The sequence below is a fragment of the Janthinobacterium sp. DSP2-3-3 genome, assembly GCF_049897325.1.
Lineage (GTDB): Bacteria > Pseudomonadota > Gammaproteobacteria > Burkholderiales > Burkholderiaceae_D > Janthinobacterium.
The window spans coordinates 1-57,447 of sequence record NZ_JAFCWA010000022.1 but is presented as its reverse complement, the minus strand read 5'-3'; the positions used below and the strand labels follow the sequence as shown (position 1 = coordinate 57,447).

The following is a 57,447-nucleotide window of genomic DNA, read 5'->3' as shown; positions in this document are numbered from 1 at the left end:
AGCACGGCCAAAGCCGATCTGATCGAGCGTTACCGCGACTACGACAGCACGGCCACGTCCGTGAGCGACAAGAAAAGCATGGAATGGCTGGACGAGGCGCCCGGCGCGCAGCGGCGCAACGCGCAATGGGCCATCGCCGATATCGTCGGCCGCACGCATTTGACCGTGGAATTGATCTGATGCAGGTACGCACGCAGCAGCACGACACGGTAGACGCCCTGGTGTGGCGCTACCTGGGCGACGGCGCGGGATACGTCGAGCACACCCTGGAAATGAATCCCGCGCTGGCGCGCCATGGCGCCGTGCTGCCGGCCGGCCTGGTCGTCACCTTGCCCGAGCCGACGACCAGCACGGGCCAGGCCGCGTACATCGTGCAGCTATGGGATTGATCCTGGCATTCACCCTTTTATCCATCATGAAAAATCTATCCAACTTCACCCGGGAGTATCAAGCAATGTCCGCAGAATCGTTTGGTGGTTTCGCCACCCTGGTCAAACTGTACGGCTTCAAGGCGGCGCTGGGCATGGTCGGCGCGGCCATGCTGTACATCGTGCTGCCGCCCTTGAACAGCGACGGCACCTTCAACAAGGGCGAATTCGTCGCCCGCCTGGCCTGCGCGGGCGTGTTCTCGTGCCTGCTGGGCGGCACCGCGTATCAACTGCTGTGCGCCCAGCTCCCCGCCATCGGCGCCATGGTCAACGCTTCCGCCATCGACCTGATCGTCGGCGCCCCCGGCTGGTGGGTATCGCGCGCCGTGGCCCTGTGGTTCCAGCGCCGCAGCGACAAGGACATCGCAGAGCTGGTCAAAGACGCGAAGGAACACTGATGGCCACCATGGAAAACCCGCTGATCGCGCGCACCATCGACGCCATCCTGCGCGCCGAAGGCGGCTACGTGAACGACCCGCAAGACCAGGGCGGCGAAACCAATTACGGCATCACCGTCGCCGTGGCGCGCGCCAACGGCTATCAAGGCCCGATGCGCGAGCTGCCTGTGGCCGTGGCGCGCGCCATCTACACGGCGCGCTACATCACAGAACCGAAGTTCGACCAGGTGCTGGCCCTGCATGCCGGCATCGGCGCCGAAGTGATCGACACGGGCGTGAACATGGGGCCGCACCGCGCGGCCGAGTTCCTGCAGCGCTGGCTGAACGGTTTTAATGACACGGGCGCCCGCTATCCCGCCCTGTTCGTCGACGGCCGCCTGGGTGCGCAGTCGCTGGGCGCCCTTGCATCCTTCCTGAAATGGCGCGGCCAGGACGGCGCCGCAGTGCTGCTGCGCGCCCTGAACGGCCTGCAGGCGGCGCGCTACCTGGACATCACCGAAGCCAACAAGAGCCAGCGCCGCTTTCTGTTCGGCTGGATCAAGGAACGGGTGGCCATGTGACCACCACCTGGCGCCCGCTGGTCGCCGTTCTCCTGTGCGGCGTCGTGGCGGGCTGGACGGCGCAGGGCTGGCGCAAGGATGCCAACATCGCCGCACTGCAGCGGGCGGCGGCTATCCAAACAGCCACCGCCGCCACCGAACTGGCCCAGGCCACCGCCCGCGTGCTCACTTTGGAACGCGCGGCCGGCGCCGCCCTGGCGCAGCGCGCCGACCACCTCAACCAGGAGCAAACCCATGCGAAAACTGATCGTGACCGTTTTAACGATGATGTGCGCAGCGGCGCTGTGCGCCTGTCAATCCCCGTCGCCAGCGGCCGGTGCGCCACCACTGCAGATTCCGCCGTTGCCGCAAACCATCGGCACCAAACGCGCGCCGAACTTGACCCAGCGACTGCGGCAGCTCTTGACGCCATTGCCGGCGACGGCGACGACGCCACCCGCCAGCTAAACGCCTGCATCGACGCCTACAACACCGTGCGAGACACCTACCATGTACAAACCGAATAGCCTGCGCCAGCACTTGGCCGCCGCCATCCCTGCCCTGCAGCGCGACCCCGACCGCCTGCTGGTCTTCGCCGACGAGGGTAACGTGGTGGCCACCTCCACCGCCTCGCTGTCCTTCGAATACCGCTTCAAGCTCAACCTGATCGTGACCGATTACGCGGGCGACGCGGACGCCATCATGGTGGCCCTGATCGCCTGGCTGAAAGTCCACCAGCTCGACCTGCTGGCCAATGAAGAGCGGCGCAAGCACGGCATCGCCTTCGAGGTGGACTTCAACAACCATGAAACGGTGGATATTTCGATCAAGCTGGACCTGACCGAACGCGTGGCCGTCAAGACCGGCGAAGCGGGCCGCCTGGACATCAAGCACCTGGCCGAGATACAGCACATGCCCGCCTACGCCGACGAGTTCTGGAAGCTATATGACGGCGAGACCCTGCTGGCCGAATGGCGCACGCCCGAGGCCACGCCATGAGCGACGACCTGCACGCGCTGGAAGCCTGGGCCGGCGCCCTGCTGGCCAAGCTGCAGCCGGCCCAGCGCCGCGCCATCAATCACAAGGTGGCCATCGACCTGCGACGCAGCCAAGCGCAGCGCATCAAGGTGCAGCAGGGGCCGGACGGTACGGCCTATCCGGCGCGCAAGCGGCGCAAGGAATTCAAGGGGAAGAACGGACGCATCAAACGGCAGAAGGCGGCGATGTTCGCCAAGATTCGCACCGCCAAGCACTTTAAAGTGAAGGCGACCGGCGACCAGATCGAGGTCGGCTTCTTTGGCTGGGTGGCGCGCGTGGCGCATGTGCATCAATTTGGCCAGCAAGACCGCGTTACCAAAAAAGGGGGGCGTCTACAAGTTTCCGGAGCGGCCGCTGCTGGGCTTGAGTGAACCGGATCGAAAGTTGATACGCGAATCACTACTGCATCACATCGAAAAAAAACTAAGATGCTCCAATGCGAACTTCAACTGACATTAGTTATCAAACTCGTTTGAGCCATATGATTCTGACCTTCCTGATAGAAGCAGACACTTCGAAAAACAGTCTCGATATTGCTGCGCTTCGGACATATCAATTTTGATGAGGTTTGATCTAGCGATCAACATCTTCTCTTACTCTTTGGAACGAATCGATATTAATAATTAAAAAATACTTTTTTTTCTTTGAGATTCTATGTAAGATATAAACTCAACAATAACTTAGGGATTAACATGTTTAAACGCTTAGTTTTAGTTTTCGTATTCTCCTTGACCGGTGCAGCAGCTTGGGCTGGTGGTGGTGACGGCCCTTACGATCCTATTGAATGCTTGATTAGATGCCTCGAGCAGGGCGTCAACGGGAAAAGTTGCGCATATATCTGCGGCGGTTGAACGAAGAGAATATGATCTAAATAAAATGGCTGCGGAAAAATCTGCAGCCATTAAAGAAGATCATAGCTTACTAAGTTAACGTATATTGATATTGAAAAAATACATTTTTACGATAAATCATCAAAATTTATCAGAAGAATATTTAAGTAAGTTAAATATTTTTCTATAAAAATTTAATATTTTCTCTTGTTGTAGCAAATGTATTCACATGTTGCTTTGTCATCCACATCATCCATACAACGCTTATAGCAGACCTTAGCGTCAAATTTTTTGGGGCTCTGCTTGGACTCTTCGATAGGTTTGCTTTCCTCGGCAGTTTTGGTTTCCTCAGCAGCAATACTAGCTACAGAGGCAATAAAGAACATTGAAAAAATAGAAAAACAAATAATAATTATTTTTTTCATTACAGCTCCCAAGACAAGAAAAATTACACTAATTTTTAACTAACATGCTCTGATATTCATCGGCAACAAAACCAACAATAAGATGATTTTTCGATATCAGTACTGGTACGGAGCTTTCTCCCAACTTTGCAAAGGCTTGCGCAGCTTCGGGGGACTTGTCTACGACCATATCGTTAAAGTTAACTCCAGCGGTCCGCAAATATGCGCGGGCAGCCTTGCAGTGTACACAGGTAGATGTTCCGTACAAGGTCACCGAATGTTGCATTCCTTTAACATACATTGAAAAATCACCAGTTCTCCCGTGGGATCGCACGCTCTCATAAAGACCCGGCAAATAGCGGCCAATCGGTATGGCAACTGAGATTGTTAAGGCAATTAATAACGTGTTCAGAAGGCCCTTTTTCCATTTTTTCATTATGAATAATTATTTCTTGCGCAAAGCAGTAGGAATAGGAAAGGTATAATTCAAAGCTTGACTTCCAAATCAAAACGAAACTTGTCACGTGAAGGTTGCCGCCTACGACGTTCAAAATCGACATCGTTTGCAAAAAAAGATTCGATGGTTGTGGCGTCACCCGACAAGGTGTGGTCAAACGTGAATTTGGCGCGCCAGCCGGACGCAAATGTCCATACGGCCTGCGTAGTCAGCTCAGAACGCCGCGACGTGTACAGTTTACGCGTTGCAGTCGAGCGTACCCAACCAGACGGCGTCCAGTTCGCATCTGCGCTTAGCTTCAGCGGCATGCCAGCAACGGTATGGCTGCCACCAAACTTGGCGCTCCAACGCGACTGATCCGCCAACCGGTTGTCAGGGCCAGGCACGGTCGAGACAGAAGACTGCGCCAAGGTCACGCTGCCATGCAGATTCATGTCTGGACCAGCTTTCCATAATTCACGCAATTGCAACTGAACTTCAAGACTGAGGCCATGGCTGCGGGCTGTACCCAAGTTGGCGGGGCGTGCCACGTACCGCGGTAGCGCAGACCATGGTACATTTTCCAATTGAATGTCCGTACCGATCAAACTATCAATCTGGCGTGAGAACGCTTCCAGCGTGATGATGCTGTCGTCGCCGATGTAGTGTTCGTAAGCCAGGTTCAGGCCTACCGCTTTTTCTGGCCGCAACTTCGGCTGGCCCGCCGTGTCGGCATAGGCAATGCTGTTCGGGCCGCAACCGCCCTGTGTGCATGGCGCCAGTGGATTGATCGTTGGCCGCCCTGTCAACTGATCGAGAAACGGCGCCGTGAATGTACGTGCAAGTCCCAGGCGCAGGTGCCGTTCAGTAGTGCCTGGCAATTTCCACGATATATGGCCGCTCGGTGACCACGACGTGAAATTACTGCTGACACCATATATGCCTTCGTCAATGTCGATGGCGCGTCGCTCACCGCTCAGTCCAACGTTGACGCCGAGCACCTTGTTTACACGCCACTCATCTTGCGCGAAGGCGCTAAAGCGGCGGTCGCGCGCATCGCGCCTGTTGCCCAATACCTGCAAGCTAGCATCGGCGATGCCATCAAGCAAATAAACGAACTCGCTGCTGGAACGTGTATGCACGGCGCTGGTGCCAGTCTTGATGTCGTGCTCGCCGATCGTCCGCGTATAGTCGAGTTTGATGGTGTTGCCACTATTGTGGCTGGATCTGAGCGACTGCCGTAGATGGTCCGGCGCATCGCTATAGGATTCAAGGCGGTTGTTGTCGCGCGTCAAGCGATAATGGTTCGACAGCAAGCGCAATATCAATTTTGACTGGCGATCGGGGCGGAACGTCCATTTCAGAGGCAACGACAAAGTAGTCAATGGAGAGCCAGTATCTGACAACACAAGTTGCGGCCCCGATTGGGGCCCCGACCACGCATCATTTTCCACGCCTCGGTTACTGACCTTGAACCATAGCAGACCCGGATCGAACTCCAGCACATGGCGGGGGCCCGCTTCCCAGGATATCGTACCACCCAAGCTCAGACGATCCGTGCGCGTCCAACCCCTTGTACTGCCAACTTGCTGGACGACCGGCGTCGCCTCCTCCATATGGCGCAAAACGCGCACGCTACTATCATCCTTGCGCGTTTGCGACCCGGCCGATACCTGGGCCGCAAACGCCCAAGGAGAACCCGCCTCGGAGCGATTGGTGGACCAGGAAAAGTTGCTTCCGTGCTCGGCCCCGCCAGCCACTGCGCCGAGGCGTAGTTGCGTGACTGTCTTTAGGCGTTTTGCTTTGCGGGAAATGATATTGATGGTGCCAGCGCTACCATACGGCCCGAACTCGGCCAGCGATGATTTGACAATTTCGATGCTTTCCACATGGGTGACGTCCAGTTCCAGCGGTTCCTTGCCGGCCGGGGCGGCGACGCCGTCGATCAACACCTGAGTGTAGCCAGGCAATCCCATCAGGCCGAGGCGGCCATTGGCGGAGATGGTGACCGCAGGCTCCTTGCGCAACAGTTCCTGCACATTATTGGCGCCACTCGCTTCGATGCTGGCCCGGCCAATGACAATCTTACCGGCGATAAACTCGCGCCGCGCTTGCATGTCCGTCTGGCCACCTTTAATATCAACGACAGGAAGCTTAGTCAGCTGAGCGCCCGGAACTTCAACAGATATTTGCTGAGCTTGCACGGCACCAGGAAATGATAGTTCAATAAAAAAAGCAGGCAATAAAAAGAATGGGAACCTCTGAATCTTCACGCAACGTCCTTAATTCTTTACTACATTCAATTTTTCAGTGCTAGATTTCTTAGCGCTGCCACGACACACCAATTAGACGAAAAAAACTACTCACAGGTTCTGGTAGCGATATTCGCCTGCAGACAACGAATCAGCCCCTCAACCTTTCGATATCTACTATAGCCAATCATGCAGCATATGCCAATACGATACGAAGACGATACGATTCATCGTGCTGACACCTACCCCGCACATAAATTAATTAACATATTATCATTTCAACTTTACAAACCGAAGAAATTATAAATAATAATACACTATTTCACAAACCGAAAATCTCTCCAATTATCACATTGATTTTTTCACGTAATTTTAAAATAATTTTTCACTACTGCAACCTAATTTCTAAATACGGGTTTAAGAACTTTACAACCCCTCGGATCTAAGCATCTTTCATGTTTTAGAACAGCCGATGATATGGATGCGACTGGCTTCGCGAATGCCAATTCTGATACCTGCGCAACTGCAAGGTTCCTAAAGAGCGTTCTTTACGCGGATAAATGGGTCTGAGGGCTTATACCGGCGTGACCTAAAGCCACGGTCCTTTAAACACGACCGCATCCAGCTTACTCCCGCCTGCTTACCTTCCATTGTCGCTAAATAACATATCAACCCGCCCCCGCGTGCATCCGCACGCGGACTTCGGCAACATGCACTGCATGAACGCCGACCTGTCCGACCTCCTCCGCTTGCTGCAAAACCTGACCCGCCTGGGCACCATTGCCGAGGTCAAAGGGGCCAAGGCGCGCGTGCGGCTCGGGCCAACACTCACCACGGAATGGCTGAAATGGGCCACACGGCGCGTTGGCAGTACGCGCACATGGTCGGCGCCCACCGTGGGCGAACAAGTGATTGTCTTTTCCCCGGGCGGCGACCTGACGCGCGGCATCATCCTGCCCGCCCTGTACTCACAGGAGTTTGACGCGCCCGAATCGAGCGACAGCATCCACACCACGCACTACCCCGACGGCGCCGTGGTGCAGTACGACCACGCGGCCCATGCCCTGACGGCCGTACTGCCCGGCGGCACCGCCACCATTACCGCCGACAAGGTGACATCGAACGCGCGCAGCACCATCTGCACGGGCGACCTGACCGTGATGGGCAAGCTGCTTGTCGAACAAGCAGCCACCGTCAACGGCGCCACCGCCCTGAATGGCGGCGTGAACGCCAAGGCCGGCGCCGCTGGCGGCGTGGCCATGGCCGTGCAAGGAACGATCAAAGCCAGCGAGGATGTGCTGGCCGGCGCCACCAGCCTGGCCAAGCACGCACACGGCGGCGTCAAGGCCGGCGGCGACCAGTCGGGCGGACCGCAATCATGATGGGTATGCACGCCGCCACCGGGCGCAGCCTGACGGGCCTGGGCCACCTGCGCCAGTCGGTTGCCGACATTCTCACCACGCCGATGGGTTCGCGCATCAGGCGCCGCCGCTATGGCTCCGAGGTGCCCGAGCTGATCGACCAGCCCCTGAACAGCGCGACGCAGTTGCGCATCTACGCGGCCACCGCCTTTGCCCTGCGCCGCTGGGAACCGCGCCTGCAGCTCGCCAGCGTGCAGCTCACGCGCGACACGGACGGCGCCATCACGCTGCTGCTCGATGGCACAGCCAATGGCCAAGGCATCACCCTGTCTGTGCCCGTCAAGCAAGGAGGTGTCGTATGAGCACGCCCATCGACCTGACTCAGTTGCCGGCGCCCAGCGTGGTCGAGGTGCTGGACTTCGAAGCCATCCTCACCAGCCGCAAAGCCCACCTGGTCAGCCTGCTGCCGGAAGCCGAGCGCGCCGCCGTCACGGCCCTGCTGGAGCTGGAGTCGGAACCGGCCACCAAGCTGCTGGAAGAGAACGCGTATCAGGAAACCATCCTGCGCAACCGCGTCAACGAGGCCGGCAAGGCTGTCATGCTGGCGTTTGCCCTCGACGGCGACCTGGACCAGGTGGGCGCCAACGTCAACGTGGCGCGCCTGGTCATCACGCCGGCCAATCCGAACACCCTGCCGCCCGTGGCCGCCGTCATGGAAGACAACGATGCCTACCGCCTGCGCATCCAGGAAGCGCCTGATGGCCTGTCCGTGGCCGGCCCGAAAGCATCCTACGAATTCCACGCGCGCAGCAGCGACGGCCGCGTCAAGGACGCAAGCGCCACCAGCCCCGCGCCTGCGCACGTCATCGTCACGGTGCTGGCCAACAACGACACAGGCATCGCCGACGCCACGCTGCTGGCCACTGTGGCGCGCGCGCTCAACGCCGAGGAAGTGCGTCCCCTGGGCGACCGCTTGAGCGTGCAGGCCGCCCAGGTCATCGACTACCAGATCGAGGCCACCTTGTTTATCGGCGTCGGCCCGGAAGTGCCTATCCTGCTGGACGCCGCGCGCGCCAACGCCGTGCGCGTGTCGCAGCCGCGCCGCCCGCTGGGGCACAGCATCTACCGTTCCGCCTGCAGCGCCGCCGTCCACGTCGAGGGCGTGCGCAAGGTCGTGCTCACCAGCCCGGCGGCGGACATCGAACTGAACGCCACCCAGGCCGGGCGCTGCACCGCCATCAAGTTGAATGTGGTGGTGCTCGATGAATAAGACCGTGCCGACCTTGCCGCCCAACACCACGGCGCTGGAGCGCGCCATTGCCGTGGCCTGCGCCGAGCTGGTCAACGTGCCCGTGCCGCTGCGCGACCTGTGGAACGCCGACCGCTGCCCGGTCAACCTGTTGCCGTTCTTGGCGTGGGCGTGTTCCGTGGACCGCTGGGACGACGCCTGGCCCGAGTCGACCAAGCGCGGCAGCATCAAGGCGTCCTATTTCATCCACAAGCACAAGGGCACGATTGCCGCCGTGCGCCGCGTGGTCGAGTCCCTGGGTTATTTGATCCGCATTACCGAATGGTGGCAGACCACGCCAGCCGGCGTGCCGGGCACCTTCCGTCTCGATGTCGGCGTGCTCGATACCGGCATCACCGACGCCATGTTTCAGGAAATGGAACGCCTGATTGCCGACGCCAAGCCCGTCAGCCGCCATATGACGGGCCTGGCGATTTATCTGGAAAGTCGCGGCAGCATCTATGCGGGCGCTTGTGCGTACCACGGCGACAGCATGACCGTGTATCCCTGGATCGCGGAAACCATCGAAGTGCGCGGCACGCTGTTGCAGGCCGGCGCATCCCATACCATCGACACCCTGACCATCTATCCATGAGCACATACTTTGCCATCCTGACCGAAGTGGGCGAGGCCAAACTGGCCAACGCCATCGCCCTGGGTCAAACCCTGAAACTGAAGAGCCTGGCCGTGGGCGACGGTAACGGCAATCTTCCCATGCCATCGCGCTTGCAAAAGGCGCTGGTGCACGAGGTGCGCCGCGCCGGCCTGAACCAGTTGACCGTCGATCCGGCCAACGCCAGCCAGATCATCGTCGAGCAAGTCTTGCCCGAGGATGTGGGCGGCTGGTGGATACGCGAGATTGGCATCTTCGACGAGGCCGGCGACCTGTGCGCGGTGGCCAACTGCCCGCCCAGCTACAAGCCCCTGATGATGGAAGGCAGCGGCCGCACGCAGGTGGTGCGCATCGTGCTGATCGTCACCAGCACGGCCGCCATCGAACTGAAAATCGACCCATCCGTCATTCTGGCTACCCGTAAATATGTCGATGACCAGGACATCGTTGTCCGTGCCTACAGCGATGCGCAACTGGCCAAGCACCTGGCCGCTGCCGACCCGCACCCGTTGCTGGCCAAGGTCGCCTATGTCGATCAGCAGGACGCCAGCGCACGCACCTATGGCGACCAGCAACTGGCCAAGCACCAGGCCGCTGCCGATCCGCACCCGCTCCTGGCCAAGGTCACTTATGTCGATCAGCAGGACATCAGCGCACGCGCCTATGGCGATCAGCAACTGGCCAAGCACCAGACTGCTGCAGACCCGCACCCGGTGCTGGCCAAGGTCGCTTATGTCGATCAGCAAGACACCAGCGCACGCACCTATGGCGACCAGCAACTGGCCAAGCACCAGGCCGCTGCTGACCCGCACCCGCTCCTGGCCAAGGTCGCCTATGTCGATCAGCAAGACACCAGCGCGCGCGCCTATGGCGATCAGCAACTGGCCCAGCACCAGGCTTCGGCCGATCCGCACCCGCTGCTGGCGAAGGTCGCGTATGTCGATCAGCAGAACACCAGCGCCCGCGCTTACGGCGACCAGCAACTGGCCAAGCAATTGGGCAACAAATCCCGGACCATCGGCATTCCCGCCAGCACCACGCTCACGCCGGAAAGTACTGGCTGTGTGTTCGTGTTCAACGGCAATAACGTGGCGGCTGTGCTGCCTCTGTCGTCCGCCGTCCCCAGCGGTGCCGAAATCTCGTTCATGTCGTCCAATGCCTCGGGCTGCAGCATTGCGCGCCAGGGCACAGATAAGCTGGTCAATGGCAATTCCAATTTTCTGACGTCGATGGCACTGGCCGTGGGCGACACGGCGACCTTTGTGTGCTAAAAAAATGAAGGCTGGTACTTGCGCGACGGCAGCCTGTCGCTGGCCTACTCGGCCCGCTTTGGCGCTGCGCTGGTCACCCAGGGCTACCAGAAGCTGCCCAGCGGCAAGATCGAACAATGGGGGCAGGTGTCCTCCGATGCCTCGGGCACCGCCATCGTCGCGTTTCCGATTGCCTTTCCCTCAGCAGCGCACTTTGTCGTGCCCGTGGAAATCAATTCAGGCGCGGGCTATGCCACGGCCATGCAGATCACGCCTGGCAGTTTCCGCATTAATTTTTGGAACGCCGCCGGCACCCCGACGCCTGCCGGCATGCTGGCCAACTGGTTCGCCTTGGGGAGTTAACAATGAATAAAGCATTTTCTATCACCACGCGCGCGTTCTACGCCGTTGATATGCGTGCGGACTATGAAGCCGCAGGCACCTGGCCGGCCGACGCCATCGACGTCACCAGCAATGAAGAGGACAAGCTGCGCGCGGCCGTCAGCGCCGGCGCGGGCATCAAGCGCCTGGCATCGGGCAGCTGGAAAATCACCGCGCCGCCGGCTCCTTCCTTTGCCACGCTCGCCGCGCCCTACCTAGCATCTGTGCGCCAGGTGCGCGACGCCATTCTCAACCGGCTCGCCGGCATCGGCTTCGCCGCCCTGGCCTTTGAAGACTTGCCGACGGTGCGCGCCATCACCAGCGCACGCACCAGCCTGCTGGACGTTACCACCGGCGAGAGCGTCGCCGCCTGCGGCGACATCGCGGCGCTGCAGGTGGCCGTCAATGCCGAGTTCCGGCGCATCGGCGCTGCCCTGCCGGAAGAAGCACGGCGCGCCTTTGACGACGCCGGCATGTCATTTACAGCACTGCCGCCGGCTGCCGAGCCTGTGGCAGTGTCCCAGTAACGCCCATTCACCACTCACCAGGAGAGCCCTATGGCTACCGACTACCACCATGGCGTGCGCGTCATTGAAATCAACGAGGGTTCGCGCCCCATCCGTACCGTATCGACCGCCGTGCTGGGCCTGATCGCCACGGCCGACGATGCCGACGCGGCCGCCTTCCCGCTCGACACGCCCGTGCTCATTACCAACGTGCTGGCCGCCATGGGCAAGGCCGGCAAGACGGGTACCTTGTATCGCAGCCTGGCGGCCATCGCCGCGCAGACCAAACCGCTGACCATCGTGGTGCGCGTGGCCCAGGGCGAGACGGAAGCGGAAACCACCAGCAATGCCGTGGGCGGCGTGTCGCCCGATGGCAAGTACCTGGGCGCCCAGGCGCTGCTGGCCGCGCAAAGCAAGTTGGGCGTGAAACCGCGCATCCTGGGCGCGCCGGGGCTGGACACCCAGGCCGTGACGAATGCCCTTGCCAGCGTGGCACAGCGACTGCGCGGCTTCGTGTATGCGTCGGCCTATGGCTGCGCCACCGTCACGGCGGCCACCACCTATCGCGGCCAGTTCGGCCAGCGCGAAATCATGATGATCTGGCCCGACTTCGTGAACTGGAATACCGCCACCGACGAAGAGGCCAGCATTTCCGCAGTCGCTTACGCCATGGGCCTGCGCGCCAAGATCGACGAGGAAACGGGCTGGCACAAGACGCTATCCAACGTGGTCGTGAATGGCCCGACCGGCATCACCAAGGATGTGTTTTTCGATCTGCAAGACCCGGCCACCGACGCTGGCGTGCTCAACGCCAAGGAAGTGACCACCCTGATTAACATGGGCGGCTACCGCTTCTGGGGTTCGCGCACCTGCGAGGCACCGGGCGGCTTCTTCTATTTCGAAAGCTACACGCGCACGGCGCAGGTGCTGGCCGACACCATCGCCGAAGCGCATTTCGCCTACGTCGATGTGCCCTTGCATCCCTCCCTGGTGCGCGATCTGCTGGAAAGCATCAATGCCAAGTTCCGCGACTTGAAACTGCAGGGCTACATCATCAACGGCCATGCCTGGTATGACGAGCAGTACAACGACAAGACGGCGCTGAAAGACGGCAAGCTGGCCATCGATTACGACTACACGCCCGTGCCGCCCCTGGAAAACCTGAAATTCCAACAGCGCATCACCGACCGCTACCTGGCCGACTTCGCCTCACGCATCGCCGCTTGACCATCCCCTGCCCGCGCCCGCGCGGGCGCATTGAAAGACTGGAGAAATTATGGGCCTGCCCCGCAAACTGAAAAACTTCAACCTGTTCCAAAACGGTGTGTCCTTCATGGGCATGGTGCCCGAAGTCACGTTGCCCAAGCTCAGCCGCAAGATGGAGGAATACCGCGCCGGGGGCATGAGCGGCCCCGTGTCCGTGGACTTCGGCAACGAGGCGTTGTCGCTGGAATGGAGCGGCGGCGGCCTGATCGCCGAAGCCCTGAAACAGTACGGCGCGCACACGCACGGCGCCGTGCAGCTGCGCTTTGCCGGCGCCTACCAGGAAGACGATGACGGCACAGTCGCCGCCGTCGAGGTCGTCGTGCGCGGCCGCTACAAGGAAATCGACATGGGCGGCGCCAAGATGGGCGACGACACCACGCACAAATACACGATGGCTTGCAGCTATTACAAGCTGCTGATCGACGGCGCCACCGTCATCGAACTGGACTTCATGAGCGGCACCGAGAACTTTGGCGGCGGCGACACCAATGCCGCCATCCGCAAGGCCATCGGCCTGTAACCCTTTTACTTTTCACCACCACCCTACAAGGACCACACCATGCACAACGATACCCAAAACAGCGCCGTCATCGAACTGGACGAGCCGATCAAACGCGGCGACAGCTTCATCACCTCGCTCACCGTGCGCAAGCCCAAGGCGGGCGCCCTGCGCGGCATTTCCCTGATCGAACTGGGCAATCTGAACGTGTCGGCCCTGCAGATCGTGCTGCCGCGCATCACCGAGCCAACCTTGACCGCGCACGATATTGCCAACATGGACCCGGCCGACCTGCTGGCCGTGGGCGCCGAGGTTGCCGGTTTTTTGGCGAGCAAAGCAGATCGCCTTTCGGTATCCCCGGCGAAGTAGAAGACGCCATGGCCGACATCGCCGGCGTCTTCCACTGGACGCCGGCAGCGATGGACGGTTTTACGATTGATGAACTGATGGCCTGGCGCGAACGCGCCCGGCAGCGAAGCGGAGCGGAATAGATGGCTGGTCGGGATTTGAAGTTACAGGTAGTGTTTGCAGCGCTGGACAAAATCACCGGCCCGCTGAAAAAAATCATGGGCGGTTCCAGCGATACGGCCAAGGCGCTAAAGGCGACCAGCGACCGTTTGCGTGAACTGAGCACGCAGCAAAGGAACCTTGGGAAATTCCGCGAACTACATAGCGGTATTCGAACAACGGGGGTTGAGCTGAAAGAAGCTCAAAAAAAAGTAAAAGAGCTGGCCGCAAGCATAAAACAGACCGAGTCTCCAACACGCGCCATGACGCGTGATTTGAAGGCGGCGACGAAGGTCACGCAGGCCTTGACGCTGAAAGGCCGAGAACAGAGCCAGCAATTCCGCGCCCTGCGCACCAGCCTGAAAGACGCCGGTATCGATACGCGCCAACTGGGCAAGGCGCAGGAATGGTTAAAAAACAGCATCCAGCTGACGAACGTTGAACTGGCTTCGCAACAAAAGCGCCTGGCCGCCTCCGCCGCCAAGCAGCAGCGCGTCACCAACGCCACTCAGCACGCCGACAAGCTGCGCAACAAGGCGGGCAACCTGGCCATGGCCGGCGCTGGCGCCACCGCCACGGGCGCCGTCATCGGCGCGCCCGTCGTCAAGGGTCTGAACGAGGCCAAGCACTATCAAACGGAAGTGGGCAGGGTCAACGCGCTGGGCCTGGGTGACAAGGTGTCAGCCGAGGCCGTCGCCTTCGCGCGCAACATGAAGACCTACGGCACCAGCCAGCTCGACAACCTGCAATTGATGCGCGACGGCATGAGCGCATTTGCCGACGTCCACCACGCGGAAATGGTCGCCCCTACCCTGGCCAAGATGAAGTTTGCCAATCACGCCTTCTTTGGCGAGGCCGAAGGCGCCGACAACGAACGCAAGTTCATGGACATGCTCAAGGTGATCGAGCTGCGCGGCGGTCTGGAAAGCAAGGAAAAGTTCGAAGCCCAGGCCAATATCGTCCAGCAGGTCATCACCGCCACCGGCGGGCGCGTGGGGCCGAATGAATGGCTGAACATGATCAAGACGGGCGGCATCGCCGCCAAGGGTTTGAAAGATGACGCCTTTTACTACCAGATGGAACCGCTGGTGCAGGAAATGAGCGGCAACCGCGTCGGCACGTCCCTCATGAGTGCCTATCAGAACTTGTACCAGGGCCGCACGACGAAGCGCTCAGCCAGGAAGCTGGACGAGTTTGGTCTGATTGGCGACAAAAGCAAGGTCACGCCAGATAAAGCAGGGCAAATTGCATTCCTCGATCCCGGTGCGCTGCTGGGTTCCGAGCTGTTCCGCGAAAATCAGTTTGAGTGGATGGAAAAGGTGCTGTTGCCGCAACTGGCCAAGAAGGGCATCACGGAAAAGAAACAGGTGCTCGATGCCATCGGCAGCATCTTTTCCAACCGCACCGCGTCGAACCTGTATTCGCAGATGTACTTGCAGCGCGTGCAAATCCACAAAAACGAAAAGCTCAACCGTGGCGCCGCGGATATCGGCAAGCTGGAAAAGCTGGGCCGCGACTCGGCCGCCGGCAAGGAACTGGAAGCGCAGTCCAAGCTGGCAAACTTGAAACTGACTATGGGCGAAAAAATCCTGCCTCTGTACGCGCAGGGGCTGGAACTGGCCATCAGCGCCGTGCAACGCCTGAACGGTTTCATGGAGCGCAACCCGACCACGGCCAAGGTCATGATTACCGCCTTTGCCGTGCTGGCCGGCCTGCTGCTAGTGCTTGGCCCGCTGATGCTCGGCATTGCCGCAATGATCGGCCCGTATGCGATGCTGCACGTCATGTTTGCCAAAATGGGCGTGACGGGCGGCGTGCTCACGCCGATCCTGCGCGGGCTGGGCGGCGCCTTCATGTGGGCGGGCCGTGCCGTGCTGTGGCTGGGCCGTGCCTTCATGCTCAACCCGATTGGCCTTGCCGTGACGGCCATCGCCGGCGCCGCGTTCCTGATTTATAAATACTGGGAACCGATCAAGGCGTTTTTCACCGGCATCTGGTCGCACATCAAGACAGCCTTTGCCGGCGGCATCGGCGGAGTCAGCGCCTTGGTCGCCAACTGGTCGCCGCTGGGCCTGTTCTATCGCGCCTTTGCGGGCGTGCTGGGCTGGTTCGGCATCGCGTTGCCGGCCAAATTCACCGACTTCGGCGCCAGCATCCTGCAGCGCATTACCGCATCCTGGCAACCTATCGCCGCTTTCTTCGCCGACATCTGGTCGCGCCTGCGCACCGTCTGTGCCGGCGGCATGGGCAGCATCACGGCCCTGATTATCAACTGGTCACCCGTCGGTGTGTTTTATCAGGCGTTCGCGGGCGTGTTGAGCTGGTTCGGCATCAAGCTGCCGGCACAGTTCACGGAGTTTGGCGCCAACATCCTGCGCGGCCTGGTCAACGGCATCACCAGTTCCATGGGCGCCGTCAAGGACGCCATCAGCAATGCCGGTTCCAGCACCATAGCCTGGTTCAAGGAAAAGCTGGGCATCCACAGCCCGAGCCGCGTGTTTGCCCAGCTGGGCGACTACACCATGCAGGGCCTGGCCGTGGGCCTGGACCGCAGCGAGGGCGCGCCGATTGCCAAGGTGTCGGGCCTGGCGCAGCGCCTGACGCAACTGGGCGCCGGCATCGCCATCGGCACGGCCACCGCCCTGCCCGCCAGCGCCTTCGACACGCGCGCCCCGCTGGCCCAGGGCGGATTCGGCACCGGCATGACGATTCAAGGCGACAAGATCGAAATCACCTTCCACGTACAGGCCGGCACCGATCCCCAGGCCATCGCGCGCGCCGTGAGCGTGGCGTTAGAACAGCGCGACCGTGAAAAGGCGGCGCGCATCCGCTCGTCCCTGCGCGACCACGATTAAGAAAGAAACACCATCATGATGATGATTTTAGGAATGTTTGTGTTCAGCCTGCCGACCCTGGCCTATCACGAGCTGCAGCGGCAAACGGAATGGAAGCACGCCAGCACGGCCCGCGTGGGCCTGCGCGACGCGCACCAGTACGTGGGGCCCGGCGATGACTCCATTACCCTGTCGGGCTGGGTGGCGCCGGAACTGACCGGCTCCCTGTACTCGCTCGACGCCCTGCGCATGATGGCCGACACCGGTAAATCGTGGATCTTGATCCAGGGCACGGGCCGCATTCTCGGCTCGTACCGCATCACCAGCATGACGGAGGGGCGCAGCATCCTGGACGGCAGCGGCGGTGCGCGCCGCGTCGAGTTCTCGATTGCGCTCAAGCGCGACGACGACGGCGTGCTGGCCATGGTCGGCCTGGGCGACATCGGCGACCTGAAAAACATGCTCAGCATCGACGGCATGACCAGCAGCATTGCCGGCGCGGCCAGGAATGCCGTAGGCAGCGTGGTGGGCAACGTGGTCGGCGGCATCACGTCGAAATACGGCGGCGTGGTCAGCGATATGAAGGACAAGATCGGCGGCAGCATCAGCGGCGCCATCGGCAGCGCGGCGGACAAGTTCAAATGAGCGAGCATATCCCCGCCTTCAAGGTCAGCATCGAAGACAAGGATTTGACGGCCATCGTCTCGCCGCGGCTAATCAATCTGACCTTGACCCTGTGCCGTGGCGACGAGAGCGACCAGCTCGACATTGCACTGGACGACAGCGACGGCAAGCTGGCAATGCCGCCGCGCGGCGCACAGATCGCCCTGGCGCTGGGCTGGCAAGCCACCGGCCTGGTAGATATGGGCAAGTTCACCGTGGACGAGGTGGAGCACAGCGGCGCACCCGACACCATCACCCTGCGCGCCAGGTCGGCCAACCTGATCGACACATTCAAACAGCAGCAGGAACACAGCTTTCACAAGACCACCCTGGGCGCCATCATCGAGGTGATTGCCTTCCGCAACGAGCTGGCGTCGGGCGTGTCGGCACGCCTGCGCGATACCGCCATCGAGCACATCGACCAGACGCACGAAAGCGATGCGGCCTTCCTGCGCCGGCTGGGCAGGAAATACGACGCGGTGGCCACCGTCAAAAATGACACCTTGCTCTTCATCCCCATCAACCAGAGCCGCACCGCCAGCGGCAAGGCGCTGCCCGTCATTCCCATCACGCGCGCCCTGGGCGACGGCCACCGCTACCACAGCGCCGAAAGCGACGCCTACACGGGCGTGCGTGCCTTCTGGCACGACGAGCGCTACGCGCGCCGCCGCAGCGTCGTGGCCGGCGTGCCCGGCAACAGCAAGCGCCTGCGCACCACCTTCGCCAATGAAACCGACGCGCGCGCGGCGGCCGTCGCCGAATGGCAGCGCATCCTGCGCGGCCTGGCCACCTTTGAAATGTCCCTGGCCCTGGGCAACCCGGCCGTATTCCCGCAATCGCCCGTCACCGTGACAGGCTTCAAGCCCGAGATCGACGCCACCGAATGGCTATCGGTCAAGGTCACGCACAACCTGGGCGGCAACGGCTTTACCACGCGGGTGGAATTTGAAACGAAGACGGAGGCGGTCGAGGTAGAACGAGAGGACGAGAAAGACCCGGACGAAGGCATCACGGGCGTGGTGGCGAAGTGGAAGGATGTGGCGAGGAAAAAGAAACAGACAGGACAGGAACTGGCGGGATCAGTGGGTGATCTCAAAACGTTGGAGCACCTCTATACAACCAAGCAGAATGCAGAAAGCGCCGTCAAAAAAGCTTGGAACCGCATTCTGGAAGTACGCGATATTATCCGCGAAAACAGCGAGGAACCCATGAAGCCTGCGCAAGCGGTGACACGCTCAAAAACGGCATGAGCGTGCACCCTAACGCCCGATCAGCGGTTGCTTTCGCCCAACGAATTCATAGAAAAATTGCAGAGATAATTTCTATTACCTACTTTGAACTATGGAGTTGGTCATAACCGTCCCGTTTCTAACAGGTTAAGTCATGTAATAATAGAGGGATGATAGATTCAATAGCATTGCCTACGATAAAGGAGCTCGTATTTTAAAGGCATACGAAGATGACTTAATTTCATTCTTCGGAGCACCGCCGGTCCTAGATGAAGACGGTATTCCTTGGTGGTGAGGTAATTAGCGTGAAGGAATGTTCTCTTATCGAAGGATTGTCTGACCGAATGCAAAGAAGTTATTAATCAGTCATTAACCGAAAATTAATCCGCGCGATGGAGGGCAGGTGTGTCGCGTCAAACGTTTCAAGCAAGCCAAGGAAAAAGCATGAAATATCCAGTAAGAACTGCCAATGGCGATGCCGGCGAATTCTTCGCAGCTTACAAGGTCACCAAGGAGCTGGGCTGGCCCTGCCGACTATTTGACATCGACATCGGCATCGATGCTCAGATAGAAATATTGACCGATGACCGCGATAGTACAGGGCGCTTCGTGGCACTACAAGTCAAAGCCACATCGGAGGAAGAGAAGAATTGTTGCTACGTCTCCGAACGACAATTGAATTACTGGGTCTCGCTCGAGATCCCCGTGTTTGTGGCTCTGGTTAACCTCGAGAAGGAAAGGATGTATTTGCACTTGGTGGAACCGGGGCAGGAGTACGAGAAAACCCGAGAAGGAAGATGCAAGATTCCTTTTAACTTAAGGGCAGATTTGTTTAGCAAAGCAAGCGCAGCAAGAATCGTTGACGCCTCGGAACGACTTGCCATGTCGCATATCAATGTGTATTTGAATCCAGTCGAGGAGGCAATTGATTGGATTCGTCAATGTATACAGGAGCGTTGGAACGATAATCCAGACCCGCGAGCGCTAATCTTCCATATGGAAAGCCGCATCGAATTGCTTGCGTTTCTCGCCCAAGCGAATGCGGCCTCCGCAGTGAGCAATGTGGGTAAAGAAGTAATTACTAATCTCGGAAACGAGCTTTCTTGGGCACTCTCCGATCTTCAGGAAGCTATGAATGCTATGGAGGTCGATTATGCGAACGAGGCAGATATTTCCGGATTCTTGCGAGAGCAATACGACTCTAGACCGGAGGACGATTGAGCAGTGAGAAGGCGAAGCAAACTCCATACTACTTCATTATTTCTCACTCTATCCTGCAGATATTGGTGTCGGGATTCCTTAGATTAGTACTGCTTGCATTTAAAGTGCCGTACCGCCTACTCAGATTGTCAAATACAAGCGGGCGGCGATACTGGCGTGGGAGCGCATCAACGAGGTACGCGAGATCATTCGGGAGAACAGCGAGGAATCATGGAGGCCGGTGGAAACGGCTTCCAAAGTGTAGGTTTCGAATTACGGGAAGGTCACAGACTTTACTAAAACGCTCAATACTTCATTGGCAACACCGTTGACTACATCGGCAGTTCCGGCCTTAACTGATTGCACTAATCTCTTGTCCAGGGTCCCACGGCTAGCCAAGCCAGCTTTTAAGAAAGTCGCGCAACGTTGTCAATGCCTCCTCGTGTTCGGGATATTTTTTAGGATCTATCAAATCGCACCGAGCCTTCGCCGCGCTGATACCGATGAAGTCCTCGATCGTCTTTCTTTCGAATAGGTTCTTCGAACTAGAGACACTATCACCCGTCGTGTGCATTGTAGCCTTGCCCATCAAGCGCGAGGATATTTTTGCGAAGCCCTCGTCGGTCAGGATCACACCTGCCACCCAATTACGCGCTTCATCTAATGAACCCGAGTAATCTTTCCATCGGTAAAGCATAGACAAGAGATCCCGTTCGTCGATCAATGTGTCGCCCTCTGTGGCGCGGAGCCTAATCAATCGCAGCCATTCGACCTTCATTGCACTAACTGTGTTTTGGTCAAGCGTCGGATCAGAAAAATCTCCCGGCCTTTGATCGACGGGATCGTTCAGATGGATCAAGATCGCAGCAATAGAGAGTGCCTTGGTCTGGCAGAACGCATCAATTGCCAGAGCGCCTCGCTCATCTTCTGGAATCCGCGATAGGAAACGGTTCGTCGCACTCCATGCTGAATACCAGGACGAATCGAAAGGGCCGAAATCATTGCGGCCGGCAAGCTTCTGAGCAATTTCGAACATGCCGGGTAGGAGAACGGCGGCCCTATCTACCGGGAGACGTTGGAAAGACTCGTCGAGCCTTGCCACAAGCGATTGTAGAAGATCGTCAGCCTCGACGGCAGCGATTGCCGCAGCTAACCCTGCTTCCGTGTCCGTCGCATCGAGAAACGCGACGAAGCGTTGCTCTGACAACTCGCCGGCAGGCGTCTGGAGTTCGAAATAGCGTGGGAAGTAACGCGCGGTACAAGCCCGCTTATCAGCTATCCACCCGACACGAAAGCCATCATCGTAATTCGTGCCCCCGTATGCCCATTCGAGTGGAGGAAAGAGATTCTTCAGTACCTTTTGGACGATGACTCGGCGTTCCTCCGATCCAACCTCGAGAAGCCGTTCGGCCGCTGCCTTGACCTTCGCATCCTCATTGCTATATCCCTGGACACGATACTCTTGAAGAACCAGTTTTCTTTCTCTAAACAATGCTTGATGGATATCCGGCTCGAAAACCCGTAGAGACTCCAGAAGAATGAAATCAACTAGGTTCACTTCAAACACGTCGCCAGCCACATGTAGCGGCAGGTGCACTGCAATAGACGAGATCAATCGCCGCGCATCACGCACATTACGCAGCATGGGCTGGATACTGCCGACGAAGGCGTTTCCCCAGCGCGCATTTGAGAATCCATTCGCCTCGTTCGCATAGGATCCAAGAAGATCGTCGAGCTCCTCCGCGAAGATACGATGCACAATCGACACAGGAACCGCCGGCAAGTCGAAGTTGGTCTGCACTATCTTTTCAAGGAAGGCGCGTCCGTCATCATCTGCAACCGGATCAAGTGCACTCTCTACGATGCTAGGCTGGAACATAAGTACAAAAACGATGTTGGGTAAGTTCGCGTTTGCCTTCACTTGTCGAAGGAGTATCCTGATCTGCTTAGGCTCAAGCCGGTCGATATCGTCGACAAAAACAACAAGTGGTCGGTCGAGTTTGCGAAGGCGCCCCTCCAGCACTTCTCGTACCTTGTCGAGCGGCTCTCCACTATGGTCACGACCGAAATGTGAAAATATGTGCCCAAGTAGCGATGCCCCAACCGACAGGACGGCGAGTGAAGCCATCACCTTAGCTACAGTCGGGAGATCAAAACCTATGGCAGAGGCCGCGCCGACCACCAACACGTTCGTCAATACCGTCAGGATTTGGTCACTCGATCCGTTGGCCTTCTTAAGTCGCGCGCTAGCCCCCGTAAGTATTCGTCCATAACGTCGCAGCGCCTCGGCACGGTCACGCTCCGCCTTCGAATGTTCTCCACCTAAACGATCAGCCATCTGACCGAAGAGGGCACGGGTAATCGCATCTCCGTCACCCCATTGCCAGGGGTTAAAATCAACCCAGTCCGCCCCGTCACTACTTGCTGTGAGTATCTCAATGATTAAGTTCTTAAGAGATGACTTCCCGAAGCCCCAGCCACCGCGAATTGCGAATACTCTGCCCTCACGCGGGCTGAGCTCCGAAAGAATACTGGCTATGCGCCCCGCGAAATCGACTCGCCTCATCCGATCCTCGGACGCCTTCCGGATTGGTGCTTCCGCACCAATCCCGACGTCCGGCCGTTCCGTCCTTGTAGCATCGGCTTGACCCGTCACAATACGGACAAGCCACATCGAAAAACGGGCCATCTGCAGCTTCAGCACGCAGTTGCTCCCACGAAGCTAACGGTGTCCCCGCACAGGCAGCGCCGTGGAGTCGGGCCAGGATGTGACGCCTCATGCGCCGGAATAGATACTTTCGAATACCTACTACCAGCACTGTCTCCGAGACCACGGCCGAAGTTTTTTTGACACATAACTATGTTCCCAAAGACACTCAAGTTAACTTAGGTGAGCCTCAATCCAGCTGGCCGAAGTATCGCGGGCAGAGGAGCACTCACATTTAATGCCTGGCGCCGTTTCGATGACAATACCAACCGTATAGGCTTTACCGTCGTAAAAGCAAGTATTATTTAGTGGCCAGGGTAGTCGCTCAATCTTTGGGCTACATTTGTAAATTGGCCAGCCACAAAGAAACGTGCAAATGATGGCGTGCATGAAACTCCACGTTAGAACACGCCCAAATCGTTGGTGCTTGTTTCCCCTTGCCCAAGTGCGTCGCTCATTTTTTTTTGCGGCCAGCTTTAATGGTTTGAGGAGCGACAATATCGCCGGTAACCTGCTGCGCAATATTGCCTTGGAAAATAATTTTCTGCTTTCTTTTAACTGCCGGCGCCGAAAGCTTCATACCATCTAACAAACCAAAAACTCCTGCTTTGCCGCGATCATCAAGTTTTCGATATGCGGCCAATACAATCTTTTCCTCGGTCGTAATTGGATTTGGTGAAGCCTCTCCTGTGAGAATGTAGTGCACATCCATGCCTAGTATATGAAGTCCATGCAGAAAAACGGCATCAGGTGCTGTTTCGCCAGACTCATACTTGATTTGTGTTCTTGAAGACTTATCAAAAAGCTCAGCTAAAGAGCGCTGTGTATGCCCAGTTTTCAACCTTTCCTCTGCCAACCTACCGCCCAACAGGAATAAATATTCACTTTTTTCATTTGACATATGCATTATTCTTCACGTATATTTACGTCATTACCATGTGACGTATACAAATCATACCTTATGACAACTATCACTCCCGTGACTCGCCAGCCAAAAAACGTCCTCTCCCAACCAATTCCCATACGCCTGCTACCTGAAGAAGTCACTCGTGTAGAGCAAGGCGCGCAACAAGACTCGCGTTCCCGTGCGTCCTTCATGCGTTTAATGATGTTACGAGGTCTACATTCTTACGAGGCGGAGCGGAATCAATGCGCACTCGCAAATACTCACTACACCTAAATTTAGAGGAGCCGGCCCAATGTATCCCGATCCCAAGCGCGTCCGTAACAACCGAATCATGCTGCGCCTCGACGATTACGAGCATGATCTTGTCTCTGCACTCGCCAACTACCAAGGCGAATCCATGGCAACCATAGCCCGCATGATCATCATGCGCGAGGCTGCTGCCGTTCTGGCCTGTGACAACAATGCCAGCATACCCCGCAATGCCGCCTAAACGAAGGCAGCAAAAAGCAACTTAAGAGCAACTCAAAAGCAACCGAGAAGATGGCTGACCAATCAATTACCCTAGACGATGCAGAACTCGACGTGCTGGAACGCATACGTCAACAGCAAGGGCTGAGCAGCATCGAGCAGGTCGGCGAATGGCTCCTTAAATCCGGCGTTCGTAAGAGTGCAAGGGGCATCACCGGGCGCGGGCGCGCTTTATACCAAGTTGAGAGAAAACCTAAATGAGAGTCATCGGCCTGCCCTGCCCGCATTGCGAATACACCGTCCGCGCCGTCAAAAGCCGCACGATGTCCGCCATGTTCAAGGAAATCACCTACATGTGCCAGAACCCCGACTGTGGGCACTCCTTCGTGGCAGGCCTGGAAGTTCTGCGCACCCTCTCGCTGTCTGCCATGCCCAAGCCGGATATCCGCATCCCGATGTCCCAGCATGCGCGCGCGGCAGCCACCAGCCAGCTGGCCCTGGACCTGACTGCGGGCTGCTGATGACTATCCCGATCCTCGCGCCGCCGTAGCCCGGCCGCTGTAACTCCCCTCTTTTGCTGTGCCCTGCAGCGCTCCCTTTTGAGCGTGCGGGATTCGTTCAACCTGAAATAAGGAAATTCGATGTTAAACGGTCTTCAAATGCTCAAAACCGTCACCTTATCGCATGAGTCTGTGCTGACCGCATTGTGCGCCCTTGGGCGTCAGCGCTTGCAGGACAAAGAGCTTTTACAGCAATGTGTTGAATCATCGCATCGCACTTGGGTCCAGCGCGAAATCTCCATGGCAGATTTCGCCATCATCAGTCTGCGAGGCGCAATCAACGCTGTTCGCTATTGTCAAGCATGCGGCCATGTGGGCGATGTAATCCCCCCAGCGGTCGACTGCTGCCCAGGTGGCAAGTATGCGGCCATGGTCCATCCAGAGATCGCGCGCCAGGCGCGAATCGGCCTGACTGTCTTGGTATCGCATTCGGACGGAAAAATCCCATGCAGCGGCGATATCGCGGGAGAGAGGTAATGCTGCGCTTGCTCAAAACCTGCGGCATCTGGCTGCTGTCGCTCCTGATCGTCATTGCCCCCGGCGTGCTGCGGGCCATTGGCTTCATCAAGGACTGAACCGTGCCGGCGTCCCTTATCGACAATCACCTGTCGTTCCAGCCTGCCGCCGAGATATTGGCCGCGCGCGACAAGGACATGCCGACGCCACCGGGCGCCGGACATGCACTGGCCGCCATTGCCGAAGCCAAGGCCCAGCTACGCAGCATCAAGCCGCGCAACCTGGCGCCCTTCATGGCCCAGGCCTGGGGATTGTCGCCGCGTGGCGCGCGCCGCTCCGTGCTGATCGCCGCCGGCATGGACGCCGACCGCTGGGAATCGCCCATCCATTCATTTACCGAGGAAGAGCGCATCGCGCTGCGCGCCGCCACCAGCGCCGCCATCCGTGTGTACGAAAGACTGTTGAATGCAATCTAAACAAATCCTGCTGCCTGCCCCGCAACGTCACGAAGCCTTCTTGCGTTCCGCGCAATTCGCGCCAGAGCTGGCCAGCATTCCATACAAATGGCGCAACCGTGTCATCACGGCCGCCCTGGCCAAGATGGCCTGGTCGTCGTGGTACAAAATCTACGAGTCCATCGCCACCGGCTTTGTACGCGAGTTCGCCGAGCAGTACGTGCCGGCCGGCGTCGACCTGTCACAAAGCGATGCCGACATCGTGGCCACCGCCGAGCGCGCGGCTGCTGGTGTGGTCAGGGCGCTCTGGTCGGCTACGTCGGAAGCGCACGCCCTGCAGATCATGGCGGACGAATGCACCTCTTACGGCATCAAACTACCCAAGTTCGACGAGCAGTCCGACACCATCGCCCGCCTGGTGGACGCCCGCTGGTGGCGCCGTCAACTGCGCAAGCGCGTCAAGCGCGCCTTTGAAGCCGGCAATATCCGCCTGGGGTACGTAAACTATCGCGGCGAACCCTACGCCAGCAATGACGCCGTGCTGTCGCGCCTGGCGCAAAACCGGCGCAACGCGGCGGCGCTGGCCGCCACCCTGGTGCAGAACGAGAACGGCCAGCAATTCAGCATCGCCGAGCTGGCCGAGAAAACGACGGCGAATAAAGCCATCCGGCGCGGCGAGCTGATGTTGCGCATCAACGGCTTTGAGCAGATCGCCCGCGAATGCGGCGACCAAGGCATTTTCATCACCTGGACGTGTCCATCGCGCTTTCACGCCATGCAGCACAGCGGCAAGCCAAACGACAAGTTCGACGGCTCCACGCCGCGCGAGGCGAATGCCTACCTGGGCAAGATGACTTCCCTGTGCCGCTCCGCGCTGGCGCGCCGTGGCATCGGCCTGTACGGGTTTCGCATCGCCGAGCCGCACCACGATGGCTGCCCGCATTGGCATCTGCTGCTGTTCGTGCGCCCCACCGCGAAATACAAGACGACCCACCTGCAGGACGTGGCCGGCCGCGCCATCCGCATCATGAAACGCTACGCCTGGCGCGTAGACCGTGGCGAACCGGGCGCCTTCGCGCGCCGCCTGGACGTCAAGCGCATCGACTGGGCCAAGGGTAGCGCTGCCGGCTACATCGCCAAGTACGTGGCCAAGAACATCGACGGCGTGGCCGAGCACAAGACGAAAGAAGGTTATGTCGTCACGGCCGACACCGAAGGCGATGTCGAGCTGACGCCATCGGCGCGCGTCGAGTCCTGGGCCGCTTGCTGGGGCATCCGTCAATTCCAGCAATGGGGTGGCGCGCCCGTCACCGTGTGGCGCGAACTGCGCCGCATCGAGGAAAGCATGGTCAATGAAGCGCCGGCCGCCATGCGCCGCGCCTGGAATGCCGTGCAAAAGATCGACGGCGAAAAACGCGCCTGCTGGGCCGAATACCTGCGCGCCCAGGGCGGCGCCCTGGTGCCGCGCAAGGAACTGGTCGTCACCCTGGCCAAGGACGAAAAGACCGTCATCGGCCGCTACGGCGAAACGCTGCGCACCACGCCCTACGGCGTGCGCTGCAGCGACCTCATCGGCGTGGTCTTCAAGTCCGTGCGCCATACGTGGACGCCGGTACAGGCCACAGGCGGGCGCGGGGTGGCTGTTGGGGTTGCCGTTCCTCGGACTCGTGTAAATAACTGTACGCACCCCGCCCGCCCTGCCCCGGCCACGCCGCCAGCGGCGCCTGCGCCTGACCTGCCGGACGAGGCAAAAACAGCACTGATTGCCGCCTGGGCGGCCGTCAACGCCTGCCCGTATCCCCGATTGATCGTCCCCGACAACCCATCGCATGAAGGAGATGGCACATGAGCACCTATGCCGTGATCGTTCGCACGCAAACCGAACGCTTTGAATTTTTTGAGGTTGCCGCATCCAGCGGCGACGTGATCGACGCCGCCATCGACCGCTACGGCGTATGCGGCGTTACCGCCAAACTGAAAGGAGCACCGCAATGCTGAACACCCTGACCAATTCGCCGCGGCAAATCGCCTTGGGCGACCGCGTGACATTCGATACCGACGAGGGCTACCAGGCGGGCACCGTCAACGACTTGCGCCGCGACGTGGGCAATGGGGAGCTGCATGCCTGGGTGGAACTGGACCACCAGTGGCCCGGCATGTTCCGTGCGGTGCCGCTGAAAAATATTGCAAACGCGAAGTGCATGCGCACCTTCCAAACGGCTGGTGCGACGACATGATCAAGAGCTTACCGACGATGGATCAATACCGCGAGTTCTGCCGGCTAAGGGATTACCGCAAGCCAGGCGTGGAAGTGTGCCAGTACACGGAGGCAGAAGCGTTCACCCTTGCTACGCGGAGCCCATTACAAAATCAGATAGCCAGCCTGCTGCCAGCACAACAAATAGAGAGGAGTACACAATGATCACCGCCGACAATGACCGCATCATCTATAGGCAAGATCTTTACAAAATGATTGGCGTCACTTCAGAAACGCTGCGGCGCTGGCTGAAAGAAGGCAAGATGCCGGCCGCCGACATAGCCATCAGCCGCCGCACAGTCGGATGGCGCCTTTCCACGCTGCACGCGGCTGGCATCAAGCTGCTTTAATCTACGTCAGCTCTAACTCGACCTGACACCATCAGTCAGATGAGTTAGAGTTCTAGAAGCCATCTATTGGCCACGAGCGGACGCTGGTCACCATAGTGACAATGTGTAAATTTTCCTCATAAAAAACTTGCTGTTGTTGACCGCTATCGGTCAGTAGCGGACTCTTCGCCGAACACGCGCACAAGCCTTCCTCTGGTATTGGCAATTTCTGTCACTCCAGGCTCTCCAGACCCACTGATGGTCGAGTCGCGGCTAGTTTGCGCAGAAGACTTTGCATGTCGTTGAAGTCTAGAATTGCGCCGAGACTACCGTTATCGTTAACAAGCCGCATCCGATCTTCTCCATCTGGAGTGAGGAAGAGCACCTTTCCGTAACCTGCGGGTGAATGCTGTGCCTTGCGGGCAGCATCTTTTGTATCGTCCTTAGTTTCCAACAAGCGGAGCATCGGGTCATCGGCGGGATTGTGCTTCACACACACCACGAAATCCGGGTAGAAATAATTTTCATGCTCGGCCCGAACCACTCGAACCGCATATGGTTTGTTCCGGGGATTGCGATGCCACCATATTACGTATTCTGCCCTGTCAAGAGCGCGGGAAAAGGCGTTTTCCAAGTTGTTACCAAACCATGTTCCATCAAAATAACCCTGAAAAAAATCGCCGCTTTCAAATTTATACAGCCGGTCTGTCAGCCATTGGCGATCATCCATCATCATCTCTTTTGGTACGCGCTCACCATCTTCTTTAGACGGGGGCATTACTCCATAAATGTTTTTTGCGGACGGCTCTAGTCGGATAGCTTTAGGAAACACCATAATATCTGGAAGCGGTTTAGCATCCACCAGTTGAGCCCGATCAGCGATTTCCTTGAAGATTCCTTCACGAAGATCTTGGGCAAGTTTGATAATTACCCAGTGACTAGCGTCACGGGCCAGTCGCGCAATTTCCGAGGTCCCTGGTTGTAGAGCATCAGGTAAATTTTCAACTTCGTCCATAATGTGCGATCGCAGGCGGCTCGCTAATACCTCAACAATCAACTTATAGTCTTCTTCTTCGGCCTGAGGAAGATCCCGCAGAGCCCTCAGTGCCTCGCGGGCTAAAGCGCTACGATCGGTAAAGACTTGGATTTCCTCGTTGTAGACTTCACCCGTAGTCAGTTCGGTATGGTGCTCGATGTCTTTTAGTCTATTAAACGCTGCCTTTACTGCTGTCATGATGAGCTTATCTGATATCAAAAGCCGGGACGCAACAGCTCGTGAAATATCGGACATGTCATCTAATTCGGGCTTTTCCTCAGTTTTCAGATTTCGGCAAAGTTTAACTAGGTTTCTGCGCGGGTAGGATCTCAGCCCACGAGCGTTTAACTCGTCCAGCAAGTCTTGGTGCGTTCCGACGATTTTCTTAATGTTCTTAGGTGACGATGCCGCCGGCACGACAGTGTCCAAGGGACCAACTTGGACATCCCATTGCCTATCATCGTCGACATCGAATCCTGCATCAAAAAAAGTACCTTGATTCGGTGTGGACCGAATAGGATCTTTTACAGTCCTTTGGGAATTCAGGACCAATGGATCTGGCATGTCGAACGCGATCGGTTCTTGATCGATTGGCTTGTTGCTGTACACGACCGCTCCGGATATGGTCTGCCGGGTCAACAATTTCTCGGTCTGCCCTTCCAGTTGGTTCTTCACCTCTGTACTCGCTTTAACGGCGGACTCGAACCCCGCCTGCGCTTGTGCATTTGCAAGGTAGACGAAAGCCGTGTTCAGATCAGAAGGTATCTCACGAGGCTTTGTGAACTCATCGCGCACTGGGCGAGCCACCCGCATCACCCGGCCGATGAACTGCATAGCAAAGTCGGTGTCATTGACGGGCTTGGTGCTTGCTAAGACAAATGATCGAGGTGCGTCGAACCCCGTACCAGCTGACTGTTTAAAAATCAGCACTTGTTTGGAGCTGTCATTAGCAATGGCGGCCATCAGAACTGGGTCCGGGTCATTCGATGAATGCCGGCCAATCGATTCTAAAGGAACGCCAAAACTCATGAGATCTTCAGCTGCCTCATCTACGGTTTTTTCTCCGTTAGCAACTTGGACCAATAACAGCGGTGTTAGTCGGATCCCTGCTGCACTTAGCAACTGTTTTATCTTGAGGGTGCGGCGCCAGCCTTGCCTGAGAACTGTGCGACGAAGATCCGTAATACTACTTATCTTGCTGTCAAAATTGTAGATGACAGCTTCAATGTATTTTTTATTGAGCCTTGCTTGAACTACTTCATCGCGACTCACTGAAAAACTTACTTGAGCGTTATATCCTGCGTTTAGGAGAAACTCATTAAGGCGCTCATCCTTGGGTGTAGCTGTTGCCATTACGAGGTACTCGGCTCGGAGCCAACGGGCAAATTTCCCAAACTCGGTACCGGCGTCTAAACCAATATGGGCTTCGTCGACGACAAGCCCTACCTCTAAGCCTTGAGCCCGCGCCCTGGCAATAAAGGCGGCGAGTGTTCGAGTGTCGTCATCGCCGTCTGCGTCGTACCCTTTCGTTCGCGACTGGGCCCGAGCCACACCTTGCGCTGTCGAGAGTAAGACAAGACCCGGATGAGCCTCTTGATTGCGTCCCGAATTTAAAGCACAAGGAACTAAGCCGCTTGTATTTGCAAGCAGAGAGTCTTCTGTTTGCTGAACCAGATTTACGAAAGGTACAAACCAAAACCACAATACAGGGCGTTCTGCGCTTACACGTTCCAAGACTTGGCATATTACGAAAGTTTTTCCGGAACCCGTAGGCGCACGTAAAAGACAGGGCGGAGATGGTTGACGCAGCAGTGCTGCAGTCATTCCATCGATCAGGTCACTTTGAAATTTCTCCGGTTGCACGGCCATGCTTTGCGCGGGCATTTGGATCGTTGCCATAGGCAGGACCGTCGGTACGAAATCGTTTGCGCTAGTTGCCGTCATGCTGTCGCCCCCTCCACGTTTGTTTCCTTTTCCTTCGATGTCGCCCTACCGTTGACTTGCCCCTTCAGCAGTGCATCGGTAATTGAATAAGTATTCGCAACGACTCCACGTTCCGCCAGGAGCGCCGCTAATGCCTTCGGACGAGGACAATAAATAACAAGTCTTGGTACGCTGTGGATGACAGGCAAAGCGGCTAGGTCGTCCAGGATTGAAGACGTAACTTTCTCGCAAACCACAGATAACCAATCACTACCTTTTGCAATAACCTGAATTGCAGCCGGCGCAAGTGATATGGGGACGCCCGCTGTTTCGCGCATTGAAAGCAGAGTTGAGACGTGCTCATGCCTCGCTTCAAAAGACACATCCGCAGCCTCAATCTTGTCGAGTTCAAGGTAGGCAAACTCCCCCCCTTTAGAAGCGGAATAGCCTGGTTTTCCGGCGTATCCGGTCATCACACGCCTCATACGTTCAGCACATACATAACGACACACATTCTTGTCTGGATTCTTGATAGTAGCCTCTGTGTTGGAACACAAAATAAATCGTCGCTGACCGTCGTCTTCTTCGTTCAGTTCGAGCACGGCTTGTCCAGTGGTGCCGGAGCCTGCGAAGAAGTCTAAGATTATGTCATTGGGTCGTGTCGCCTGCGCCAGGAGCGCCCTAATCAGTGAGAGTGGTTTTGGAAAAGGGAAAGCATTAAAACCAAGAATTTCGTTCGCCGAGTGTTCTCCCGTGCCGCTTCTTTGTGCGGTTAGCCCCACCGCAAATTCATCTAAAGATTCTTCTTCGACAGCTCCTCGAATCCAACTAGAAACAGGACGTACCTCGCTCTGAAGGTCAGACAAATGTCGTTTGAACCACGGGCGTCCGAATCCGACCGGCTTTCCAACCCAAAAATCGAGATCTGGTAGGTCGGCCGTAATCAAGGGAGTTTTGTTCTTTGGTCTGACAGGAACATCACGAGCCTCGATCGCGTTAAGCAATTCCTCTTTAGTGTGCCAGGTTTGCACGCGCTCGATATGAGCATCGGGAAAAATGACTTTTCCTTCGCGAATGTACTGCTCCATGGTTTTTGCTCGCAGAGCTGTGGGGTCAGGTGTTTTTGACTCACTTGCAAACGCCCAAACGCGGCTTGGATTACACGGATACCACACGCCAGTCTCAGGATTCTGAATCGGGTAGTAACCGTTAATACGCTCTAAGTAAGTGTGGGACTTCGACAGGTCGCCGGTTTTCCACCGTCCACGCGGATCTTGATCGGGGTTTTTATACTGAGAAAAATCCTTGATATCCCCGTTGAAGGCGAAGCCAGCATTTCCATAAACCAGGACATGTTCTTGGTCCACGGACAGCCTTCCGCCAGTTTCATCGTTGGATCCAGACCGGGTTTTCCAGACGAAGCTGCCAAGTCGCCGACCAGGAAAAATCTCATCCATGAGAAGGCCAAGACGATCGCGATTTTCATCATTTATCGATACGAGGATCACGCCATCACTTGTAAGGAGGTCGCGGGCTAAAGTAAGGCGCTGATACAGGAATTCGAGCCACTGGCTATGTCGCCAGCGGTCATTCGCGCCGACGAACCTGTCGTTGTATACCCAGTCCTTATTACCGGTGTTATAGGGAGGGTCAATATAGATGCAGCGGATCTTTCCCGCGTGCGTCGCTCTCAACAGCCGCAGACTGTCGAAATTATCGCCTTCAATGATCAAATTGCGATGATGCTGTGTGCTTGCCGGCGCATGACTTAATTCCGGCACCAATCGAGGGAAAACAAGATTAGCGCTGAGGGCGGCGTCCCGATCGATCGCGCTAGATTCCCAATAGAGACCGAGCTTCTGTTTTGTAAGATGTTCGACTAGCAGGCGCCGGAGCTGTTCAGCGTTGAGGTTCTTCAGCTCTTGCAGAAGACTTTCAGGGGTGTTGTTGGCCATCTAATAAAATTCCAAGGTTTGCACGGCGGCTGTGTCGCCCGAGCGGTATAGGAGCCTGAAACAGTCGGTATCGAGAAGGATGAATCGCCCGTTCTCTGGAATAATGGATACGCTTGTACACGCTGTGGCCGAAGTCGTTGCGCCGACAATATCCAATCATCCTTGCCTACCTCGACCACTGTCATCATTGCGCGTTCGACAAAGCTTCTCTCTTTGCAAACACCGACCGCCCCCGCCGTAAGTTACAACTATACAGCATGGGCCCAGAGTGCTCCAAAGCAGGCCACGCGGACAGTTTAAGGTCAATATCGGCGGCCTAATCATCTTAACGCCCGATTTTCCCTGTTTTCCCTATTTGCCCTAACTACATCCACCTAGCCAATAACTGAGCTGCATGGGCGAACGACCGCAATTGGGGCGAAGGCGGCCAGTCATAAGCGTAACGCGTTGGGTTAAGCATGCACTTTTACAGTAATTAGCCAGTCCGCAAATGCTTGGAGCATCGCCCTGCGCTGCTTCAGATATTCTGCGGAATTATAGACACCACGCACCCCGCCGTCCTTGTGCGCGAGCTGCATCTCGATATGGTCGGTATTGAATTCGTGCTCGTTCGCCCAAGTGGACCCCACTTTGCGCCAACCGTGGCCCGTCATGCGGCCCTTGTACCCGATCCGGTGGATGAGATACAGGATCGAATTTTCACTCATGGGCCGGTTGCCTGTTCGATCATTCGGAAACACGTAGACGCTCCCGCGCGAGCGCATTTTCATTTCTTTCAGCAGCGCCTGGGCTTGCGTCGACAACGGGACAAGATGCTCGCGGTTCTTCTTCATCCGCTTGCCAGGTATGCGCCAGATATCGCCCTCGACTTCTGCCCACGTCATGCGGCGCAGTTCGTCCGTGCGTGTCCATGTGAGTGCCAGTAGCTTGCAGGCCAGAACGGACTGAATTTCATCCTCCAGCGCGAGGCGCTCCAGGAATGGATGTACCTCGGATATGGCTAACGCCGCGAAACCCTCACGGGGCTTTCTGGAAAACGCGACCTTCGCATTGATCGATGATGCCGGATTCTCGTCGCAGTGGCCGTGCTGAACTCCCCAATCAAGCACCTGACTGGCCCACATGCGCACGCGTCGAACATACACGGACAGGCCGGCTGCATCCATGGGCCTCAAAGCATCCATGAGGCTGTCTCGCGTGATATCGCGCAGCAGCATGCTCCCAAGTTTCGGCGACAAGTGCATTGCCAGGCCCCTGAGTGCATTGGCTTTGTAGCCATCGCTGATATCGGTCCGGCCGGCCCAATATTCAGTGATCGCAGCATCGAACGTGATCGATGGTTTCGCCTTGGGCTTCGATTTGATATTTTCCCCATCGAGCAGCTTCAAGCGTAGCGCATCGCGTCGGTCGCGCGCTTCTTTCAAGCCAATGAGTGGGTACGGCCCGATTACCGCAGTTTGCTGCTTACCGTCAGCATTACGATACGCTACACGCCAGACCTTGCCTCCGCTGGGCAAAATGGCCAGGAATAGACCATGCCCATCAAACAGCTTGCGCAGCTTCCCGTTGTTGGGAAGCGCCTTGCGGCAATCGTTGTCGGTAAGGGTGTTGATCGCCATAGCGAGGTTCCTGTAGGTACGGGGATGGGAAAGCCGCATCATACCTACAAATGAACCTACGTGAAAATGTGGGGCACGGAGTTTTAAGGTAGCCAAATCTGCGATTCAGAATGGCAAAAACTCTGCTAAACCATTGATTTTCAAGGATTTTACGCACCGTACCGTGCGGTACTTTAATGCAACCTTGAATATGATTGGCGGAAGCGGTGAGATTCGAACTCACGAACAGTTTAACCCGTCGCTAGTTTTCAAGACTAGTGCCTTCAACCACTCGGCCACGCTTCCAGATGGCAGCATTATACATAAAGCGGACTGGCTTACCAATGGGCAGCGGTGGCTGGAGTGTCTGGGGTGCATTTTAGGATGCCGTCAGCGCAAGCTACAGGCCCCAGTTTTCCCGCAGCGCTCTTTCAAACTCCGCCGCCGGTAGCGGGCGCGAGAACAAATAGCCTTGCACTTCGTCGCAGCCAGAGCTCTTCAGGAAGGCCAGCTGCTCCGCCGTTTCCACGCCTTCGGCGATGACTTTATGGTGCAGCTGCTGGGCAATGCTGATGATGGTGCTGGCGATGGCGCAGTCGCTGGCGTCCGTGGGGATGCCGGTGGTGAAGGAACGGTCGATTTTTAAGGTGTCGATGGGGAAACGCTTGAGGTACGACAGACTGGAATAACCGGTGCCAAAGTCGTCCAGCGACAAGGCTACGCCCAGCGCCGTGATGCGGTCCATGATGCCGATCACGCGCTCGATGTTGTGCATCAGGGTGCTTTCCGTGATTTCCAGCTCCAGCCAGGCCGCTTCCAGGCCGTAGCGGGCCAGGGTGGCCGCCACCCTGGCGGGCAGGGCCGAAGTAAATTCGCGCGCGGAAACGTTGACGGCCAGACGGATGGGAGGCAGGCCGGCCAGTTTCCACGCCTGCGCCTGGGCGCAAGCCGCTTCCAGGACCCATTCGCCCACCTGCACCACCAGGCCCGTCGATTCGGCCAGGGGAATAAACTCGGCGGGCGGGATCATGCCGTGCTGCGGGTGGTGCCAGCGCACCAGGGCTTCGGCGCCGATGATGCGGCCGCTGCCCAAGGCGTATTTCGGCTGGTAGTGCAGCAGCAATTGCTGTTCCGATAACGCCTGGCGCAAGCCTGTTTCCAGGCGCATGCGTGCCTGCATGCCCAAGTTCATGTCCTGGCTGTAGAAGGCCACGCTTTCCGCTTCACCGCCGCTGTCCTGTTTGGCGCGGTACATGGCGATGTCGGCCAGGCGCAGCAGGGTTTCCGCGTCCTGCCCATCTTGCGGATACACGCTGATGCCGATGCTGGCGCCCACGCGCAAGTCGTGGCCTTCGATCAGGAACGGTTGCACCAGGGAAGCGAGCAGCTTTTGCGCCACCATGCTGGCTTCGAAATGCTGGCCGATGTCGAACAGGCCAACGGCGAACTCGTCGCCGCCCAGGCGAGCCACCAGGTCCTGGTCGCGCAATACCTTGCGGAAACGCAGCGAGACCTGGCGCAGCAATTCGTCGCCGATGCGCCGGCCCAGGGTGTCGTTGATCAGCTTAAAACGGTTCAGGTCGATGAACAGCACGCAACCGAGCATCTTGCTGCGCTGCGCCACGCTCAGGGCCTGGTCGACCAGCTTGGCCAGCAAGGTGCGGTTGGGCAGGCTGGTCAGCGGGTCGTAATACGCCAGGTGATGCAGGCGCTCTTCGGCCAGCTTGCGTTCCGTGATGTCCGTCAGGTAGGCGATGAGTCCGATGGGCTTGGCGTCCATGTCCTGCAGCGGCGACAAGGACAGGCTGGCCCAGAAGATCTCGCCTGACTTCTTTCGGCGGCGCACCTCCATCAGGCGTCCTCCCTGCTCCAGGAAGGCGTCGTGGAAACCGGTGTCCTCATCGTCGTACAAGAACAAAATGTTGCGCCCTACGGCTTCCACCGAGGTATAGCCGAACAGGCGCTCAGCACCCTTGTTCCAGCTGGTGATGTAGCCGGTCAAGTCCATCGTCAGCACGGATTCGTGCAACTGGTCGAGGATTTGCGTCTGCTGCGCCAACAAGGCTTCGACTTGCGCAAAGGCATGGGTCGAGCGTTGTGCCAGCGAATGCACCTGCAGCACGCCGGCCGTCAGCGAGGCCAGGCTGGCCAGGTGGCGGCGGTCGGCGTCGTTGTACAGGCTGCGTCCCGCCACACAGTAATGGCCGAAGCAATGGCCGTCAAAACTGATTTCCTGCAGCAAGGCCGGCGTATCGCTGGAAAAAATCGCAGACGATGCAGCGCCATCGGCGCTAGCTATCGGCAGGAACTGGCCATGCGGGCTGGCCATCACGGCGCTGGCAATACGGCCCAGTTCGGCCACCAGCGCGGGGCCACGCAAACGCACGACGGCATCGCACAGGGCGGCGCTGTCACCGAGGTAATCCGACAACGGCAGCAAGGTCATGCTACAGGTTCCGGCTGACCTGGATGGCCCATTGGTAGGCCTGTAACAGGCTGCGCCAATAGGTTTCTCCATCGATGCCGGCACGGCGCAAGCCTTCGGGCGGCGGCATGGCGCTTTCAACCAGCGCCAGCAAGGTGCCCAGCTCGCCATTGCGCTCCAGCAAGGCGGCGCTGACTTCAGGCGCCAGGTTCAGGGTGGCGATGATGTCCGGCATGGGCATGCCCAGCAGGACGTCGAGCAGGGAAAACACGCCCGCCATGAAGGCCAGGTCTTGCGCGTCGCGGTCGCCGCCGCGCAACTGGCACAGCGCTTCCATCTGCGCCGCGCGCACGGCCGCCAGCGGCAGCAGCGCGTGGATCTTGCCATCGTCTTGCTGGCGCGCATACAGCAGCAATTGCAGCCAGCGCTGCAGCTGGCGCCGGCCCAGCAGGGTGATGGCCTGGCTGAAGCTGGTAATCGGCGCCGTGAAACCGAAGGCGGCTGAATTGACCAGTTTCAATAAATGATAGCTGAGCGATGGATCTTGCTTGAGCGGCACTTCCAGCTCGTGCGCGTCGGCATCGCGGGCCAACAGGCCCAGCAGCGCCAGCAGGCGCTTGCGCGAGGTGGCGTCTTCCGGCTCGCTTTGCTGGCGCGCATGGTGCAGGGCGTAATCGCCGGCAAACCAGCTCACGCCCAGCGCTTGCAAGGCAGCAAACTGCTCGGCGTCGACGATGTTGTAGGCCAGGTGCGGCCCCGGCAAGGGCAGTAGCTGATGCAGGGCCGGGCGTGTGCCCGCCGCATCAAAACTCAGCGCGCGCGCTTCAACCTGCGCCGCCACCACGGGACCGGCATCGGCGCCATCGAGCAGGATGCGATAGCCGGCGTCGCGCCATTGCTGGCATTTTTTCTGGATTTGCTTGTCGCCGGCAAGCTGGGCCGGCAAACGGAAAATGGTGCGTTGCGGCGCCAGTTGCGCCAGCACGGCCTCGTCCACGCCATGCGGGTCGGCCAGGGGAATGATGCAGTCGAGCGGCGCCAGGAAGGCATACGCATCGGCGGCGGCCAGCGCCGCCAGCAACGGCGCCGTCGAGGCCTGCGGTACATGCAAGGTGACAGCGACCCACTCGTTATGAGCATTGGCCACTGCTTGTAATCCCACCAACGGAAACAGGTTTGATTCAGACGCGGACATCGGTATCTCAGTGTGGGTAGGGCGCCATAGTAAATAAACTGACCAACATTGGCAACCTTGGCCCGACAGGGATGCCCTCGACAGCGAGAATCATTCTATCCGAATCTCACTCTCGAAACAGTTTAATTTTGGCAATAAATATTCAAAAAAAACATTCCCCCGGGAGACCCGCCTGTCATGCGGGTTTGAAAAACCCGTCGTGATGCCAGCATGGTTCAGGCGCCGCCGCCATGTGCATGCTCGACCGCATATTTGATCAATTCGGCCTGCCCTTCGATACCCAACTTGCGCTTGATGTTGAGCCGGTGCGTCTCCACCGTGCGCACGCTCAGGTCCAGGTCGCGGGCGATCTGCTTGTTCGACTGGCCCGCCGCGATGTGCTGCAGCACTTGCTGCTCGCGCGTGGTGAGGAAGGAATCGTGCACTTGCGGGCGTGACAATTGCCGTGCCAGCGCCGCGCTGTAATAAATGCCGCCCGACATCACCGTCTCGATGGCGAAGACGATATCTTTCCCTGGGGCATCTTTGAGCACATAACCGCGCGCGCCGGCAGCGATGGCTTGCGACACATATTCAAGCTTGTCGTGCATGGATAGGATCAGCACGGCAATCTGCGGAAACGCCTGTTTGAACAGCGCCGTTGCTTCAATACCATTCGTGCCGCGCATATTGATATCCATCAACACGAGGTCCACCTGGTGCGTGCGCGCCTGGGCCAACGCCTCGTCGGCGCCGCCCGCCTCGGCCACCACGTCGAAATGCGCCACCGCTTCCAGGCGCGCGCGCAAGCCGTCGCGTACGAGGGGATGGTCGTCCACCAGCAGGATATTGATCTTCTCGGTCATGTCTGTGTATCTATCAGTGTGTAGGTGGAAGGCCGAGCCGCGCCAGCACCAGGGTGCCGGCCGGCGCAGAAGTGATGTGCAGGCTGCCGCCGATGGCTTCCATGCGTTCCGTCATGTTGCGCAGGCCGATGCCGCGCTGTGGGTGCAGGGCGATGCCGTCGAAATCGAAGCCGCCGCCATTATCCTGGATACGCAATTCCACCGCCTTGCCCGCCTCGTGCAGGCTCACTTCCACAGCGCTGGCGTGGGCATGGCGCTCGCAATTGGTCAGTGCTTCCTGGGCGATGCGGAACAGCACGGTATTTACCATGTCGGGCAAGCCTTCGCCCGCCGCCGCCGGGCTGGCCGTGAAACTGGCTTGCGCGCTGCTGCTGTCATTGAATTCATGCACCAGGTGGTCGAGCGCGGCGGCCAGGCCCAGGTCGTCGAGAATGGCCGGGCGCAGGTTGTGCGAAATGCGCCGTACCTCGCCCAGTACTTTGTTCAGCTGCTCGGCGGCCCGCTCGAACGTGGCGGGCGCCTTGTCTTTCTGTTCGGCATTGCCGGCCAGGCGCGCGATGCCCGCCTCGATCTGCAGCTTGATCGAGACCAGCCACTGGCTGATGCCGTCATGCAAGTCGCGCGACAGCCGTGCCCGCTCTTCCTCCTGCGACTCGACCACCCGCTGCGCCAGCACCTTCAGCTTGGCGTCGGCCACGCGCAATTCGCGCAGGTTCAGCGCCAGGCCGCAGGCGGCCACCAGCAGGGAGCCGAGGATGGCGATGGCGGCGATCAGCTCCATGGTCGAGCGGATATTGCGCGACTGCTGGGCGTCAACCTTGGCCAGCGCCTGGTCCACGTCATCCATGTAGATGCCCGTGCCCATCATCCAACCCCATTCCGGCATCAATATCACATAGCCGAGCTTGGGCGCGGACTTGTTCGTCGACGGCTTGATCCAGTTGTAGCGCTCGAAGCCGCCGCCGCTCTTCGCCCGCTGCATCAGGCGCTGGATGGTCAGATTGCCGTCCGCGTCGCGCAACTCCCACAAATTCTGCCCCACCAGCTCAGGCTGGCGCGGATGCATCAGCGACTTGCCCCGCAAATCATAGATGAAGAAATAGCCATCGTCGCCATAGCTGAGGGCGGACAGGATGCGCTTGGCTTCCTCTTGCGTGGCGGCATCCTTGCGCCCCGACTGGTACAGGGAGGCGATGGAATGGCTGGCCAGGGTCACGTAATGCTTGAGTTCGGCTTCCTTGCTGGCCAGATACGCCTGCTGAATGGTGGCGCGCTGCTGCTCGGCCAGGGTGATGGCCTGGTGCCGCACGGCAAATGCAATGGCGCACAGGGCGAGTATGAGCGGCGTGATGGCCAGGAAGATGACTTTCTGTCTGAGTTTCATGGCCTTGCGCGCTCCGGCGGCGTCGATGCTGGTGGGAATGCGTGATTTTACGTCGCGGCGCGGCGATAGCCCTGCGTAGTAATACTGAGCGTTACTGCGTAGTCGTGCGCTTGCGGCAATTATACGATTCCTGAATACTCGCCATAAGCTGCAACTACAGCAAAAGTAACATCAAACTGGCGACGACCAGGACCCGCAGCACACATCATCGCACGGCACAGCGCCCGTCAATCTCTGGAGGAAGCATGAACCGCATTTTCAAACAGCTCGGCTGGGCAGCGCTTGCGCTGGCCGGTGCCGGGTCCCTGGGCGTCGTCGCCCTGCAACGTGGCGAGCCGATCAGCGCTATCTGGATCGTCATCGCCGCCGTCTGCGTCTACCTGATCGCCTACCGTTTCTACAGCCTGTTCATCGCCGACAAGGTGCTGGGCCTGGATCCGCGCCGCATGACGCCCGCCTTCAAGCACAACGATGGCCTCGACCACGTGCCGACCAACAAATACGTGCTGTTCGGCCACCATTTCGCGGCGATTGCCGGCGCCGGCCCCCTGGTCGGCCCCGTGCTGGCCGCGCAGATGGGCTATTTGCCCGGCATGCTGTGGATACTGGCGGGTGTCGTGTTTGCCGGCGCCGTGCAGGATTTCATCGTGCTGTTCATTTCCATGCGCCGCGATGGCCGCTCCTTGGGCGACCTGATCAAGGCTGAACTGGGCGAAATTCCCGGCATGATCGCCCTCCTGGGTTGCTTCATGATCATGGTCATCATCCTGGCCGTGCTGGCATTGATCGTCGTCAAGGCGCTGACCGGCTCCCCATGGGGCAGCTTCACCGTGATGGCGACGATTCCCATCGCGCTGTTCATGGGCGTGTATTCGCGCTTCATCCGCGTCGGTCGCATTGGCGAAATCTCCATCATCGGCTTTGTACTGCTGATGCTAGCCATCATCGGCGGTCAATACGTGCAGGAACACGCGGTGCTGGGTCCGATGTTCACGTTCACGGGCACGGAACTGACGTGGATGCTGATCGGCTACGGTTTCATCGCTTCCGTGCTGCCCGTGTGGCTGCTGCTGGCGCCGCGCGACTACCTGTCCACTTTCCTGAAAATCGGCACGATCCTGGGCTTGGCCATCGGCATCATCGTCGTCGCGCCTTACCTGAAAATGCCGGCCATGACGAAGTTCATCGACGGCTCCGGCCCGGTCTGGTCGGGCAATCTGTTCCCCTTCCTGTTCATCACCATCGCTTGCGGCGCCGTCTCCGGTTTCCACGCGCTGATTTCCTCTGGCACCACGCCGAAGATGATTGAAAACGAAAGCCACGCCCGCTTCATCGGCTATGGCGCCATGCTGATGGAATCGTTTGTTGCCATCATGGCCCTGGTGGCCGCCTCGACCATCGAGCCTGGCATCTATTTCGCCATGAACAGCCCGGCCGCACTGATCGGCACCACGGCCGAGTCCGCCGCACAAGCGATCTCGCAGTGGGGCTTCTACGTGACGCCGGAAATGCTGACGCAAACGGCCAAGGACGTTGGCGAGCACAGCATCATCTCGCGCGCCGGCGGCGCACCGACCCTGGCGGTCGGCATGGCGCAGATTCTCTCCGGCGCTATCGGCGGCAAGGCCATGATGGCCTTCTGGTACCACTTCGCTATTTTGTTCGAAGCGCTGTTCATTCTGACGGCCGTCGATGCAGGCACGCGTGCCGGTCGCTTCATGCTGCAAGACTTGCTGGGCAGCTTCGTCCCAAGCTTGAAAAAGACGGAAAACGTCATCGCCAACCTGCTGGCCACGGGCCTGTGCGTGGCGGCCTGGGGCTATTTCCTGTACCAGGGCGTGGTCGATCCATTGGGCGGCATCAACACCTTGTGGCCGCTGTTCGGCATCGCCAACCAGATGCTGGCGGCGATTGCGCTGATCCTCGGCACCTGCGTGCTGTTCAAGATGAAAAAGGGCCGGTATGCGTGGGTCACCATCACGCCGACCATCTGGCTGCTGCTGTGTACCCTGACGGCTGGCTGGCAAAAGATTTTCGATGCCAACCCGCGCGTGGGCTTCCTGGCGCACGCCAAGAAATATTCGGCGGCGCTCGATGAAGGCACCTTGCTGGCGCCGGCCAAGTCGGTGGCGCAGATGCAGCAGATCATCTTCAACGATTACCTGGACGCCGGTCTGGCCGCCTTCTTCGTCATCGTTGTGATCAGCGTGCTGTTCTTCGGCATCCGCACCGTCATGAAGGCGCGCGCCGACAGCCGTCCAAGCACCAAGGAAACGCCGTTCCAGGCCATGCCCACGGTGCAATGATGATAGACGAAATCATCAAGGCTGGACGGTATCTGGGGCAAAGCATGCGGCTCATGTGCGGCTTGCCCGAGTACGACACCTACGTGGCGCACCGGGAAGTGACCCATCCCGGCGAGCCGATGATGACGTATGAAGAGTTCTTCCGCGAACGGCAGGAAGCCCGCTACGGCGGCGCAGGCAAACGCGGTGGCTGCTGTTAAGACACCGGACCAAACCTACTGCGCGTCGGTATAGGCGGCTTGCGATGCTCACCGTGCTCAAGCACGGTTGCGCTTCTCGGCCGCCTCTCCCTTCCGCTCGCGACGGTTTTGTCCGGCGTCTTGAACTAAAAAAATTTCGGTGGTGGTTCTTTGGAACCGCCCTCCGTTGTTTCATCTCGTATAAGTTCCCCTCCCCTCTCCTCCCTTAGACCCACATCAACATCGTGAAGTGTCTTCACGTCTATATTTTTCCAATAGGAATTAAAAAACAGTCTATGGGCCGACCGGAGAAGCGCCGCAACCATGTTCAATTTCCAACGCTCCAGCATCAGCCAGAAACTGACCATGATTTCGGTGCTGTCGTCGGGCTGCGCGCTGTTGCTGGTGTTCGTGGCGTTCGCCGTGACGTCTGTGCTCAGCCACAAGAACGATGAAGGCAAGCAACTGCTGTCGCTGGCGGGCGTGATCGGTGCGGCCAGCGCGGTGCCTTTGCTGGTGGGCAAACCTGCCCAGGCGCAGGCGCAACAGGTGCTGGCATCGCTGGCCGCGCGCGACGAGATCGCCCAGGCGGCCTTGTTCGACCGGGGCGGGCGCCTGTTCGCCCTGTACCGCGCGCCGCAGCACGCGGGCGGCCTGGCTACGCCGGAAGATATGGACCATGCCTTGCTGGCCGACATGGCCGTGCAGCCCGTCACGCAAGGCGCGGGCACGACCTTGGCGCCCGCCATGCGTTTGTACCGTCCCGTCTACCGGCCAGGCGAGGCGCAACAGATCATCGGCGCCGTGCTGATCGAAGCGGACCTGAACCACATGTGGCGCGACATCGGCCGCCACGTGGGCGCCATCGGCGGTGCCACCGTGCTGTCTTTTCTGGTAGCCGTGTTCCTCGCGCGGCGTTTCAAGAGCGTGATCGCCGAACCGATCACCAAGCTGATTGATACAGCGCAAAAAGTGTCGAGCAGCCAGACCTACAGCCACCGCATCGCGCACCAGCGCAGCGACGAGCTGGGCGTGCTGATCGACAGTTTCAACGACATGCTGGCGCAGATCGACAGCCGCGACAGCACCCTGGCCAATTACCGCGACCAGCTCGAACGCCAGGTGGGCGTGCGCACGGCGCAGTTGGAAAAGGCCAAGGATGCTGCCGAGGCGGCCAGTCATGCGAAGAGCGCCTTCCTCGCCACCATGAGCCATGAAATCCGCACGCCCATGAATGGCGTGCTGGGCATGACGGAACTGCTGCTGGCCAGCCCTTTAAGCCCGCAGCAGCGCCACTACACGAGCATGGTGCAGCGCTCGGGACAGAATTTGCTGGTGATCATCAACGACATCCTCGACTTTTCCAAGATCGAGGCGGGCAAGCTGAGCGTGGAATACATCCGCTTCAATTTCCGCGAATTGCTCGACGATATAGAACACGTGTTCGCGCCGCAGGCGGAAGCGAAAAATATCAGCCTGGAATTCGATATCGCGTTTGACATTCCCATCGCCATCTGTGGCGACCCGAACCGTTTGCGCCAGATCATCGTCAATCTGCTGGGCAATGCCATCAAGTTCACAGAAACCGGCAAAGTCACCGTTAAAGTGGCCGTGTGCAGCGAAGATACGCCCAGCGTGGGCTTGCGCTTCGAGGTGCACGATACGGGTATCGGCGTCTCAAACGAGGCGCAGACGCGCATCTTCGAATCGTTCTCGCAGGCGGATGGCTCGACCACGCGCAAGCACGGCGGCACGGGCCTGGGACTGACGATCTCGAAACAACTGGTGGAACTGATGGGCGGCACTATCGGCGTTGATAATGCTTTAACGCAAGGATCGATCTTCTGGTTCGAAGTAAATTTCGATAAGCGGCGCGTCGACAGCGACGACCCGTCCTTCAACCTGAAAACCACGCGAGGGTTACGCGCCTTGATCGTCGACCACACACCCGCAACGCGCGCCGTGCTGGAACGGCAGCTGGCCAGCTGGCACATCGTCAGCGACAGCGCCGGCACGGCCAGCGACTGCCTGGGCAAACTGCGCGCAGCCGCGCAGGCGGGCACACCGTATGGCGTGGCCCTGCTCGACATGGAATTGCCGCGCACCAGCGGCCTGGCCCTGGCCGCCAACATCAAGAGCGACCCGCTGCTGGCCGATCTCAAGCTTCTGCTGCTGAGCACGGAGCAGGCGGCCGCCGACCCCGTGCAGCGGCGCGAGGCGGGCGTGGCCTTCCAGCTGATCAAGCCGGCGCGCGAATGCGACCTGTTCGACTGCATCGTCACGCCGCCGCGCGCCAGCGAGGGCATGCGCATCCACCCGCCACACGCGGCGCGCCAGGTGGGACGGCGCCAGCGCCGCCGCGTGCTGCTGGCCGAGGACAATCCCGTCAACGTGGAAGTGGCGCTGGCCATGCTCGATAGCCTGGGCCTGGACGTGGTGTGTGTGCGCAACGGCGAAGAAGCCTTGCAAGCGGCGCAGGCCGAGGATTTCGATTTGATACTGATGGACTGCCAGATGCCCGTGATGGATGGCTTTGCCGCCACGGCGGAAATCCGCCGTCATGAACAGCAGTGCGGCCATGCGCGCGTACTGCCCATCGTTGCCATCACGGCCAATGCGTTGCAGGGCGACCGCGAGGCATGCCTGGCGGCCGGTATGGACGATTACCTGAGTAAACCTTTTACGCAGCAAGACCTGGGCCACACGGTAGCGCGCTGGATCACCCTGCCGCGCGCAGCCACCGTCCACCACAGCGAGGCGCAGGAGGCATCGCCGGAGGTGCCTCCGCCTGCACCCGCCTCCCCGCCAGCCGGCCAGCCGCTGAACCGGCAGGCGCTAGAAAACATCCGCGCCCTGTCGCGCGCCGATGGCGATGCGCTGCTCGAGCGGGTCATCCTCGCTTTTACCAGCGAGACGCCGCGCCAATTGATCGCCATGCGCGTAGCGATCGCCGGTGCGGATACGGAAGCGCTGCGCAAGGTGGCCCACAGCCTCAAGTCGGGCAGCGCCAACGTGGGCGCCGATGGCCTGGCGCAGCTATGCAAGGAAATGGAAAAACTGGGCCGCGCCGGCAGTACCGAGGGCGCGACTATCCTGCTGCAGCAGATGCAGCAAGCCTTCCTGGCCGTACGCGAATCGCTGAGCGCCATCCTCGTGAAGGAACACTGACATGACAGCGCCCCTCCCCCCCTCACGCGGCCTGGTGCTGGTCGCCGACGACGATCCCGTGATGCGCCTGCTGATGCGGCAAATGCTCACGCAGGTGGGCCTGGACGTGATCGAGGCCGAGGACGGCGTGCAGGCGCTGGCCAGCTACAAACACAGCGGGCCGGACCTGGTCATGCTCGACGTCGACATGCCGGCCCTGGACGGCTTTGCCGTATGCCGCGAAATCCGTCTCCAGGAAGTGGGCGGCACCGTGCCCATCATCATGGTCACGGGCGACGACGAGCTGGAAGCGGTCACGCGTGCCTACGAGGTGGGCGCCACGGATTTCATTTCCAAGCCCATCAACTGGCCCATCCTGGGCCATCGCGCGCTGTACGTGCTGCGCGCCAGCGACGCCATCGCCCGCCTGCGCATCGCCGACGCGCACAACCGCGCCGTGCTGGCCGCCATCCCCGACACCTTCTTTCGCCTGAACCGCGAGGGCTTTTATCTCGACTATGAACAGGGGCACGACGCCAGCGCGGGCTTTTCCATCAGCGACTGCGTGGGCAGCCATATCGGCGACGTGCTGCCGCCCGAAATCGCCGCGCGCCTGTTGGACAAGGCGCACGCCGTGCTGGCTACGCAGCACATCGGCTCGGTCGATTACACGCTCAAGCACGAAAATAGCACGCGCCATTTCGAAGCGCGCCTGGTGGCAACCGGGGCCGACGAGGTGCTGGGCCTGGTGCGCGACATCAGCGAGCGCAAGCGTACGGAAGAGCAGATCCGCCGCCTCGCCTACTGCGACAGCCTGACGGGCATCCCCAACCGGCAAGCGTTCCTGGAAACGCTGGAACGCGAACTGCTGCGCTCGAAAGAGCACGACAAGAAATTCGCCGTGCTGTTCATGGACCTCGATGCCTTCAAACGCATCAACGACACCCTGGGCCACGATGTGGGCGACCACCTGCTCAAGGTGGTGTCAGAGCGCCTGCGCGAAACCATCCGCCCCAGCGACCTGGTGCTGCGCGCCGAACACGAGTTTGAGGCCACGTCCGGCGGCAGCAACCTGGCGCGCCTGGGCGGCGACGAATTCACAATTTTGATTCCCGACCTGGAGCGGGTGGAAGATGCGCTCAACGTGGCGCACCGCGTCAAGGAAGCCATGCGGCGGCCCTTCATGACCGAGGGACACGAGATTTTCGTCACGGCCAGCATCGGCATCTCGCTGTATCCGGAAGATGGCGAGGATTGCAATTCGCTGTTGAAATATGCGGACACGGCCATGTACCACGCGAAGAACTGCGGCAAGAACAACGCCAAGCTCTACAGTTCATCGCTGACGATGGAAATCATGAGCCACGTGAAGATGGAAGTGGGGCTGCGCAAGGCCTTGCAAAACAACGAGCTGTACTTGCTGTACCAGCCGCAGATCGACGTGCCCAGCACACAGATCGTGGGCGTGGAAGCGCTGGTGCGCTGGCGTCATCCCGAGCGCGGCATCATTTCGCCCACGGAATTCATCCCGCTGGCAGAAGAGACGGGGCTGATTGTGCCCATCGGCGAATGGGTGCTGCGCACGGCGTGCAACCAGGCCAAGGCCTGGCAAAGCGATGGCGGGCGAGCTATCCGCATGGCCGTGAACCTGTCGGCGAAGCAATTCAAGGATGAAAACCTGATGCAGATCGTGCTCTCAGCCCTGGCCGACACGGGCCTGGACGCGCGCCTGCTGGAACTGGAATTGACGGAAGGGACATTGATGGACGATGCGCGTGCCACCATGGTGACCTTGGAGCAATTGCGCGGCATCGGCGTGTACCTGTCGATCGACGACTTCGGCACGGGCTACTCGTCGATGAACTACCTGAAACGCTTCGACGTGCGGGCCTTAAAAATCGACAAGAGTTTTATCGCCGGCTTGCCGCAGGATACGGAAAACGCGGCCATCACGCGCGCCATCATCGCCATGGCGCATGGATTGAAGATGGTGGTGGTGGCCGAGGGCGTGGAGACGGACGAGCAATTGCTGATGCTGGAAGAATACGGCTGCGACATGGCGCAAGGCTATTTCCTGGGCCACCCGTCACCGCACGACACGATCACCGCCATGCTGGCTCGGCAGGCCGAGCGGCTGGCCAGCCTGGAAACTAGAGCACTTCGAAGGCAAGGATTTGCGTGACTTGCTGCGCGTTGAAATTATCGTCGGAAATCATTACCAGGCTGCGGTGGCCGTTTTCCAGGCGCGGACCCCAGCTGATGCCTTCGATATTGTCGATTCTTTCAAGACCGATCTTTTCCAGGTCCAGCAGCAATCGCTTGCGCGCCGGCACATAGGCCGCGCCCGCCAGGGCCGCGATGGACTGGATATCGGTGGCGCCCTCCGTTTCCATCGCGTAGATGCGCACGTGATTCGTATACACGCCATCGGCGTGTTCCACGCCGGCCCGCTCCACCACCAGCAGCTGATGGTCATTCACGGCGAGGATTTCCGACACGCCATTGTCCGCTTCACGTCCCGGCGCGGGCCGTGACGCCACTGGCTCGATAGCATACGCGTACTGGCGCAGCACCTTGCCCGCGCGGTCCAGGCGCGTGATCCGCACCACGGAGCCGTGATCGGGCGTGGCCAGCGGGCCATCTTGGTACAGGGCCGCTTCCATGCCCAGCCACAGGCTCTTGCCATCCGACGAGAAAGACAGTGCCTCGAAGCTCATGTTGTTGCGCGAGCCAATTTCTTCCTTCGAGACCTTGAACATGGCGGGCGTGGGCAAGGTGACCAGATAACGCCCGTCGCGGTCTGCGTGGCGCACGAACGGGTGCAGGCCCACCTTGCGGTTGCCTTCGCTGCCGTACCACAGGCTGCCGTCCTGCGGATCGACGCGGATGGTTTCGATGTCGGGCACCTGGTCGCCACTGTCGAGCTTTGCATGCGCCAGGTTCGGATAGCGGCTGCCGTCGGGCTGCGTGAAAAAATGCACGCTGCTCAGGGTCACGCCCGTAAACGCCTTGCTGTCGTAGGCCAGGGTGGCGCGGTAGAAGCGGGCCGGATTGATTGCCGAGCGGTCATCACTTTCCATCACCCAGCTGTTGCTGTCCGCCGCGTAATCGATGCCGGACAAGCCGCCCACCGTGGTGCCCTCGAACGCGTGCTTGAGCGCGATGCGCTGCTCGCCGATCAGGCGCAGGCCGGCAATCGGCGCGTCGTGAGGGAAGCTGGCACAGGCCGAGAGGAGGATGGCAACGGACGCCAGGGCAAGCGCGGCGCGCGCGCGGCGTAACAATGGAGGCATGATCGGTATCAAATCGGTATCAAATAAGTCAGCAGGGCGTGGCTTACACCACGCCATCGGTCTTGAGCCGCGCGATGGCGGCCGCATCATAGCCGAGCGACGCCAGCACTTCATCGTTGTGCTGGCCCAGGGTCGGCCCCAGCCACTGGGTCTTGCCCGGCGTGGCGGACAGTTTCGGGCTGATGGCGGGCAATTTGACGGGCGTGCCGTCGGCGAAATGGTGTTGTTCGAACATATTGCGGGCGAGAAACTGGGGATCGCTCAGCATGTCGCGCACGGAGTAAATTTTTCCGGACGGCACGTCGGCCGCCTTCAGCACGGCCAGCGCGCTGTTGATCGTGTGGGTAGCGCACCAGGCGCCGATGGCGTCGTCGATTTCCTGCGTGCGCGCCACGCGGCCATCGTTGCGTGCCAGTTGCGGGTCGCCCGCCATGTCGATGCGGCCCATGGCCAGCATCAAGCGCTTGAAGATGGCGTCGCCGTTGCCGGCGATCACAATGTTTTCGCCGTCGCCCGTGGTGTAGGTGTTCGACGGCACGATGCCGGGCAAGGAACCGCCCGTGCGCTCGCGCACCACGCCGGCCTGGTCGTATTCGGGCACCAGCGATTCCATCAGGTTGAACACGGATTCGTACAGGGCCACGTCGACCATCTGGCCTTCCCCGGAAGCCACCCCGCCGGTCACGTCGCGGTGGCGCAAGGCCATCATGGCGCCGATCACGCCGTGCAGCGCCGCCACCGAGTCGCCGATCGACACGCCCACGCGCACCGGCGGGCGGTCGGCAAAGCCGGACACATAGCGCAAGCCGCCCATGGATTCGCCGATGGCGCCGAAACCCGGCAAGTCCTTCATCGGGCCCGTCTGGCCAAAGCCGGACAGGCGCACCATGATGAGGGACGGCTTGATTTGCTTGAGCTGCTCATAGCCGAGGTCCCACTTTTCCAGCACGCCGGGGCGGTAGTTCTCGATGATGATGTCCGCTTCCAGGGCCAGCTGGCGCGCGATGGCCCGGCCTTCCGGCGCTTTCAAGTTCAAGGTCAGACTCTTCTTGTTGCGCGCCTGCACCGACCACCACAGCGAGGTGCCATCTTTCAGCACGCGCCAGGTACGGATGGGGTCGCCGCCATCGGGCGACTCGATCTTGATCACGTCGGCACCGAATTCGGCCAGCATGCGGGCACAGAACGGCCCCGCGATCAGGGTGCCCAGTTCCAGCACTTTAATGCCTTGCAGTGGACCGGTGGTCGCGGAGGATTCTGTCATGTTATGGTCAGGTTGCCCTGCGGTCGAGCATCGCGCGGGCGATGGTGCCCGCGTCGACGTATTCCAGTTCGCCGCCCACGGGCACGCCGCGGGCCAAACGGCTCACGCGCAAGCCCCGCGCCTTCAGCATTTCGCTAATGTAGTGGGCCGTCGCTTCGCCTTCATTCGTAAAATTGGTGGCCAGCACCACTTCACCGACCACGCCATCGTTGGCGCGGCCCAGCAATTTTTCAAGGTGGATATCTTTCGGACCGATGCCGTCCAGCGGAGAGAGTCGCCCCATGAGCACGAAATACAGGCCCTTGTAGGTGAGCGTCTGCTCGATCATCAACTGGTCGGCGGGCGTTTCCACCACGCACAGCAAGCGCTTGTCGCGCTCTTCGTCGAGACAAGTCTCGCACACTTCATGTTCGGTAAAGGTATTGCACAGGCCGCAGTGATGGACGGCATCGACGGCCTGGAACAGGGCGCGCGACAGCATGGCCGCGCCTTCCCTATCGTGCTGCAACAAATGAAATGCCATCCGCTGCGCCGACTTAGGGCCGACGCCGGGCAGGCGCCGCAGCGCCTCGGTCAGGAATTCAAGCGACTTGGACATGGATCAACCCTGCCCCGTGCCATAGATCGAGCGCATGCGGTAGTGCATCAGAATGGCATTTTGAAGCCGGCTGGCAAGTTCATGCCGCCAGTCAAGCCTGCCATTTTTTCAGCGGAAGTCGCTTCCGCCTTGCGCACGGCGTCGTTGAAGGCGGCAGCCACCAAGTCTTCCAGCATATCCTTGTCGTCAGCCAGCAGCGACGGGTCGATGGACACGCGCTTGACGTCGTTCTTGCACGTCATGACAATTTTCACCAGGCCGGCGCCGGACTGGCCTTCCACTTCCACCAGCGCCAGTTGTTCCTGGGCCTTTTTCATGTTGTCTTGCATTGCTTGCGCCTGCTTCATCAGGCCAGCCAGTTGATTTTTCATCATAAGAATGCTCCGTTCAATTCAATTTGTGAGTGTGTTAATCATCAATGCAGGGTCGGCGCGGCGGAGCCGGCCGGTGCAGGGGTAATCGTTCCCGGCACGACGAAAGCGTCGAATGCACGCTTCATGTCGAGCACGAAGGGATCGCTTGCGATGGTTGCTTCCGCTTGCAGTTGGCACGCCTCGCGGTGGGCCTGCGCTTCCGCACTGGCCGTGTACCAGACAGCGCCCAGTTCCGTATCGACCGCGACCTTGCGGCCGAAGCGCTCGGTGAGCGCGGCCGCCAGTTTTTCCACGTTGGCCGGACTGCGCCAGGTGTCGATGGGCACGCGCAGGCGGAACGTGGTGCTGTGGCCATCGTGCAGGCAGTCAATCAGCTCGGCCTGCACGGCCAGCTGCTGGGCCACGCCGCGCAGCGGCAGCACGGCGGCGACGGCCGGCCAGTTGCCGTCCCAATCCAGTCCCGGCACGGGCGTGATCACATACGGCCCGCTGGGCGCGGCTTGCTTGGCGGCACGTTGCGGCATGATGACGGCGGGCTGCTCGGTGCTCTGCGCGGCTGGCGCCGACACGGCGGCCGAAGCGCTATCGTCGGAAAATTCGGTGACCCAGGGCGGCAAGTCGTCGTCGGCGGGCGCCTGCTGTGGCGGCGGAGCGGCAGGACGCGCCTGCACGGGCGCCGCCGGTACGGCCACCGGCGCTTCCATCACAGCCACGGGCGGCGCATCGTCCCACGGCGCCGGCGCTTTCGCGGCGGCAGGCGGTGGCGGAGCTGCCTGGACCGGTGCAGCCGGAGCCGGCGCGGCGACGGCAGCAGCCGGTGCTGGCGCAGGGGCAGCTGATTTGGGCGCCGACGATGGCGCCGATGGCGCGCTGCCCGGACGGCCTTTCGAAGCGGCACGGGCCGCTTCCAGCGCCGCATTGATGGCGGCGCGGGCGGAACTGATGGGCGCGCCCGATGCTGCCGGGGCAGCCGCAGCAGGAGCGGCGGCGGGCGGCGGCGCCGCTGGTGCCGGGGCCGGGGCGGAAACGGGTACTGGCGCCGGTGTCGGAACAGCCGCGCGTGGCGGCGGCGCTTCGCTGCGGGCCATGCTGGCGGCAGTTGCCGCGACGACGGCCGCTGGCGCCGCGGTGCCAGCCGTTACGGCTGCATGGCTGGCCACGCTGTTCGTGGCGGCGCGGGCGGCGGGCGGCGAACCCGCTGCGGCGCGCGCGGCGGCCACGGCAGCGGGACGGCTCATTGAAGCTGAATTCGGTGAAGCAGCCGGCACGCCATCGGCGCCACCTATGCCGGGCCGAAAGGCCAGCATGCGCAGCAAGGTCATGGTAAAGCCCGCGTATTCGTCGGGCGCCAGGCCCAGCTCGTTGCGGCCATGCACGGCGATCTGGTAAAACAGCTGCACTTCTTCCGCGTCAAACGCAGCAGACAGGCGCATGATGTCTGCATACTCGGGCAAATCCTGCGGCAAGGCGGCGGGTACGGTTTGCGCCAGCGCAATGCGGTGCAACAAGGTGCCCAGGTCTTGCAGCGCGCCGTTATACGACAGGCTGCGCGACGCCATCTCGTCGGCCACGGCCAAGAGATCCGCGCCGTCCTGCTGCGCCAGCGCATCGAGCAGGCGTACCAGGTAGGATTGGTCGAGCGCGCCCAGCATGCCTTGCACGGCATCCAAGGTCACTGCGCCGGCCGCATACGCGATGGCCTGGTCCGTCAAGGACAGCGCATCGCGCATGGAACCGTGGGCGCCCTGGGCCAGCAGGCGCAAGGCCGGCTGTTCGAAATCGATGCCTTCCTGTCCCAGGATATTGTCCAGGTGGCTGATGATGTGGCCGGGCGGCATCTGCTTGAGGTTGAACTGCAGGCAGCGCGACAGTACGGTCACGGGAATCTTTTGCGGGTCCGTCGTGGCCAGGATGAACTTGACGTGCTCGGGTGGCTCTTCCAGCGTTTTCAGCATGGAATTGAACGCATGGTTCGTCAGCATATGCACCTCATCGATCATATAGACCTTGAAGCGCGCATTGCTTGGCGCGTAGACCGCTTGCTCCAGCAGCTGCGCCATTTCATCGACGCCGCGGTTCGACGCCGCATCCATCTCTATATAGTCGACAAAGCGTCCCGCATCGATCGCCGTGCACGCTTCGCACACGCCGCAAGGCTGGGCCGTGATGCCGCCCGTACCATCGGGGCCGATGCAATTGAGCGATTTGGCCAGGATGCGCGACAGGGTCGTCTTGCCGACGCCGCGCGTGCCCGTGAACAAATAGGCATGATGCAATCGGCCGCTGTGCAATGCATGCGTGAGCGCGCGCACGACGTGCTCCTGACCGACGAGCGTCTCGAAATTCTTGGGGCGGTATTTACGGGCGAGGACTTGATAGGACATGCTGAGATTTTACCATGCGAGTTGCGGTGTGATCCTGCGCGGCGGGCGCAAGCCTCATGGCCGGGCCAGTCTTCCTGGCAAACGCGGCAAAGCAGCAATTGTATAACATGGCCCGGCAGAAACAGGGAAAACACGGCAAGCCCGGCAATGCTGCGGCGGCACAGGAATTGTGGCCGTAAAAGCAAAAAAGCTGCCCATGGCAGCTTGATTGTTGATCCTGATAAAACATTCCCGAAGGAGGCGAGCCTGATCTGCGGCACTCATGGTTAATAGCCGTGGCTGCTTCGTTCCCGACCTGACCAGGTTAGCCATGCCACAATGCGCAGGGGCCCGCCGGGGACAATTATAACCGGTCTGCGGGGAATGGGGAAGTTGACGCGCAAACCGCCCTTCCCCGCGAACAATTTACAAACCCAGCTCTTGCCAAATGCCATCTACCTTGGCCTTCACTTCCGGCGTCATGGCGATCGTCGTGCCCCACTCACGCGTCGTTTCGCCCGGCCATTTATTCGTCGCATCGATACCCATCTTGCTGCCCAGGCCGCTGACCGGCGAGGCGAAGTCCAGGTAATCGATGGGCGTATTGTCGACCAGCGTCGTATCGCGGATAGGGTCGACGCGCGTGGTGATGGCCCAGATGACTTCCTTCCAGTCGCGGATATTCACGTCTTCGTCGACCACCACGATGAACTTGGTATACATGAACTGACGCAAGAAGCTCCAGACGCCGAACATCACGCGCTTGGCGTGGCCTGCGTACTGCTTCTTGATCTGCACCACGGCCATGCGGTAGCTGCAACCTTCGGGCGGCAGGTAAAAGTCCGTGATTTCGCTGAACTGCTTTTGCAGCAGGGGCACGAACACCTCGTTCAGGGCCAGGCCCAGCACGGCAGGCTCGTCCGGCGGCTTGCCCGTGTAAGTGGAGTGATAAATCGGGTCGCGGCGCATGGTGATGCGGTCGATGGTAAACACGGGGAAACTGTCCTGCTCATTATAGTAACCGGTGTGGTCGCCATACGGCCCTTCCAGCGCATGCTCATAGCCGCTCGGATGGTTTTCGTCCGGGTAGATATGGCCTTCGAGCACGATTTCGGCCGACGCGGGCACGCGCAGCTCGCTGCCGATGGCTTTCACCAGCTCCGTGCGGCTGCCACGCAGCAAGCCGGCGAACTGGTATTCGGACAGGCTGTCCGGCACCGGCGTCACGGCCCCTAATATAGTAGCGGGATCGGCGCCCAGCGCCACGGCGATCGGATACGGCTTGCCCTTGCTTTGAATCGCATGCTCGCGGAAGTCCAGCGCCCCGCCCCGGTGCGCCAGCCAGCGCATGATGACCTTATTGCGTCCCAATACTTGCTGGCGGTAAATGCCCAAGTTTTGCCGCTTCTTGTTCGGCCCCTTGGTAATCACCAGGCCCCAGGTGATCAGAGGGGCAATATCGCCGGGCCAGCAATGCTGAATGGGCAGGCGCGCCAAGTCCACGTCATTGCCTTCCCAGACGATTTCCTGGCACTTCGCGCCGCGCAACTCTTTCGGCGACATGTCCCACACGGATTTCACCAGCGAACCGAGACCCAGCAAATCCTTGAAATCCTTCGGCGGTTCCGGCTCCTTCAAACGCGCCAGCACATGGCCGATCTTGCGCAACTCACTGACATCTTGCGCGCCCATGCCCAGCGCCACGCGGCGCGTGGTGCCGAACAAATTACCCAGCACCGGCATCGTGTGTCCCGTCGGATTATTGAACAGCAAGGCCGGCCCGCCTGCGCGCAAGGTGCGATCACACACCTCCGTCATCTCCAAAATCGGTGAAATGGGGGTCGAAATGGGCTTAAGTTCACCCATTTGTTGCAGTTGAGAAATAAAATCTCGCAAATCTGAATATTTCATGTGTTTTTAATTTTTTTTGACGTCGGACGCCGTTGCTGAAGGATCTATGCCAAGTAATTGATTTTATTGGCTTTTGGCACAATGCAAGACAAAAAGTAAGACATAAAAGTAATAAAGAATCGATTCGTTAGTATTGACTTGATATAAAACGGCTTCTACAATTCGCCCAACTTGAAAGAGCACGCCGGCCCAGAGCTTGATTTTAGCGTTTCTCTTTCATTCACGGAGTCGGGGCTCCACATGACATTTTAAGGAGTGTTTTCAAAAGGCGTCTGCCTTACCCCCGGTAAAAGTTGTATTGCGACTGATCCAATACCAAAACGGGACGGATCAGCTCAAGCAAGCAATGACGGCGTTTCTCGCACGCATCCATACGCGGCGGAAACGATGATATTTCTGATGCACGGCATTGGCAGCACCCACAACACCGCGAGACCGCGGAGGGACTGCCTGTTGACGCGACATTTCGGGGAACTCTATGACTCATCGTAGCACTGAAGCAGCATTGCCTGCTTCAACCGTGGCTGGCCAGCCAGCGTTGGCGCGTTTGCGCGCCCGCGCACAGGCCATTTCAGCACGTGGCGTATTGACCACGGCACAACACACACTGACAGTCTTCGGCATTTCCGCCCTGGCACTGATCGCCCTGCTGATGTTCCGCCCCGACCTGGGCAAGCAACTGACGCACAGCCTGTTCCCGCTGCCCATGGCAGAAGCGCAAGCCGTTGAAGCACCAGCCCTGTCGGCATTGATGGAAGCGCCTGCCTCCGTGCAAACGGCTGCCGTCAACGACGCGCCGCTGAGCAAGGAAGAAAAAGCCTTGCTGGGCACGCAAAAGCAGCAGCAATGGGTCACCAGCTGGCTCTCCAAGCGCTACCGCGTGGCCAACGATGCAACCAATATGCTGGTCTCGACGGCCTACCTGACGGCCCGCGAAATCAAGCTGGACCCGCTGCTGATCCTGGCCGTGATGGCCATCGAATCGGGCTTGAACCCGTTCGCCGAAAGCCCCGTGGGCGCACAAGGCTTGATGCAAGTCATGTCGAAAGTACACCATGAGCGCTTCCAGGAAATGGGCGGCGTGCAAGCAGCCCTCAATCCCGTGGCCAACATCCGCGTCGGCTCCCTGATCCTGAAAGACTACGTCACGCGTGGCGGTTCCGTCGAGGCAGGCTTGAAAACCTACGTGGGCGCCGCCAACTTCGCCACGGACTCGGGCTACGGTTCGCGCGTGCTGGCCGAATACCGCCGCCTGAAACAAGTGTCAGCCGGCCAGCGCGTGCCGACCACGACGCCAGTGATGGCATCGAACACGCCAGCGCCAGCCAAGGCGCCGACAGCAGAAAGCGGCATCACCATCAAAGTGCTGCCGCACAACGAGATCGCCGGCCTGTGACCCTTTAAAAGCCCTCACAGGGGCATCCAAAAAGCAGCACCCAATAAAAAAGCCACCGCACGCAAATGCCGGTGGCTTTTTTATGGTTCATCGCACTTTGCCGGGGAACGCATCCTTGATTTTAAGGAAGAAGTATGCCGAGTCCCGGAAACCGTAAGCCATCCGCTTGATAACTTTGATGCGGTTGTTGACAC

At 59.5% G+C, this 57,447-nt stretch carries 55 protein-coding genes, 1 tRNA gene and 1 other RNA gene; 36 read left to right on the top strand and 21 right to left on the bottom strand.

Annotation, left to right across the window (positions count from 1 at the left end):
• The 7 genes from ACP7DE_RS27450 to ACP7DE_RS27420 all read left to right on the top strand — a co-directional run.
• Positions 1-180 (top strand): head completion/stabilization protein (locus ACP7DE_RS27450; RefSeq protein ID WP_426075079.1); only part of this gene is annotated, 180 nt, incomplete at its 5' end.
• On the top strand, positions 180-389 hold the full coding sequence (locus ACP7DE_RS27445; protein ID WP_426075078.1) for a tail protein X: 210 nt from the start codon (positions 180-182) through the stop codon (positions 387-389). The genes ACP7DE_RS27450 and ACP7DE_RS27445, both read left to right, overlap by 1 nt.
• Positions 390-454: 65 nt before the next feature.
• Positions 455-826 carry a hypothetical protein gene (locus tag ACP7DE_RS27440; RefSeq protein ID WP_099388137.1) on the top strand — a complete coding sequence of 124 codons (372 nt, stop codon included), beginning with the start codon at positions 455-457 and terminating at the stop codon, positions 824-826.
• A complete protein-coding gene (locus ACP7DE_RS27435; protein ID WP_426075076.1) occupies positions 826-1,386 on the top strand; it encodes a glycoside hydrolase family 108 protein in 561 nt (186 codons plus the stop codon). The genes ACP7DE_RS27440 and ACP7DE_RS27435 overlap by 1 nt, the downstream gene beginning before the upstream one ends.
• A complete protein-coding gene (locus tag ACP7DE_RS27430; protein ID WP_426075075.1) occupies positions 1,383-1,892 on the top strand; it encodes a lysis system i-spanin subunit Rz in 510 nt (169 codons plus the stop codon). The genes ACP7DE_RS27435 and ACP7DE_RS27430 overlap by 4 nt, the downstream gene beginning before the upstream one ends.
• Positions 1,876-2,364 carry a phage tail protein gene (locus ACP7DE_RS27425; protein WP_426075074.1) on the top strand — a complete coding sequence of 163 codons (489 nt, stop codon included), beginning with the start codon at positions 1,876-1,878 and terminating at the stop codon, positions 2,362-2,364. The genes ACP7DE_RS27430 and ACP7DE_RS27425 overlap by 17 nt, the downstream gene beginning before the upstream one ends.
• On the top strand, positions 2,361-2,774 hold the full coding sequence (locus ACP7DE_RS27420; RefSeq protein WP_426075073.1) for a phage virion morphogenesis protein: 414 nt from the start codon (positions 2,361-2,363) through the stop codon (positions 2,772-2,774). Before ACP7DE_RS27425 ends, ACP7DE_RS27420 begins: the two co-directional genes overlap by 4 nt.
• A 653-nt stretch (positions 2,775-3,427) precedes the next feature.
• Here ACP7DE_RS27420 and ACP7DE_RS27415 read toward each other — a convergent pair.
• The 3 genes from ACP7DE_RS27415 to ACP7DE_RS27405 are packed head-to-tail and all read right to left on the bottom strand — an operon-like array spanning position 3,428 to position 6,346.
• Positions 3,428-3,658 carry a hypothetical protein gene (locus ACP7DE_RS27415; RefSeq protein WP_426075072.1) on the bottom strand — a complete coding sequence of 77 codons (231 nt, stop codon included), beginning with the start codon at positions 3,656-3,658 and terminating at the stop codon, positions 3,428-3,430.
• 28 nt (positions 3,659-3,686) lie between these two features.
• Positions 3,687-4,073, bottom strand: coding sequence for a glutaredoxin family protein (locus ACP7DE_RS27410; RefSeq protein ID WP_426075070.1), 387 nt, complete (start codon positions 4,071-4,073; stop codon positions 3,687-3,689).
• A 50-nt stretch (positions 4,074-4,123) separates the two neighbouring features.
• Positions 4,124-6,346 (bottom strand): TonB-dependent receptor plug domain-containing protein, encoded by a 2,223-nt coding sequence (locus tag ACP7DE_RS27405; protein WP_426075069.1) that lies wholly within the window; start codon positions 6,344-6,346, stop codon positions 4,124-4,126.
• 689 nt (positions 6,347-7,035) lie between these two features.
• Here ACP7DE_RS27405 and ACP7DE_RS27400 point away from each other — a divergent pair.
• From ACP7DE_RS27400 to ACP7DE_RS27330, 15 genes are all read left to right on the top strand, one after another.
• The gene (locus ACP7DE_RS27400) at positions 7,036-7,707 is read left to right on the top strand and encodes a phage baseplate assembly protein V (protein ID WP_426075068.1); all 672 of its coding nucleotides are present in this window, start codon (positions 7,036-7,038) and stop codon (positions 7,705-7,707) included.
• Positions 7,704-8,048, top strand: a complete 345-nt coding sequence (locus ACP7DE_RS27395; protein WP_426075067.1) for a GPW/gp25 family protein — start codon at positions 7,704-7,706, stop codon at positions 8,046-8,048. Before ACP7DE_RS27400 ends, ACP7DE_RS27395 begins: the two co-directional genes overlap by 4 nt.
• Entirely contained in the window at positions 8,045-8,956 is a 912-nt protein-coding gene (locus ACP7DE_RS27390) for a baseplate assembly protein (protein WP_426075066.1), read from the top strand. Before ACP7DE_RS27395 ends, ACP7DE_RS27390 begins: the two co-directional genes overlap by 4 nt.
• Entirely contained in the window at positions 8,949-9,569 is a 621-nt protein-coding gene (locus ACP7DE_RS27385) for a phage tail protein I (protein WP_426075065.1), read from the top strand. The genes ACP7DE_RS27390 and ACP7DE_RS27385 overlap by 8 nt, the downstream gene beginning before the upstream one ends.
• Entirely contained in the window at positions 9,566-10,858 is a 1,293-nt protein-coding gene (locus ACP7DE_RS27380) for a phage tail protein (protein WP_426075063.1), read from the top strand. Before ACP7DE_RS27385 ends, ACP7DE_RS27380 begins: the two co-directional genes overlap by 4 nt.
• A gap of 18 nt (positions 10,859-10,876) precedes the next feature.
• Entirely contained in the window at positions 10,877-11,200 is a 324-nt protein-coding gene (locus tag ACP7DE_RS27375) for a gp53-like domain-containing protein (RefSeq protein WP_426075062.1), read from the top strand.
• Positions 11,201-11,202: 2 nt separating this feature from the next.
• Positions 11,203-11,745: a hypothetical protein gene (locus tag ACP7DE_RS27370; RefSeq protein ID WP_426075061.1), complete on the top strand. Its 543-nt coding sequence runs from the start codon at positions 11,203-11,205 to the stop codon at positions 11,743-11,745.
• 30 nt (positions 11,746-11,775) lie between these two features.
• Positions 11,776-12,951 carry a phage tail sheath protein gene (locus ACP7DE_RS27365; RefSeq protein ID WP_426075059.1) on the top strand — a complete coding sequence of 392 codons (1,176 nt, stop codon included), beginning with the start codon at positions 11,776-11,778 and terminating at the stop codon, positions 12,949-12,951.
• A 49-nt stretch (positions 12,952-13,000) separates the two neighbouring features.
• The gene (locus ACP7DE_RS27360; RefSeq protein WP_278318037.1) at positions 13,001-13,510 is read left to right on the top strand and encodes a phage major tail tube protein; all 510 of its coding nucleotides are present in this window, start codon (positions 13,001-13,003) and stop codon (positions 13,508-13,510) included.
• A gap of 39 nt (positions 13,511-13,549) precedes the next feature.
• Positions 13,550-13,858, top strand: coding sequence for a phage tail assembly protein (locus tag ACP7DE_RS27355; protein ID WP_426075057.1), 309 nt, complete (start codon positions 13,550-13,552; stop codon positions 13,856-13,858).
• Positions 13,859-13,866: 8 nt separating this feature from the next.
• Positions 13,867-13,980 carry a GpE family phage tail protein gene (locus ACP7DE_RS27350; RefSeq protein WP_071650284.1) on the top strand — a complete coding sequence of 38 codons (114 nt, stop codon included), beginning with the start codon at positions 13,867-13,869 and terminating at the stop codon, positions 13,978-13,980.
• A 279-nt stretch (positions 13,981-14,259) separates the two neighbouring features.
• Complete coding sequence (locus ACP7DE_RS27345) at positions 14,260-16,851, top strand: phage tail tape measure protein (protein WP_426075056.1); 2,592 nt, start codon at positions 14,260-14,262, stop codon at positions 16,849-16,851.
• A gap of 15 nt (positions 16,852-16,866) precedes the next feature.
• Positions 16,867-17,475 carry a phage tail protein gene (locus ACP7DE_RS27340; protein ID WP_426075055.1) on the top strand — a complete coding sequence of 203 codons (609 nt, stop codon included), beginning with the start codon at positions 16,867-16,869 and terminating at the stop codon, positions 17,473-17,475.
• Positions 17,472-18,743 carry a phage late control D family protein gene (locus ACP7DE_RS27335; RefSeq protein WP_426075054.1) on the top strand — a complete coding sequence of 424 codons (1,272 nt, stop codon included), beginning with the start codon at positions 17,472-17,474 and terminating at the stop codon, positions 18,741-18,743. The genes ACP7DE_RS27340 and ACP7DE_RS27335 overlap by 4 nt, the downstream gene beginning before the upstream one ends.
• A gap of 423 nt (positions 18,744-19,166) precedes the next feature.
• Positions 19,167-19,943: a DUF4365 domain-containing protein gene (locus ACP7DE_RS27330; protein WP_426075052.1), complete on the top strand. Its 777-nt coding sequence runs from the start codon at positions 19,167-19,169 to the stop codon at positions 19,941-19,943.
• A gap of 370 nt (positions 19,944-20,313) precedes the next feature.
• Here the strand turns inward: ACP7DE_RS27330 and ACP7DE_RS27325 are convergent, their stop codons facing one another.
• The gene (locus ACP7DE_RS27325) at positions 20,314-22,626 is read right to left on the bottom strand and encodes a KAP family P-loop NTPase fold protein (RefSeq protein WP_426075050.1); all 2,313 of its coding nucleotides are present in this window, start codon (positions 22,624-22,626) and stop codon (positions 20,314-20,316) included.
• 457 nt (positions 22,627-23,083) lie between these two features.
• Entirely contained in the window at positions 23,084-23,530 is a 447-nt protein-coding gene (locus tag ACP7DE_RS27320) for a helix-turn-helix domain-containing protein (RefSeq protein WP_426075048.1), read from the bottom strand.
• Positions 23,531-23,828: 298 nt separating this feature from the next.
• On the opposite strand from ACP7DE_RS27320, the gene ACP7DE_RS27315 reads away from it, so the two are divergent.
• The 9 genes from ACP7DE_RS27315 to ACP7DE_RS27275 all read left to right on the top strand — a co-directional run bounded on the left by ACP7DE_RS27315 (position 23,829) and on the right by ACP7DE_RS27275 (position 28,082).
• Positions 23,829-24,026 (top strand): hypothetical protein, encoded by a 198-nt coding sequence (locus tag ACP7DE_RS27315; RefSeq protein ID WP_426075046.1) that lies wholly within the window; start codon positions 23,829-23,831, stop codon positions 24,024-24,026.
• 50 nt (positions 24,027-24,076) lie between these two features.
• Positions 24,077-24,265 (top strand): hypothetical protein, encoded by a 189-nt coding sequence (locus ACP7DE_RS27310; protein ID WP_426075045.1) that lies wholly within the window; start codon positions 24,077-24,079, stop codon positions 24,263-24,265.
• The gene (locus ACP7DE_RS27305) at positions 24,262-24,525 is read left to right on the top strand and encodes an ogr/Delta-like zinc finger family protein (RefSeq protein WP_046682346.1); all 264 of its coding nucleotides are present in this window, start codon (positions 24,262-24,264) and stop codon (positions 24,523-24,525) included. Before ACP7DE_RS27310 ends, ACP7DE_RS27305 begins: the two co-directional genes overlap by 4 nt.
• Before the next feature lie 120 nt (positions 24,526-24,645).
• Positions 24,646-25,041 (top strand): hypothetical protein, encoded by a 396-nt coding sequence (locus ACP7DE_RS27300; RefSeq protein ID WP_426075044.1) that lies wholly within the window; start codon positions 24,646-24,648, stop codon positions 25,039-25,041.
• Between the two features lie 101 nt (positions 25,042-25,142).
• Positions 25,143-25,496: a hypothetical protein gene (locus ACP7DE_RS27295; RefSeq protein WP_278318225.1), complete on the top strand. Its 354-nt coding sequence runs from the start codon at positions 25,143-25,145 to the stop codon at positions 25,494-25,496.
• On the top strand, positions 25,486-27,324 hold the full coding sequence (locus ACP7DE_RS27290; protein ID WP_426075043.1) for a replication endonuclease: 1,839 nt from the start codon (positions 25,486-25,488) through the stop codon (positions 27,322-27,324). The genes ACP7DE_RS27295 and ACP7DE_RS27290 overlap by 11 nt, the downstream gene beginning before the upstream one ends.
• Complete coding sequence (locus ACP7DE_RS27285) at positions 27,321-27,473, top strand: hypothetical protein (RefSeq protein ID WP_175539401.1); 153 nt, start codon at positions 27,321-27,323, stop codon at positions 27,471-27,473. Before ACP7DE_RS27290 ends, ACP7DE_RS27285 begins: the two co-directional genes overlap by 4 nt.
• Positions 27,467-27,712 (top strand): hypothetical protein, encoded by a 246-nt coding sequence (locus tag ACP7DE_RS27280; protein ID WP_426075042.1) that lies wholly within the window; start codon positions 27,467-27,469, stop codon positions 27,710-27,712. The genes ACP7DE_RS27285 and ACP7DE_RS27280 overlap by 7 nt, the downstream gene beginning before the upstream one ends.
• Before the next feature lie 181 nt (positions 27,713-27,893).
• Positions 27,894-28,082, top strand: a complete 189-nt coding sequence (locus ACP7DE_RS27275) for a helix-turn-helix transcriptional regulator (RefSeq protein ID WP_426075041.1) — start codon at positions 27,894-27,896, stop codon at positions 28,080-28,082.
• 211 nt (positions 28,083-28,293) lie between these two features.
• Here the strand turns inward: ACP7DE_RS27275 and ACP7DE_RS27270 are convergent, their stop codons facing one another.
• The 8 genes from ACP7DE_RS27270 to ACP7DE_RS27235 all read right to left on the bottom strand — a co-directional run bounded on the left by ACP7DE_RS27270 (position 28,294) and on the right by ACP7DE_RS27235 (position 40,422).
• Positions 28,294-31,041 (bottom strand): DEAD/DEAH box helicase, encoded by a 2,748-nt coding sequence (locus tag ACP7DE_RS27270; RefSeq protein ID WP_426075040.1) that lies wholly within the window; start codon positions 31,039-31,041, stop codon positions 28,294-28,296.
• Entirely contained in the window at positions 31,038-32,975 is a 1,938-nt protein-coding gene (locus tag ACP7DE_RS27265; RefSeq protein ID WP_426075039.1) for a site-specific DNA-methyltransferase, read from the bottom strand. The genes ACP7DE_RS27270 and ACP7DE_RS27265 overlap by 4 nt, the downstream gene beginning before the upstream one ends.
• Positions 32,976-33,427: 452 nt before the next feature.
• Positions 33,428-34,594 carry a tyrosine-type recombinase/integrase gene (locus ACP7DE_RS27260; RefSeq protein ID WP_426075038.1) on the bottom strand — a complete coding sequence of 389 codons (1,167 nt, stop codon included), beginning with the start codon at positions 34,592-34,594 and terminating at the stop codon, positions 33,428-33,430.
• A gap of 195 nt (positions 34,595-34,789) precedes the next feature.
• Positions 34,790-34,879, bottom strand: a tRNA-Ser gene (locus tag ACP7DE_RS27255).
• 94 nt (positions 34,880-34,973) lie between these two features.
• Positions 34,974-37,019, bottom strand: coding sequence for a putative bifunctional diguanylate cyclase/phosphodiesterase (locus ACP7DE_RS27250; protein WP_426075037.1), 2,046 nt, complete (start codon positions 37,017-37,019; stop codon positions 34,974-34,976).
• Position 37,020: 1 nt separating this feature from the next.
• Positions 37,021-38,145, bottom strand: a complete 1,125-nt coding sequence (locus tag ACP7DE_RS27245) for an EAL and HDOD domain-containing protein (protein WP_426075036.1) — start codon at positions 38,143-38,145, stop codon at positions 37,021-37,023.
• A gap of 263 nt (positions 38,146-38,408) precedes the next feature.
• A complete protein-coding gene (locus ACP7DE_RS27240; protein WP_426075035.1) occupies positions 38,409-39,038 on the bottom strand; it encodes a response regulator transcription factor in 630 nt (209 codons plus the stop codon).
• A gap of 13 nt (positions 39,039-39,051) precedes the next feature.
• Positions 39,052-40,422: a cache domain-containing protein gene (locus ACP7DE_RS27235; RefSeq protein ID WP_426075034.1), complete on the bottom strand. Its 1,371-nt coding sequence runs from the start codon at positions 40,420-40,422 to the stop codon at positions 39,052-39,054.
• Positions 40,423-40,667: 245 nt separating this feature from the next.
• Between ACP7DE_RS27235 and ACP7DE_RS27230 the strand changes: the two genes are divergently transcribed.
• The 4 genes from ACP7DE_RS27230 to ACP7DE_RS27215 all read left to right on the top strand — a co-directional run bounded on the left by ACP7DE_RS27230 (position 40,668) and on the right by ACP7DE_RS27215 (position 48,236).
• Positions 40,668-42,728 (top strand): carbon starvation CstA family protein, encoded by a 2,061-nt coding sequence (locus ACP7DE_RS27230; RefSeq protein ID WP_426075033.1) that lies wholly within the window; start codon positions 40,668-40,670, stop codon positions 42,726-42,728.
• Positions 42,728-42,928: a YbdD/YjiX family protein gene (locus ACP7DE_RS27225; RefSeq protein WP_010396213.1), complete on the top strand. Its 201-nt coding sequence runs from the start codon at positions 42,728-42,730 to the stop codon at positions 42,926-42,928. The genes ACP7DE_RS27230 and ACP7DE_RS27225 overlap by 1 nt, the downstream gene beginning before the upstream one ends.
• Positions 42,929-43,231: 303 nt before the next feature.
• Positions 43,232-46,075 (top strand): response regulator, encoded by a 2,844-nt coding sequence (locus ACP7DE_RS27220; protein ID WP_426075032.1) that lies wholly within the window; start codon positions 43,232-43,234, stop codon positions 46,073-46,075.
• 1 nt (position 46,076) lies between these two features.
• Complete coding sequence (locus ACP7DE_RS27215) at positions 46,077-48,236, top strand: putative bifunctional diguanylate cyclase/phosphodiesterase (RefSeq protein WP_426075031.1); 2,160 nt, start codon at positions 46,077-46,079, stop codon at positions 48,234-48,236.
• Here the strand turns inward: ACP7DE_RS27215 and ACP7DE_RS27210 are convergent.
• From ACP7DE_RS27210 to ubiD, 7 genes are all read right to left on the bottom strand, one after another.
• Complete coding sequence (locus ACP7DE_RS27210; protein WP_426075030.1) at positions 48,205-49,347, bottom strand: esterase-like activity of phytase family protein; 1,143 nt, start codon at positions 49,345-49,347, stop codon at positions 48,205-48,207. The genes ACP7DE_RS27215 and ACP7DE_RS27210 overlap by 32 nt on opposite strands.
• A 43-nt stretch (positions 49,348-49,390) precedes the next feature.
• Positions 49,391-50,611: a CaiB/BaiF CoA transferase family protein gene (locus ACP7DE_RS27205; RefSeq protein WP_426075028.1), complete on the bottom strand. Its 1,221-nt coding sequence runs from the start codon at positions 50,609-50,611 to the stop codon at positions 49,391-49,393.
• Positions 50,612-50,618: 7 nt separating this feature from the next.
• Positions 50,619-51,209, bottom strand: a complete 591-nt coding sequence (gene recR / locus ACP7DE_RS27200; protein WP_071078710.1) for a recombination mediator RecR — start codon at positions 51,207-51,209, stop codon at positions 50,619-50,621.
• 47 nt (positions 51,210-51,256) lie between these two features.
• A complete protein-coding gene (locus tag ACP7DE_RS27195; RefSeq protein ID WP_034759121.1) occupies positions 51,257-51,583 on the bottom strand; it encodes a YbaB/EbfC family nucleoid-associated protein in 327 nt (108 codons plus the stop codon).
• A 41-nt stretch (positions 51,584-51,624) separates the two neighbouring features.
• The gene (gene dnaX, locus ACP7DE_RS27190; RefSeq protein WP_426075027.1) at positions 51,625-53,967 is read right to left on the bottom strand and encodes a DNA polymerase III subunit gamma/tau; all 2,343 of its coding nucleotides are present in this window, start codon (positions 53,965-53,967) and stop codon (positions 51,625-51,627) included.
• Between the two features lie 236 nt (positions 53,968-54,203).
• Positions 54,204-54,302, bottom strand: an RNA gene (gene ffs / locus ACP7DE_RS27185) — signal recognition particle sRNA small type.
• 70 nt (positions 54,303-54,372) lie between these two features.
• Positions 54,373-55,857 (bottom strand): 4-hydroxy-3-polyprenylbenzoate decarboxylase, encoded by a 1,485-nt coding sequence (ubiD, locus tag ACP7DE_RS27180; protein WP_426075026.1) that lies wholly within the window; start codon positions 55,855-55,857, stop codon positions 54,373-54,375.
• A gap of 478 nt (positions 55,858-56,335) precedes the next feature.
• Here ubiD and ACP7DE_RS27175 point away from each other — a divergent pair, with 478 nt between their 5' ends.
• Positions 56,336-57,253, top strand: coding sequence for a transglycosylase SLT domain-containing protein (locus ACP7DE_RS27175; protein WP_426075025.1), 918 nt, complete (start codon positions 56,336-56,338; stop codon positions 57,251-57,253).
• Between the two features lie 87 nt (positions 57,254-57,340).
• Here the strand turns inward: ACP7DE_RS27175 and ACP7DE_RS27170 are convergent.
• Positions 57,341-57,447: transposase (locus tag ACP7DE_RS27170; RefSeq protein ID WP_426075080.1), on the bottom strand; the 107-nt coding region annotated here is incomplete at its 5' end.

Coding starts and splice junctions, on each gene's coding strand:
- ACP7DE_RS27360 (WP_278318037.1), top strand. CDS start 13,001: ATGGGCCTGCCCCGCAAACTGAAAAACTTCAACCTGTTCCAAAACGGT.
- ubiD (WP_426075026.1), bottom strand. CDS start 55,857: ATGAAATATTCAGATTTGCGAGATTTTATTTCTCAACTGCAACAAATG.
- ACP7DE_RS27425 (WP_426075074.1), top strand. CDS start 1,876: ATGTACAAACCGAATAGCCTGCGCCAGCACTTGGCCGCCGCCATCCCT.
- ACP7DE_RS27335 (WP_426075054.1), top strand. CDS start 17,472: ATGAGCGAGCATATCCCCGCCTTCAAGGTCAGCATCGAAGACAAGGAT.
- ACP7DE_RS27280 (WP_426075042.1), top strand. CDS start 27,467: ATGCTGAACACCCTGACCAATTCGCCGCGGCAAATCGCCTTGGGCGAC.
- ACP7DE_RS27345 (WP_426075056.1), top strand. CDS start 14,260: ATGACGCGTGATTTGAAGGCGGCGACGAAGGTCACGCAGGCCTTGACG.
- ACP7DE_RS27415 (WP_426075072.1), bottom strand. CDS start 3,658: ATGAAAAAAATAATTATTATTTGTTTTTCTATTTTTTCAATGTTCTTT.
- ACP7DE_RS27175 (WP_426075025.1), top strand. CDS start 56,336: ATGACTCATCGTAGCACTGAAGCAGCATTGCCTGCTTCAACCGTGGCT.
- ACP7DE_RS27250 (WP_426075037.1), bottom strand. CDS start 37,019: ATGACCTTGCTGCCGTTGTCGGATTACCTCGGTGACAGCGCCGCCCTG.
- ACP7DE_RS27320 (WP_426075048.1), bottom strand. CDS start 23,530: ATGTCAAATGAAAAAAGTGAATATTTATTCCTGTTGGGCGGTAGGTTG.
- ACP7DE_RS27340 (WP_426075055.1), top strand. CDS start 16,867: ATGATGATGATTTTAGGAATGTTTGTGTTCAGCCTGCCGACCCTGGCC.
- ACP7DE_RS27305 (WP_046682346.1), top strand. CDS start 24,262: ATGAGAGTCATCGGCCTGCCCTGCCCGCATTGCGAATACACCGTCCGC.
- ACP7DE_RS27215 (WP_426075031.1), top strand. CDS start 46,077: ATGACAGCGCCCCTCCCCCCCTCACGCGGCCTGGTGCTGGTCGCCGAC.
- ACP7DE_RS27315 (WP_426075046.1), top strand. CDS start 23,829: ATGTATCCCGATCCCAAGCGCGTCCGTAACAACCGAATCATGCTGCGC.
- ACP7DE_RS27385 (WP_426075065.1), top strand. CDS start 8,949: ATGAATAAGACCGTGCCGACCTTGCCGCCCAACACCACGGCGCTGGAG.
- ACP7DE_RS27275 (WP_426075041.1), top strand. CDS start 27,894: ATGATCACCGCCGACAATGACCGCATCATCTATAGGCAAGATCTTTAC.
- ACP7DE_RS27370 (WP_426075061.1), top strand. CDS start 11,203: ATGAATAAAGCATTTTCTATCACCACGCGCGCGTTCTACGCCGTTGAT.
- ACP7DE_RS27235 (WP_426075034.1), bottom strand. CDS start 40,422: ATGAAACTCAGACAGAAAGTCATCTTCCTGGCCATCACGCCGCTCATA.
- ACP7DE_RS27420 (WP_426075073.1), top strand. CDS start 2,361: ATGAGCGACGACCTGCACGCGCTGGAAGCCTGGGCCGGCGCCCTGCTG.
- ACP7DE_RS27195 (WP_034759121.1), bottom strand. CDS start 51,583: ATGATGAAAAATCAACTGGCTGGCCTGATGAAGCAGGCGCAAGCAATG.
- ACP7DE_RS27355 (WP_426075057.1), top strand. CDS start 13,550: ATGCACAACGATACCCAAAACAGCGCCGTCATCGAACTGGACGAGCCG.
- ACP7DE_RS27400 (WP_426075068.1), top strand. CDS start 7,036: ATGCACTGCATGAACGCCGACCTGTCCGACCTCCTCCGCTTGCTGCAA.
- ACP7DE_RS27330 (WP_426075052.1), top strand. CDS start 19,167: ATGAAATATCCAGTAAGAACTGCCAATGGCGATGCCGGCGAATTCTTC.
- ACP7DE_RS27395 (WP_426075067.1), top strand. CDS start 7,704: ATGATGGGTATGCACGCCGCCACCGGGCGCAGCCTGACGGGCCTGGGC.
- ACP7DE_RS27410 (WP_426075070.1), bottom strand. CDS start 4,073: ATGAAAAAATGGAAAAAGGGCCTTCTGAACACGTTATTAATTGCCTTA.
- ACP7DE_RS27210 (WP_426075030.1), bottom strand. CDS start 49,347: ATGCCTCCATTGTTACGCCGCGCGCGCGCCGCGCTTGCCCTGGCGTCC.
- ACP7DE_RS27285 (WP_175539401.1), top strand. CDS start 27,321: ATGAGCACCTATGCCGTGATCGTTCGCACGCAAACCGAACGCTTTGAA.
- ACP7DE_RS27440 (WP_099388137.1), top strand. CDS start 455: ATGTCCGCAGAATCGTTTGGTGGTTTCGCCACCCTGGTCAAACTGTAC.
- ACP7DE_RS27380 (WP_426075063.1), top strand. CDS start 9,566: ATGAGCACATACTTTGCCATCCTGACCGAAGTGGGCGAGGCCAAACTG.
- ACP7DE_RS27205 (WP_426075028.1), bottom strand. CDS start 50,611: ATGACAGAATCCTCCGCGACCACCGGTCCACTGCAAGGCATTAAAGTG.
- ACP7DE_RS27270 (WP_426075040.1), bottom strand. CDS start 31,041: ATGACGGCAACTAGCGCAAACGATTTCGTACCGACGGTCCTGCCTATG.
- ACP7DE_RS27225 (WP_010396213.1), top strand. CDS start 42,728: ATGATAGACGAAATCATCAAGGCTGGACGGTATCTGGGGCAAAGCATG.
- ACP7DE_RS27445 (WP_426075078.1), top strand. CDS start 180: ATGCAGGTACGCACGCAGCAGCACGACACGGTAGACGCCCTGGTGTGG.
- ACP7DE_RS27230 (WP_426075033.1), top strand. CDS start 40,668: ATGAACCGCATTTTCAAACAGCTCGGCTGGGCAGCGCTTGCGCTGGCC.
- ACP7DE_RS27265 (WP_426075039.1), bottom strand. CDS start 32,975: ATGGCCAACAACACCCCTGAAAGTCTTCTGCAAGAGCTGAAGAACCTC.
- ACP7DE_RS27300 (WP_426075044.1), top strand. CDS start 24,646: ATGTTAAACGGTCTTCAAATGCTCAAAACCGTCACCTTATCGCATGAG.
- recR (WP_071078710.1), bottom strand. CDS start 51,209: ATGTCCAAGTCGCTTGAATTCCTGACCGAGGCGCTGCGGCGCCTGCCC.
- ACP7DE_RS27220 (WP_426075032.1), top strand. CDS start 43,232: ATGTTCAATTTCCAACGCTCCAGCATCAGCCAGAAACTGACCATGATT.
- ACP7DE_RS27260 (WP_426075038.1), bottom strand. CDS start 34,594: ATGGCGATCAACACCCTTACCGACAACGATTGCCGCAAGGCGCTTCCC.
- ACP7DE_RS27435 (WP_426075076.1), top strand. CDS start 826: ATGGCCACCATGGAAAACCCGCTGATCGCGCGCACCATCGACGCCATC.
- ACP7DE_RS27290 (WP_426075043.1), top strand. CDS start 25,486: ATGCAATCTAAACAAATCCTGCTGCCTGCCCCGCAACGTCACGAAGCC.
- ACP7DE_RS27310 (WP_426075045.1), top strand. CDS start 24,077: ATGGCTGACCAATCAATTACCCTAGACGATGCAGAACTCGACGTGCTG.
- ACP7DE_RS27390 (WP_426075066.1), top strand. CDS start 8,045: ATGAGCACGCCCATCGACCTGACTCAGTTGCCGGCGCCCAGCGTGGTC.
- dnaX (WP_426075027.1), bottom strand. CDS start 53,967: ATGTCCTATCAAGTCCTCGCCCGTAAATACCGCCCCAAGAATTTCGAG.
- ACP7DE_RS27365 (WP_426075059.1), top strand. CDS start 11,776: ATGGCTACCGACTACCACCATGGCGTGCGCGTCATTGAAATCAACGAG.
- ACP7DE_RS27350 (WP_071650284.1), top strand. CDS start 13,867: ATGGCCGACATCGCCGGCGTCTTCCACTGGACGCCGGCAGCGATGGAC.
- ACP7DE_RS27240 (WP_426075035.1), bottom strand. CDS start 39,038: ATGACCGAGAAGATCAATATCCTGCTGGTGGACGACCATCCCCTCGTA.